The sequence below is a fragment of the Thioalkalicoccus limnaeus genome (genome assembly GCF_041197575.1).
GTDB classification, from domain to species: Bacteria; Pseudomonadota; Gammaproteobacteria; order Chromatiales; family Chromatiaceae; genus Thioalkalicoccus; species Thioalkalicoccus limnaeus.
This window is the reverse complement of sequence record NZ_JBDKXB010000003.1, coordinates 1-56,958: the sequence shown is the minus strand read 5'-3', so window position 1 is coordinate 56,958 and position 56,958 is coordinate 1. Positions and strand designations below refer to the sequence as shown.

The 56,958-nt window shown below is 64.6% G+C and carries 55 protein-coding genes and 1 tRNA gene (1 of these 56 only partly in view); 23 read left to right on the top strand and 33 right to left on the bottom strand.

Annotated features, from left to right (window positions below; genetic code table 11):
• Both dprA and ABC977_RS03285 read right to left on the bottom strand, forming a co-directional pair.
• Positions 1–476: the start of a DNA-processing protein DprA gene (gene dprA / locus ABC977_RS03290; RefSeq protein ID WP_369665990.1), read on the bottom strand. It extends 631 nt beyond the left edge of the window; only the first 476 of its 1,107 coding nucleotides appear in the window; the start codon lies at positions 474–476; its stop codon lies beyond the left edge, outside the window.
• A gap of 63 nt (positions 477–539) precedes the next feature.
• A complete protein-coding gene (locus ABC977_RS03285) occupies positions 540–1,736 on the bottom strand; it encodes a LysM peptidoglycan-binding domain-containing protein (protein ID WP_439849153.1) in 1,197 nt (398 codons plus the stop codon).
• A gap of 105 nt (positions 1,737–1,841) precedes the next feature.
• On the opposite strand from ABC977_RS03285, the gene def reads away from it, so the two are divergent.
• The 8 genes from def to ABC977_RS03245 all read left to right on the top strand — a co-directional run bounded on the left by def (position 1,842) and on the right by ABC977_RS03245 (position 11,882).
• On the top strand, positions 1,842–2,378 hold the full coding sequence (def, locus tag ABC977_RS03280) for a peptide deformylase (protein ID WP_369665809.1): 537 nt from the start codon (positions 1,842–1,844) through the stop codon (positions 2,376–2,378).
• A gap of 76 nt (positions 2,379–2,454) precedes the next feature.
• Positions 2,455–3,390 (top strand): methionyl-tRNA formyltransferase, encoded by a 936-nt coding sequence (gene fmt, locus ABC977_RS03275; protein WP_369665808.1) that lies wholly within the window; start codon positions 2,455–2,457, stop codon positions 3,388–3,390.
• Positions 3,383–4,732: a 16S rRNA (cytosine(967)-C(5))-methyltransferase RsmB gene (gene rsmB, locus ABC977_RS03270; RefSeq protein WP_369665807.1), complete on the top strand. Its 1,350-nt coding sequence runs from the start codon at positions 3,383–3,385 to the stop codon at positions 4,730–4,732. Before fmt ends, rsmB begins: the two co-directional genes overlap by 8 nt.
• Positions 4,729–5,292 (top strand): DUF4390 domain-containing protein, encoded by a 564-nt coding sequence (locus tag ABC977_RS03265; RefSeq protein WP_369665806.1) that lies wholly within the window; start codon positions 4,729–4,731, stop codon positions 5,290–5,292. The genes rsmB and ABC977_RS03265 overlap by 4 nt, the downstream gene beginning before the upstream one ends.
• Complete coding sequence (locus tag ABC977_RS03260) at positions 5,274–7,577, top strand: sensor histidine kinase (protein ID WP_439849149.1); 2,304 nt, start codon at positions 5,274–5,276, stop codon at positions 7,575–7,577. Before ABC977_RS03265 ends, ABC977_RS03260 begins: the two co-directional genes overlap by 19 nt.
• On the top strand, positions 7,574–8,941 hold the full coding sequence (locus tag ABC977_RS03255) for a sigma-54-dependent transcriptional regulator (RefSeq protein ID WP_369665804.1): 1,368 nt from the start codon (positions 7,574–7,576) through the stop codon (positions 8,939–8,941). Before ABC977_RS03260 ends, ABC977_RS03255 begins: the two co-directional genes overlap by 4 nt.
• Before the next feature lie 82 nt (positions 8,942–9,023).
• A complete protein-coding gene (gene trkA / locus ABC977_RS03250) occupies positions 9,024–10,397 on the top strand; it encodes a Trk system potassium transporter TrkA (RefSeq protein ID WP_369665803.1) in 1,374 nt (457 codons plus the stop codon).
• A gap of 33 nt (positions 10,398–10,430) precedes the next feature.
• A complete protein-coding gene (locus ABC977_RS03245; RefSeq protein ID WP_369665802.1) occupies positions 10,431–11,882 on the top strand; it encodes a TrkH family potassium uptake protein in 1,452 nt (483 codons plus the stop codon).
• Between the two features lie 367 nt (positions 11,883–12,249).
• Here the strand turns inward: ABC977_RS03245 and ABC977_RS03240 are convergent, their stop codons facing one another.
• Positions 12,250–12,618, bottom strand: coding sequence for a hypothetical protein (locus tag ABC977_RS03240; RefSeq protein ID WP_369665801.1), 369 nt, complete (start codon positions 12,616–12,618; stop codon positions 12,250–12,252).
• A 200-nt stretch (positions 12,619–12,818) separates the two neighbouring features.
• On the opposite strand from ABC977_RS03240, the gene ABC977_RS03235 reads away from it, so the two are divergent.
• Positions 12,819–13,664: an SDR family oxidoreductase gene (locus ABC977_RS03235; RefSeq protein ID WP_369665800.1), complete on the top strand. Its 846-nt coding sequence runs from the start codon at positions 12,819–12,821 to the stop codon at positions 13,662–13,664.
• Positions 13,665–13,907: 243 nt separating this feature from the next.
• Here ABC977_RS03235 and ABC977_RS03230 read toward each other — a convergent pair whose 3' ends face one another.
• The gene (locus ABC977_RS03230; RefSeq protein ID WP_369665799.1) at positions 13,908–14,963 is read right to left on the bottom strand and encodes a sigma-54 interaction domain-containing protein; all 1,056 of its coding nucleotides are present in this window, start codon (positions 14,961–14,963) and stop codon (positions 13,908–13,910) included.
• Positions 14,964–15,010: 47 nt separating this feature from the next.
• Positions 15,011–15,457 carry a hypothetical protein gene (locus tag ABC977_RS03225; RefSeq protein ID WP_369665798.1) on the bottom strand — a complete coding sequence of 149 codons (447 nt, stop codon included), beginning with the start codon at positions 15,455–15,457 and terminating at the stop codon, positions 15,011–15,013.
• Positions 15,458–15,767: 310 nt separating this feature from the next.
• Here ABC977_RS03225 and ABC977_RS03220 point away from each other — a divergent pair, with 310 nt between their 5' ends.
• Entirely contained in the window at positions 15,768–16,676 is a 909-nt protein-coding gene (locus ABC977_RS03220; protein ID WP_369665797.1) for a sulfite exporter TauE/SafE family protein, read from the top strand.
• A 375-nt stretch (positions 16,677–17,051) separates the two neighbouring features.
• Positions 17,052–17,939 (top strand): hypothetical protein, encoded by an 888-nt coding sequence (locus tag ABC977_RS03215; RefSeq protein WP_369665796.1) that lies wholly within the window; start codon positions 17,052–17,054, stop codon positions 17,937–17,939.
• Positions 17,940–18,064: 125 nt separating this feature from the next.
• On the opposite strand, the gene ABC977_RS03210 is transcribed toward ABC977_RS03215, so the two are convergent.
• The 18 genes from ABC977_RS03210 to tpiA form a co-directional block, all read right to left on the bottom strand.
• Positions 18,065–18,613: a GNAT family N-acetyltransferase gene (locus tag ABC977_RS03210; RefSeq protein ID WP_369665795.1), complete on the bottom strand. Its 549-nt coding sequence runs from the start codon at positions 18,611–18,613 to the stop codon at positions 18,065–18,067.
• Complete coding sequence (gene nuoN, locus ABC977_RS03205) at positions 18,606–20,042, bottom strand: NADH-quinone oxidoreductase subunit NuoN (RefSeq protein ID WP_369665794.1); 1,437 nt, start codon at positions 20,040–20,042, stop codon at positions 18,606–18,608. Before nuoN ends, ABC977_RS03210 begins: the two co-directional genes overlap by 8 nt.
• Positions 20,043–20,072: 30 nt before the next feature.
• Positions 20,073–21,587: an NADH-quinone oxidoreductase subunit M gene (locus ABC977_RS03200; protein ID WP_369665793.1), complete on the bottom strand. Its 1,515-nt coding sequence runs from the start codon at positions 21,585–21,587 to the stop codon at positions 20,073–20,075.
• A gap of 21 nt (positions 21,588–21,608) precedes the next feature.
• The gene (gene nuoL, locus ABC977_RS03195; RefSeq protein ID WP_369665792.1) at positions 21,609–23,603 is read right to left on the bottom strand and encodes an NADH-quinone oxidoreductase subunit L; all 1,995 of its coding nucleotides are present in this window, start codon (positions 23,601–23,603) and stop codon (positions 21,609–21,611) included.
• A 145-nt stretch (positions 23,604–23,748) separates the two neighbouring features.
• Positions 23,749–24,054 carry an NADH-quinone oxidoreductase subunit NuoK gene (gene nuoK / locus ABC977_RS03190; protein WP_369665791.1) on the bottom strand — a complete coding sequence of 102 codons (306 nt, stop codon included), beginning with the start codon at positions 24,052–24,054 and terminating at the stop codon, positions 23,749–23,751.
• The gene (locus ABC977_RS03185; protein ID WP_369665790.1) at positions 24,051–24,668 is read right to left on the bottom strand and encodes an NADH-quinone oxidoreductase subunit J; all 618 of its coding nucleotides are present in this window, start codon (positions 24,666–24,668) and stop codon (positions 24,051–24,053) included. Before ABC977_RS03185 ends, nuoK begins: the two co-directional genes overlap by 4 nt.
• A 175-nt stretch (positions 24,669–24,843) precedes the next feature.
• On the bottom strand, positions 24,844–25,335 hold the full coding sequence (gene nuoI, locus ABC977_RS03180) for an NADH-quinone oxidoreductase subunit NuoI (RefSeq protein ID WP_369665789.1): 492 nt from the start codon (positions 25,333–25,335) through the stop codon (positions 24,844–24,846).
• A gap of 15 nt (positions 25,336–25,350) precedes the next feature.
• Entirely contained in the window at positions 25,351–26,385 is a 1,035-nt protein-coding gene (gene nuoH, locus ABC977_RS03175; protein ID WP_369665788.1) for an NADH-quinone oxidoreductase subunit NuoH, read from the bottom strand.
• A gap of 4 nt (positions 26,386–26,389) precedes the next feature.
• Positions 26,390–28,777 (bottom strand): NADH-quinone oxidoreductase subunit NuoG, encoded by a 2,388-nt coding sequence (nuoG, locus tag ABC977_RS03170; RefSeq protein WP_369665787.1) that lies wholly within the window; start codon positions 28,775–28,777, stop codon positions 26,390–26,392.
• Between the two features lie 151 nt (positions 28,778–28,928).
• Entirely contained in the window at positions 28,929–30,206 is a 1,278-nt protein-coding gene (gene nuoF, locus ABC977_RS03165) for an NADH-quinone oxidoreductase subunit NuoF (RefSeq protein ID WP_369665786.1), read from the bottom strand.
• 3 nt (positions 30,207–30,209) lie between these two features.
• Positions 30,210–30,737 (bottom strand): NADH-quinone oxidoreductase subunit NuoE, encoded by a 528-nt coding sequence (gene nuoE, locus ABC977_RS03160; RefSeq protein ID WP_369665785.1) that lies wholly within the window; start codon positions 30,735–30,737, stop codon positions 30,210–30,212.
• Positions 30,737–31,993, bottom strand: a complete 1,257-nt coding sequence (locus ABC977_RS03155) for an NADH-quinone oxidoreductase subunit D (protein ID WP_369665784.1) — start codon at positions 31,991–31,993, stop codon at positions 30,737–30,739. The genes nuoE and ABC977_RS03155 overlap by 1 nt, the downstream gene beginning before the upstream one ends.
• Positions 31,986–32,714, bottom strand: a complete 729-nt coding sequence (locus tag ABC977_RS03150) for an NADH-quinone oxidoreductase subunit C (RefSeq protein ID WP_369665783.1) — start codon at positions 32,712–32,714, stop codon at positions 31,986–31,988. The genes ABC977_RS03155 and ABC977_RS03150 overlap by 8 nt, the downstream gene beginning before the upstream one ends.
• Positions 32,715–32,723: 9 nt before the next feature.
• Entirely contained in the window at positions 32,724–33,200 is a 477-nt protein-coding gene (locus ABC977_RS03145) for a NuoB/complex I 20 kDa subunit family protein (protein ID WP_369665782.1), read from the bottom strand.
• On the bottom strand, positions 33,191–33,547 hold the full coding sequence (locus ABC977_RS03140) for an NADH-quinone oxidoreductase subunit A (RefSeq protein WP_369665781.1): 357 nt from the start codon (positions 33,545–33,547) through the stop codon (positions 33,191–33,193). The genes ABC977_RS03145 and ABC977_RS03140 overlap by 10 nt, the downstream gene beginning before the upstream one ends.
• Positions 33,548–33,725: 178 nt before the next feature.
• A tRNA-Leu gene (locus tag ABC977_RS03135) sits at positions 33,726–33,810 on the bottom strand.
• A gap of 15 nt (positions 33,811–33,825) precedes the next feature.
• Positions 33,826–34,215 (bottom strand): preprotein translocase subunit SecG, encoded by a 390-nt coding sequence (secG, locus tag ABC977_RS03130; protein ID WP_439849148.1) that lies wholly within the window; start codon positions 34,213–34,215, stop codon positions 33,826–33,828.
• A gap of 4 nt (positions 34,216–34,219) precedes the next feature.
• Complete coding sequence (tpiA, locus tag ABC977_RS03125) at positions 34,220–34,981, bottom strand: triose-phosphate isomerase (protein WP_369665780.1); 762 nt, start codon at positions 34,979–34,981, stop codon at positions 34,220–34,222.
• A 128-nt stretch (positions 34,982–35,109) separates the two neighbouring features.
• On the opposite strand from tpiA, the gene smpB reads away from it, so the two are divergent.
• Positions 35,110–35,589, top strand: a complete 480-nt coding sequence (gene smpB, locus ABC977_RS03120) for an SsrA-binding protein SmpB (RefSeq protein WP_369665988.1) — start codon at positions 35,110–35,112, stop codon at positions 35,587–35,589.
• 82 nt (positions 35,590–35,671) lie between these two features.
• Here smpB and ABC977_RS03115 read toward each other — a convergent pair whose 3' ends face one another.
• The 5 genes from ABC977_RS03115 to ABC977_RS03095 form a co-directional block, all read right to left on the bottom strand.
• Positions 35,672–35,926, bottom strand: a complete 255-nt coding sequence (locus ABC977_RS03115; protein ID WP_369665779.1) for a YfhL family 4Fe-4S dicluster ferredoxin — start codon at positions 35,924–35,926, stop codon at positions 35,672–35,674.
• 46 nt (positions 35,927–35,972) lie between these two features.
• Positions 35,973–36,449, bottom strand: coding sequence for a pantetheine-phosphate adenylyltransferase (gene coaD, locus ABC977_RS03110; RefSeq protein ID WP_369665778.1), 477 nt, complete (start codon positions 36,447–36,449; stop codon positions 35,973–35,975).
• 101 nt (positions 36,450–36,550) lie between these two features.
• Complete coding sequence (gene rsmD / locus ABC977_RS03105; RefSeq protein ID WP_369665777.1) at positions 36,551–37,126, bottom strand: 16S rRNA (guanine(966)-N(2))-methyltransferase RsmD; 576 nt, start codon at positions 37,124–37,126, stop codon at positions 36,551–36,553.
• The gene (locus tag ABC977_RS03100; RefSeq protein ID WP_369665776.1) at positions 37,119–38,465 is read right to left on the bottom strand and encodes a M16 family metallopeptidase; all 1,347 of its coding nucleotides are present in this window, start codon (positions 38,463–38,465) and stop codon (positions 37,119–37,121) included. Before ABC977_RS03100 ends, rsmD begins: the two co-directional genes overlap by 8 nt.
• On the bottom strand, positions 38,455–39,831 hold the full coding sequence (locus ABC977_RS03095) for a M16 family metallopeptidase (protein ID WP_369665775.1): 1,377 nt from the start codon (positions 39,829–39,831) through the stop codon (positions 38,455–38,457). The genes ABC977_RS03100 and ABC977_RS03095 overlap by 11 nt, the downstream gene beginning before the upstream one ends.
• A gap of 262 nt (positions 39,832–40,093) precedes the next feature.
• Here ABC977_RS03095 and ftsY point away from each other — a divergent pair, with 262 nt between their 5' ends.
• The 4 genes from ftsY (at position 40,094) to rpoH (ending at position 43,857) form a co-directional block, all read left to right on the top strand.
• Positions 40,094–41,221, top strand: coding sequence for a signal recognition particle-docking protein FtsY (ftsY, locus tag ABC977_RS03090; RefSeq protein ID WP_369665774.1), 1,128 nt, complete (start codon positions 40,094–40,096; stop codon positions 41,219–41,221).
• Positions 41,218–41,892 (top strand): cell division ATP-binding protein FtsE, encoded by a 675-nt coding sequence (ftsE, locus tag ABC977_RS03085; RefSeq protein WP_369665773.1) that lies wholly within the window; start codon positions 41,218–41,220, stop codon positions 41,890–41,892. Before ftsY ends, ftsE begins: the two co-directional genes overlap by 4 nt.
• Positions 41,889–42,845 (top strand): permease-like cell division protein FtsX, encoded by a 957-nt coding sequence (ftsX, locus tag ABC977_RS03080; RefSeq protein WP_369665772.1) that lies wholly within the window; start codon positions 41,889–41,891, stop codon positions 42,843–42,845. The genes ftsE and ftsX overlap by 4 nt, the downstream gene beginning before the upstream one ends.
• A 172-nt stretch (positions 42,846–43,017) precedes the next feature.
• Entirely contained in the window at positions 43,018–43,857 is an 840-nt protein-coding gene (gene rpoH / locus ABC977_RS03075) for an RNA polymerase sigma factor RpoH (protein ID WP_369665771.1), read from the top strand.
• Positions 43,858–43,946: 89 nt separating this feature from the next.
• Here rpoH and hemE read toward each other — a convergent pair whose 3' ends face one another.
• Positions 43,947–45,011 carry a uroporphyrinogen decarboxylase gene (hemE, locus tag ABC977_RS03070; protein WP_369665770.1) on the bottom strand — a complete coding sequence of 355 codons (1,065 nt, stop codon included), beginning with the start codon at positions 45,009–45,011 and terminating at the stop codon, positions 43,947–43,949.
• Between the two features lie 202 nt (positions 45,012–45,213).
• Here hemE and uvrD point away from each other — a divergent pair, with 202 nt between their 5' ends.
• The 4 genes from uvrD (at position 45,214) to ABC977_RS03050 (ending at position 51,182) form a co-directional block, all read left to right on the top strand.
• Positions 45,214–47,379, top strand: coding sequence for a DNA helicase II (gene uvrD, locus ABC977_RS03065; protein WP_369665769.1), 2,166 nt, complete (start codon positions 45,214–45,216; stop codon positions 47,377–47,379).
• 217 nt (positions 47,380–47,596) lie between these two features.
• Entirely contained in the window at positions 47,597–48,688 is a 1,092-nt protein-coding gene (locus ABC977_RS03060; protein WP_369665768.1) for a TRAP transporter substrate-binding protein, read from the top strand.
• Positions 48,685–49,866, top strand: a complete 1,182-nt coding sequence (hemW, locus tag ABC977_RS03055) for a radical SAM family heme chaperone HemW (protein ID WP_369665767.1) — start codon at positions 48,685–48,687, stop codon at positions 49,864–49,866. Before ABC977_RS03060 ends, hemW begins: the two co-directional genes overlap by 4 nt.
• A gap of 323 nt (positions 49,867–50,189) precedes the next feature.
• Positions 50,190–51,182 (top strand): acrylyl-CoA reductase family protein, encoded by a 993-nt coding sequence (locus ABC977_RS03050; RefSeq protein ID WP_369665766.1) that lies wholly within the window; start codon positions 50,190–50,192, stop codon positions 51,180–51,182.
• Positions 51,183–51,276: 94 nt separating this feature from the next.
• On the opposite strand, the gene ABC977_RS03045 is transcribed toward ABC977_RS03050, so the two are convergent.
• Positions 51,277–52,026: an SAM hydrolase/SAM-dependent halogenase family protein gene (locus tag ABC977_RS03045; protein WP_369665765.1), complete on the bottom strand. Its 750-nt coding sequence runs from the start codon at positions 52,024–52,026 to the stop codon at positions 51,277–51,279.
• Between the two features lie 387 nt (positions 52,027–52,413).
• On the opposite strand from ABC977_RS03045, the gene ABC977_RS03040 reads away from it, so the two are divergent.
• Genes ABC977_RS03040 through ABC977_RS03030 form a run of 3 tightly spaced genes read left to right on the top strand, consistent with a single transcriptional unit; the run spans position 52,414 to position 55,598 of the window.
• Positions 52,414–53,112 carry an ATP-dependent zinc protease family protein gene (locus tag ABC977_RS03040; protein ID WP_369665764.1) on the top strand — a complete coding sequence of 233 codons (699 nt, stop codon included), beginning with the start codon at positions 52,414–52,416 and terminating at the stop codon, positions 53,110–53,112.
• A 6-nt stretch (positions 53,113–53,118) separates the two neighbouring features.
• Positions 53,119–54,642: an inactive transglutaminase family protein gene (locus ABC977_RS03035; protein ID WP_369665763.1), complete on the top strand. Its 1,524-nt coding sequence runs from the start codon at positions 53,119–53,121 to the stop codon at positions 54,640–54,642.
• Positions 54,639–55,598, top strand: a complete 960-nt coding sequence (locus ABC977_RS03030) for an alpha-L-glutamate ligase-like protein (RefSeq protein ID WP_369665762.1) — start codon at positions 54,639–54,641, stop codon at positions 55,596–55,598. The genes ABC977_RS03035 and ABC977_RS03030 overlap by 4 nt, the downstream gene beginning before the upstream one ends.
• Positions 55,599–55,617: 19 nt before the next feature.
• Here the strand turns inward: ABC977_RS03030 and ABC977_RS03025 are convergent, their stop codons facing one another.
• The 3 genes from ABC977_RS03025 to ABC977_RS03015 form a co-directional block, all read right to left on the bottom strand.
• Positions 55,618–56,097 (bottom strand): hypothetical protein, encoded by a 480-nt coding sequence (locus ABC977_RS03025; RefSeq protein WP_369665761.1) that lies wholly within the window; start codon positions 56,095–56,097, stop codon positions 55,618–55,620.
• A 271-nt stretch (positions 56,098–56,368) separates the two neighbouring features.
• On the bottom strand, positions 56,369–56,725 hold the full coding sequence (locus tag ABC977_RS03020) for a hypothetical protein (protein ID WP_369665760.1): 357 nt from the start codon (positions 56,723–56,725) through the stop codon (positions 56,369–56,371).
• Positions 56,726–56,775: 50 nt separating this feature from the next.
• A partial coding sequence (locus ABC977_RS03015; RefSeq protein WP_369665759.1) for a hypothetical protein occupies positions 56,776–56,958 on the bottom strand: 183 nt, incomplete at its 5' end.

The following is a 56,958-nucleotide window of genomic DNA, read 5'->3' as shown; positions in this document are numbered from 1 at the left end:
CCAAGCACCGCGATGGTAGGACCGGCCTCGAGAGCCCCCTCGTGGGCCGCGCCATCGATCCCGCGGGCGAGACCGCTGGTGACCACAAGACCCCGACCGGCCAGCTCGCAAGCCAGTTGTCGCGTGATCTCGAGGCCCTGTGGAGTCGGGGTGCGACTGCCGACGATCGCCACCTGCGGATCGCTCAACAGCGTCGGATCGCCGCGGCAGTAAAGCACCAAAGGCGCATCGGACAGCTCGGCCAGCTGGGGCGGATAACGCGGATCGTCGCGGGTCAGAAGATGGCCACCGGCCTGCTCGGCCCATTCGATCGAGGCCGAGATCCTGGCCAGATCGGGGCGCTCGATGGCCGCGCCGATCTCACGCGCCAGCCCCGCCCTGGCCAAATCATCGGCGCCGGCAGCGACCAGTTCGGACGCTGTCCCGTACCGGGCCAGCAAGGCGTCGAGCGCGCGGCGTCCAAGCCCCGGCGTCATCGCCAGGACCAGCCACGGGAAACGGCGATCCTGTATCGTCGGCGCCGACACCGGAAGCGCCGCTCAGGTTTCCGGGGCGCTGACGCTATCCTGGACGTTCATCGCCCGTTCGGCGCTCATGACCAGCGCAAAACTGACTTGCGGAAACACCCTGAACACCATGAGCGTGCCAGATCGTTCGTAGGGCACGACATAGGTCGCCGCGGGCCGCCTGACCTCGACGTGCAGAGGAAAGGGCGTGTTGGCATCCGGCCTGTCGCGTCGCCACCCGATCACCTGGTGGTCGCCATACCAGAACTCCGTCGACAATGGGGTCTCGCTGCGCACATCACGCCAGCGCGGGGCACCGGCGAGCACCTGGTCGGGCCGTTCGTAGCCACCCTGATACACGTCGAAGACGTGGCCCCGCTCGACCCCCTGTTCGGAACCGCGATTCAGCACGACGATATTGTATTGCCCGATCTGGGAGACACCGTTGAGGACCGCGATGATGCGTCCCCGGAGTGCCGGCGGCGCCGGTCGCGGGATGAATTGGCGCAGGGCCTCGGTCTCGTCGGCCGGGACCAGCCGGTCGCCGATCGCGACCTCCATCATCGAACGGCGCACCCGCAGCCTTGCCGGATCGCCCGGACGCTCCAGCTCGACATTCGCGACATGGGCCGCCTCGTAGCCGAGCACCCGGCCCGTGTCGGGATCGCGATAGGCCTGACCGGACCGCACGACCAGGAACTGCTCGATCTCCCGTGTCGTGATCGCGCGAACATAGATCGAATCCCTGACACCACCGACGATATGCTCGTCGGGGAAGCCGACGACATAGGGCGCCTGGTCGAGATCACGCTCGCCGGTTACCTGGACGCGGGTCAAAAAGGGGGCAATGACATTGGCCGGTATCGTCGGAATCGGCTCATCGAGGGCCTCGACCCGGACCCTCGGGGTCAGCCTGACCGTGCGCAGGCGCCCCGACTCGACGCCGATGCGCGGTCGGCCGTCACGATAGGTCAGCACGAGCACGTCACCCGGGTAGATCAGGTCCGGATCGGCGATGTCCGGATTGGCGTCCCAGATCTCGCCCCACCGCCAGGGCTCGCGGAGGAAGCGCCCGGCGATGTCCCACAGCGTATCCCCGGCGCGGACGACGTAGCGCTCCGGATGGTTGGGGTGCAGTCTCTCTTCGGCCGAGACACCCGCGGCGACCAGTGCCAGCAGAATCCCCAGGGCGAGCCCGCGCGGACAGAATCGACGGATCGGGGCCATAATGCACTCCGGCTTGAGTCGAAAGAGGATTCACCCGCCCCCATGCTCGGGTGTACCATGCGATATTAGCCCAGAGATCAACGCGGGTTCCAGCCCGCGACCAGACCCATGGCCAAGTTACAGATACTGACATTCCCCGATTCCCGTCTGCGCCGACAGGCCAAGCCCGTCACCGAGGTCGACGACAGCGTACGGCGGCTCGTCGATGACATGCTGGAGACCATGTACGAGGCCCCCGGCGTCGGCTTGGCGGCGACTCAGATCAACGAGCCCTGGCAGATCATCGTGATCGACGTATCGGAGGAAAAAGACACACCGATCTGCCTGATCAATCCACGGATCCTGAGCAAGGAGGGCGAGGGCCTGATGGAAGAGGGATGCCTGTCGGTCCCTGGCTATTTCGAGCCGGTGACGCGAGCCGAACGGATCCGCGTCGCAGCGCTCGATCGTGACGGTCGGCCGTTTGAACTGGAGGCCGAGGGGTTCCTCGCGGTCTGCATTCAGCATGAGATCGACCATCTCGATGGCAAGTTGTTCGTCGATTACATCTCGAGCCTGAAGCGCCATCGGATCCGCAAGAAGCTCGAAAAGGACCGCCGTCAACCACCGCCGGCCCAGCGCCCGGTGGCCCGCCGCGCCATCTGACCCATCCGCGGCCGGGGCCCTTCGGCCGACCGGAGCACTATTGCGACGTCCGCTCCATCCACGGCGGCCACGACACATGCAGGACATTCGAATCATCTTCGCCGGCACGCCGGACTTCGCGGTTCCCACGCTCCGGGCCTTGATCGAGAGCCCGGCGCGCGTGGTCGCGGTCTATACACAACCGGATCGGCCCGCCGGGCGCGGCCGTCGCGTCGCAATCAGTGCCGTCAAGCAGACGGCGCTGGCTCATGACCTACCGATCCGTCAGCCCACCTCGCTGAAGGACGCCACTGCGGTCGCCGATCTGGCGGCGTTGGAGGCTGATCTGATGGTCGTGGTCGCCTATGGGTTGCTGCTGCCGACGAGGGTCCTCGCGGCCCCGCGCCTCGGCTGCATCAACGTCCATGCCTCGTTGCTGCCGCGCTGGCGCGGCGCGGCACCGATCCAGCGCGCGCTGCTCGCGGGTGACCGCGAGACCGGCATCAGCATCATGGCGATGGAGGCGGGGCTCGATACTGGCCCCGTATACCTGACGCGTACGACCGCGATCGCACCGCGCGAAACCGGAGGCAGCTTGCATGATCGGCTGGCTCAACTCGGGGCCGAGGCGCTGATGGCTGCGCTGCCGGACATCATCGATGGCCGCCACCACCCGATCCCGCAGGATGACGACCAGGCCACCTACGCGAAGAAGCTGACCAAGGAGGAGGCAAAGATCGACTGGCAACACCCGGCACAGGCCATCGAGCGGCAGATCCGGGCCTTCGACCCCTGGCCGGTCGCCCATACGAACCTGGCTGGTGAGACCTTGCGCATCTGGGACGGCGAGGCCCTTGATTTGGCGACCGATGCGCCGGCCGGTTCGATCCTCGCCGCCGCTGCCTCGGGCATCGATGTCGCCACCGGTGACGGGGTCCTGCGCGTGACCCGCGTCCAGGCTCCCGGGCGGCGCCCATTGCCCGTTGCCGCCTTCCTGAACGCCGGGCCATTGCGCGGAGATCGGTTTGGCTGAAGCCATCACAGGCCTAGAAGAACCCACCGCCGGTGCCGAGACCCGCGCATGCGCCGCCCGTGCCGTCCACGCGGTCCTGACGCAGGGACGCTCGCTGACCGACAGTCTAGCGCGGTTCGCCAGCGGCGGCCCCGAACGCGACCGGGCACTGATCCAGGAGCTGAGCTTTGGAACCCTGCGGATCCTGCCGCGCCTCGCGGCACTGGCTCGGCGACTCGTGCATCGACCGCTGGCGCCGAAGGACAAGGACATCGACGCCCTGATCCTGATCGGTCTCTACCAGCTCGCTGAGACACGGATTCCCGATCACGCAGCGGTAGCCGCAACCGTCTCGGCATCTCGTGCGCTCGGCAAGCCGCATACCGCAGCGCTCGTGAACGCCGTGCTACGCCGTTACCTGCGCGAGCGCGCGTGCCTCGAGCGGCAAGTGGCCGACGAGCCAGGCGTTCGCGACCTGTTTCCGACCTGGCTGCGCGAGGCCCTGGTCAACGCCTGGCCGGAGCACTGGCCGGCCATCCTCGCGGCGAGCAACGCCCCTCCGCCGATGACGCTCCGCGTCAACGCGATGAAGACCAGCCGTGCGGCCTATGCCGAGCAACTGGCCCAGGCTGGCCTTACCACCCGCCCCATCGCCGAGTCCCCGACTGGCTTGATGCTCGATCGGCCTGTCCCTGTCACCGCGTTGCCTGGTTTCGACGCGGGGCTCGTCTCGGTGCAGGATGCGGGGGCACAGTTGGCCGCCGATCTGCTGGACGCCCGCCCCGGCGAGCGCGTCCTGGATGCCTGCGCCGCCCCCGGTGGCAAGAGTGCCCACATCCTCGAGCGCAGCTGCAATCAGGTCGAACTGACCGCGATCGACTGCGACCCAGGGCGCCTCGATCGACTGCGCAGCGGCCTTGACCGACTGGGCCTGACCGCCGCGGTGATCGCGGTCGGTGACGCGGGCCAGCCTCAGCCCGACTGGAGCGACGGCCCCGCCTTCGATCGCATCCTGCTCGATGTACCCTGCACGGCCACCGGTGTCATCCGCCGCCACCCGGACATCAAGTGGCTGCGCCGACCGCAGGATCTGGCGCCACTGTGCGCCCGACAGGTTCGGTTGCTGGACGCGAGCTGGACCCTTTTGGCCCCCGGCGGACGGCTGCTCTATGCCACCTGTTCGCTGCTGCCGGACGAAAACGCCGATCAGATCGCGGCCTTCTTAGCCCGTCACCCGGACGCGATCGAGGAGCCGCTGCCCGACCATTGGGGTCTCGGTCTGCGCCATGGTCGTCAAACGCTGCCGACACCCCGCGGCCCCGATGGCTTCTATTACGCCGCCTTGCACAAGGCTCGACCATGACCCGCCGCCAACGACTGGTGGCCCTCGTCTGCGTCGGCTGGCTGCTCGCCATCGGGTTGGCCGCGCCGGTCGCCGCCTTTCAGGTCGAACGGGCCAGTACCCAGCTCATCGACGGGACTTACTGGCTTGACGCCTTCATCGATTTCCGTTTCACCGACCAGGCCTTGGAGGCCCTCGAGAACGGCGTACCCTTGACGATCGCGCTCCACACCCGAATTCGGCGCAAGGGGGCGCGGATCTGGGAGGAAAGCCTTTTCGATCAAGCGATCCACTACACGATTCGCTACAAACCCCTGTCGGAGCGCTACTCCGTGGAACCGCCAGCGGGCGGAGAGGTGCGCAGTTTCGTGACCCGAGATGCGGCGCTGCGGGCCTTGGGCACCGTGAGCCGGCTGCGGCTCATCAGCAACGAGCGGCTCGATCCGGACAGCCGATACCAGTTCCATCTCCGCGTCTCGCTGGACATCGACGCCCTTCCGTTGCCGCTGCGCCCGATGGCCTATCTGCGCCCCTCGTGGAGACTTCACAGCGGTTGGAGCAAGTGGCCACTCGAGCCTTGAGACGACTGGCGCGGACCGGCGCACTGCCAGCCGCCGTGCTGTTGGTCACGCTCTTCATCGCGCTGACCTTGATGAGCGACGCGGTGCAGAACTCCGAGGCCTTGAGCCGCGCCTTCGTCCCGCTGCTGATGCTGGTCCTGGCCGGCCTGCTGACACTGGCTACGATGGTCGGTTTCCAGGTCCTCGGACTCGTGCGCCGGTACCGCCGTCAGGCCGCCGGTTCGCGATTGACCGGGCGGCTCTTGCTGCGGTTCGCGCTGATTTCGCTGCTGCCGGTCGCGGTGGTCTACTATTTTTCGTTGAACTTCCTGTTGCGCGGCATCGACAGCTGGTTCGATGTCGAGATCGGCCGTGCGATGCAGGAGGCCTTGACATTGAACCAGGCCTCGTTGGACCTGAATCAACGCACGCTCGTCAAGTACACGGAAACATTGCTGACCGGGATCGAGGATCGTTCGTCGACCGCGCTGGCGCTGAGCCTTGGCGGTCTGCGGCGTCAGGCCGGCGCGATCGAACTGACGGTATTCGGACCGGCAGGCCAGATTTACGGCACGGCCAACGAGGACCCGACGCAACTGGTTCCCGACCTGCCCGAGCGGGAGATCCTGCAGGCGGTGCGCGCGGGGACCAATCATGTCGGTCTCGAGAGCCGAGGCAACGACAACGAACTCATCATCCGTGTACTGGTCCGCGACCCGGGCGGCCGACCGATGCAGCTGCAGGCGATCTTCCCGACATCGGAGCGGGTCGGCGAGCTCTCGGCCCGGCTCGAAGAGGCCTATAACCGGTACACCGAGCTGGCTTATCTGCGCGAATCGCTGAAGCTCAGCTTCTCCCTGACCTTATCCCTGGTCCTCTTGTTCGGTCTGATGGCGGCCTTGATCGCGGCCTTCTACACGGCCGGCCGTCTGGTCGCACCGATCGCCGACATCGCCCGTGGCACTCGCGCGGTGGCCGACGGCGACTACGAACAGCAATTGCCGACACCCAAGCATGAAGACGAGCTGGCCTTTCTCGTCGCCTCGTTCAATGAGATGACGCGACGCATCGCGAGCGCCCGCGACGCCGCCGACCGCAGCCAGCAAGCCGTCGAGGCGCAGCGCGCCTATCTCGAGACGGTCCTCGGCCGTTTGTCCTCCGGCGTCGTCGCCTTCGATGTCAGCCACCGGATGCGCACCGCCAACCCGGCGGCACGCCAGATCCTCGGGCTCGCGACGACGCCTGAAACGGCCCCGACACCCGACGAACTCGAACGCGAGTATCCATCCCTGGCGCCCTGGTCGGAGACGGTGCGGCGCCATCTCGATGCCGACGACGACTGGCGCACCGAGATCACGCTGAGCACGCGCGAGGGCCGCCAGGTCTTGATGTGCCGCGGCAGTCCGTTACGCCAACCCGGGGGTGAACCGAGCGGCCACGTCGTCGTGTTCGACGACATCACGACGCTGATCACGGCCCAGCGCGATGCCGCCTGGGGCGAGGTCGCGCGCCGTCTCGCCCACGAGATCAAGAATCCGTTGACGCCGATCCAGCTGTCGACCGAGCGGATGCGCCATAAGCTGCTGCCTACTCTGCCGGAAGGGGAAGCCAAAATCGTCGATCGCGCGACCCGCACCATCGTGCAGCAGGTCGAGGCGATGAAGCGCATGGTCAAGGACTTTTCGGAATATGCCCGTTCGCCGGCATTCGAGGCGACACCCTTCGTGCTGGACAAGCTGATCGCCGACGTGCTCGATCTGTACCGCAGCGCTGGCGGCCAAACGGCCCTGTTCGCCGCGCTCGGAACCGACGGGGCACGCATCAAGGGCGATCCATTGCGACTTCGACAGGTTGTCCACAATCTGGTAAAGAACGCGCAAGAGGCCCTCGATCAACAGCGCGACGGCTGGATTCGCGTCAGCACCCGCTGTCTCGCCGGGGACGAGGGAGGGATGCTCGAACTGTGCGTCGAAGACAATGGCCCGGGAATCCACGATAAGATGCTCGAACACCTGTTCGAGCCCTACACGACAACCAAGGCCAAAGGCACTGGCTTGGGCCTCGCGATCGTCAAGAAGATCATCGAGGAGCACGGAGGTATCATCTGGGCTGAGAACCTGGTGCCCGGAACACGAATCGTATCTCGATTGCCCGCGTGGCAGGACCTTAGCATCGACCAGCGCCGGCACGAATCGACGGTGCCCACCGAACCGGGCGATGTCCTGATCCAGCCGGATGCGCACGACCACGGAGATGGCGTCGTGCGCGGCCGGCGCAGCCGAGTGAGCCATGACGGAGAACCATGAGCGCTACGCACATCCTGGTGGTTGATGACGAGCCCGATATCCGGACCTCGATCCAAGAGATCCTCGAGGACGAAGGGTACGTGGTGGTGGTCGCCGAGAACGGCGAGGCGGCGCGACATGCGCTGCGTGAACGGCGGCCCGACCTGATCCTGCTCGACATCTGGATGCCGGATCGGGACGGCATCAGCCTGCTCAAGGAATGGGGCGAAGACGAGGACCTGCCGTGTCCGGTGATCATGATGTCCGGGCACGGCACCGTTGAAACGGCGGTCGAGGCAACGCGGCTCGGGGCCTACGATTACCTCGAGAAACCCTTGTCGATGGCCAAGCTGCTGCTGACGATCGAGCGCGCCCTCCAGGCCGAGCGGCTGCAGCGCGAAAACGTCGGACTCAAGCGCCGAACCCCGCTGGTGTTGGAACCGATCGGCCGCAGTGCCGCGATTCTCCGCTTGCGCGAGCAGGTGAAGCGAATCGCACAACACGACACCTGGGTCCTGATCACCGGCGAGGCGGGCAGCGGCCGCGAGACCCTCGCACGCTATCTGCACGCACAAAGCCCGCGCCGCGAGCGACCCTTCGTCGACTTGAGCGTCTCCGGCATCGCACGCGGCAATGCCGCTTACGAACTGTTCGGCAGCGAGACCGGCGACCACGTCCATTACGGCAGCCTGGAACAGGCCGCCGGCGGTACCCTGCTGCTCGACGAGGTCGCCGACATGGACCTCGAGGCTCAGGGCCAGCTGCTTGGCGCGTTGGATACGGGTTCGTTCCTGCGGGTCGGTGGGACCGAACCGGTGCGGGTCGAGGTGCGAATCATCGCCGTGACCCAGCGGAATCTCGAGGAAGAGGTCCGCGCCGGGCGATTCCGCGAAGACCTCTTCTATCACCTCAACGTGGTGCCGCTGCACGTGCCCCCGCTGCGCGAGCACAGCGAGGATGTCCCGGAACTGCTGAACTTCTACGTCGACTTCTTCACGAACCACGAAAAACTACCCTACCGGCGTTTCAGCGTCGGCGCGCAGAACTTCCTGCGCAACTACGGCTGGCCCGGCAACATCCGGGAGCTCAAGAATCTGGTGCAGCGCGTCCTGATCCTCGGGGCCGGTGATGAAGTGACACAGAACGAGGTCGAGACCGCGCTCGGCAGCCCGCAACCGACGCCGACCCAGCCACTCGAAGGCATGGTATCGTTCGACCAGCCGCTGCGCAGTGCCCGCGAGCTGTTCGAGAAGGCCTATCTCGAGTACCAACTCGAGAAACACGCGGCCAACGTCAGCAAGATGGCGAAGGAGGCCGGCATGGAACGTACTCACCTGTATCGCAAGCTGCGTTCGCTCGGGATCGAGATCAAGGAGCGTCGCTGACGATGATCCGGCGCTGCCACCGCCCGCCGCGACGACGACGACCGACCCGACCCGTTCGCCCCGCCGATCGGAGCGGCCTTTCGTGAAGATCCTCATCCTCGGGGCCGGCCAGGTCGGCTCATCCTTGGCCGCAAACCTGGTCCACGAGGCCAATGACATCACCGTCGTCGACAAAAAGGCCGAGCTGCTGCGCGCGCTGCAGGACCGTTTCGATCTGCGTACCGTGCACGGTCATGGCGCCCATCCGGACGTGCTGATCCGCGCCGGGGCCGAGGACGCGGACATGATCGTCGCGGTCACCGACAGCGACGAGACCAACATGGTCGCCTGCCAGATCGCCTACACGCTGTTTCACACACCGACCAAGATCGCCCGCGTGCGCGCGCCGAGCTACCTGAAGTTTCCGAAACTCTTCGGCAACGACGCGTTGCCGATCGACGTGACCATCAGTCCCGAGGCCGAGGTCACGAACCACATCCTGCGGCTGATCGAGCACCCGGGCACCTTGCAGGTCCTCGACTTCGCCGGTGGGCGGGTCCGGCTCGTCGCGTTGAAGGCGCATCACGGCGGCCCGCTAGTCGGCCAGGAACTGCGCACCCTGTACGAACGCATGCCCGACGTCGATGCGCGGGTCGCGGCCATCTACCGGCAGGATCGCGGGATTCAGCCCGATGGCGACACCATCGTCGAGGTCGACGACGAGGTCTTCTTCATCGCCGCCCCGATGCACATCCGCGCCGTCATGGGCGAGCTGCGGCGTCTCGAGAACCCCTACCGGCGCCTGATCTTCGCCGGCGGTGGCAACATCGGGACACGGCTGGCCAAGGCACTCGAGGACCATTATCGGGTCAAGCTCATCGAACGGGACCTGAACCGGTGCAAGCAGATCGCCGAACAGCTCGAGAAAACCATCGTCCTGCATGGCGATGCCTCGGACGAGGAGCTGCTGATCGAGGAGAACATCGACAACACCGATGTCTTCTGCGCCGTGACCCAGGACGACGAGGTCAATGTGCTGTCCGCGATGCTCGCCAAGCGGCTCGGCGCCCGCAAGGTGATGGCCTTGATCAACCGCCCGGCCTATGTCGATCTCGCGCAGCGCGGCGCGATCGATGTCGCCATCTCGCCGCAGCAGGCGACGATCGGCACCCTGTTGAAGCACGTGCGGCGCGGCGACGTGGTCATGGTGCATTCACTGCGCCGCGGGGCCGCTGAAGCGATCGAGGCCATCGCCCATGGCGACCGTCATTCGAGCAAGGTGGTCGGCCGGACGATCGACGAACTCAAGCTACCGAGCGGGGCCAGCATCGGGGCCATCGTGCGCGGTGACCGGGTCATCATCGCGCACCACGACACCCAGATCGAGGCCGAGGACCATGTGATCCTGTTCCTGCAGGACAAGCGTCGCATCACCGAGATCGAGAGGCTGTTCCAGGTCGGGATCACCTTCCTGTGATCGGGGCCCCACGGCGATGACGCGCGCTGGCCGATGAAACCCTTGGTTGTGCTCAAGGTCCTGGGGCTGCTGCTGGTGGTGTTCAGCGCCACCATGTTGCCACCGGCCGTGGTTTCGGTGATTTACGACGACGGCGCGACCGCCGCCTTCCTGAAGGCCTTCGGCGTGATCCTCGCCATTGGCCTCGCCATCTCGCTGCCCATCTATCGCCACCGCTCGGAATTGCGCCTGCGCGACGGCTTCCTGGTCGTGGCGCTGTTTTGGTCCGTACTCGGTCTCGGCGGGTCCCTACCCCTGATCTACGCGCCGGATCCGGAGATGTCGGTCACCGACGCGATCTTCGAGTCGATGTCCGGCCTGACGACGACCGGCGCGACCGTGCTCACCGGGCTCGACACCCTGCCCCCGTCGATCCTCTATTACCGGCAACAGCTCCAATGGCTCGGCGGGATCGGGATCGTGGTCCTCGCGGTCGCGGTGCTACCGATGCTGGGCGTCGGCGGGATGCAGCTGTATCGCGCCGAGATCCCGGGGCCGATGAAGGACACCAAGCTGACACCGCGGATTACCGAAACCGCCAAGGCCCTGTGGTACATCTACCTCGGCTTGACCGTCGCCTGCGGCGTCAGCTATTGGCTCGCCGGCATGACCCCCTTCGATGCGATCGGTCACGCCTTCTCGACTGTCGCCATCGGTGGCTTCTCGACCCATGACCAGAGCATCGGCTACTTCGAAAGCGCGACCATCGAGATGATCGCGGCCGGTTTCATGCTGCTGGCCGGTGCCAATTTCACGTTGCATTTCCTGGCCTGGCACCGACGCGCGCCCCTGGCCTATTGGCGTGACGAGGAGTTTCGGCTCTATGTCGGGCTGATCACGCTAGTCGCGCTGACCGTCATCGCCGCGCTATGGCTCACCGGCACCTACGGCGACGGGCGCGACGCCTTGGTCAAGGGGATCTTTCAAACCGTTTCGATCGGCACGACCGCCGGCTTCACGACCGCCGAGTTCTACCACTGGCCGCCGTTCATTGCGATCCTGCTGCTGCTCCTGAGTTTCGTCGGCGGCTGCGCCGCCTCGACCGGCGGCGGGATCAAGGTCATCCGCGTGCTGTTGCTGATCAAACAAGGGGTCCGCGAGGTCAAGCGCCTGATCCACCCCAACGCCCAAATCCCGGTACGGATAGGCAATCGCTCGGTCAATCACCGCGTCGTCGACGCCGTCTGGGGATTCTTTTCGCTGTACGTCGCAAGCTTCGTGCTGATGTATCTGGCCCTCGCCGCGACGGGGTTGGATCTCGTTACCGCTTTCTCCGCGGTCGCCGCCTGCATCAACAACTTGGGCCCTGGCCTGGCAGGGGTCGGCCCCCATTACCAGGACATCCCGGATGCCGCGAAATGGATCCTGTGCCTGGCCATGCTGCTCGGACGCCTCGAGATCTTCACGCTGCTGGTACTGCTGTCGCCGAGTTTCTGGCGCCGGTGACCACCGCTCGCCGACGACCCGCCACCACGGTCGATGCCGACCGCCCTCGCCTTCTTGCCGTTGTTCGTCGCCACCCCGCGGCCGCGATCGCAACGGCTTTGGCAACTTTCGGCAAATAACGCACCAGGCTTACGCGGCTGTCGCTTGACGCACTAGGTGCGGCTTCAGCCGCACGAAGGCCACGATGGCCCTGGCCGCCTGGGCGAATGGCGTTGCGGCTGAAGCCGCACCTACAGCGCTTGTCACCGCTGATTGAGCCGCCGCGTGGGGCAGGCTGTCGCTAGGGCGCTGATTGGTCTGCGCTAGAGGCCGGCGGCGGGAAGCTGACTGTGCGACTTAGGTGGTATCTTATCTCGCGGGAGTTGCGTCAGCGATGTCCCTGATGCGACGGAGGCGCATCATCGAGCCATTCGCGGACAATGTACTGGCTGGCATGGACGGCCACCAGAACCATCACGATGGTGCCGACCGCGAGCAACCAGTATAGGCCGCGCACCGACTTGCGCCGCCAACGGCGCCAACGACCCCAGGACGGGTCCGGTGGCCCCGGGACCCGCGCGAAGGCATCGGCAAAGACGACGAACAGGAACGACCAGGTGAACAACACGAGCGCAGGGAAGAGCAGCCGATCACCTTGGGCCGAATCGAGCAGGAACAGCGCGAAAACGCCAACCAACGCCGCGGAGACCGCAACCGTAACCAACGCGATGCGAAAGCGCGCCAGCCAAACCGCCAATCGATGCATCCATTCGAGCATGGCATCATGCTGCCATCGTCGCGCGCTGACGGCAACTCGGCCCCTTGGCGCATCAGCGAATCCCCCGTGGCAACGCGCACCCGGGTGAAGTGCCCCTCTACCAGCCAAGGCGATCGGATTCACCCCAAAACATGAAAGCCGCGCGCGGGCTTTTCACACGACCTCCGAGACGGGACACCATGAACAACTCCCCCCGCAGTATCCTGATCACCGGCTGTTCGAGCGGCATCGGCCATGCCTGTGCCCACGGGCTAGCCCGGCGCGGCTGGCAGGTGATCGCCTCGGCGCGCCGCGGCGCCGACGTGCTGCGTCTCGAAGGCGAGGGACTGAGCACCGTGCAGCTTGATCTCGACGACCCGACCAGCATCGGCGCCGGGCTTGCCGCAGCGTTGGAGCGAACCGGCGGGCGGCTGGATGCGCTGTTCAACAACGGCGCCTACGGCCAATCCGGAGCGGTCGAAGACCTGAGCCGAGAGGTCCTGCGGGCGCAGTTCGAGACCAATCTGTTCGGTTGGCACGATCTAACGTGCCGGGTCATCCCGCTGATGCGCGCGCAGGGTCACGGGCGCATCGTCAACAACAGCTCGGTGCTCGGACTCGCGGCGCTGCCATACCGCGGCGCCTACGTCGCCAGCAAGTTCGCGCTCGAAGGGCTCACCGACACACTGCGGATGGAGCTGCACGGCACCGGCATCCACATCTCGCTGATCGAGCCAGGGCCGATCCTGACCCGTTTCCGCGCGAATGCCGAGGCGGTCTTCCGGCGCACGGTCGACGCAGAGCGCAGTCCGCATCGTGCCATTTACGAGAGCATGTTGCGACGGCTTCAGCGGGTCGGGGCGACCCAGCCCGGCACCCTGCCGCCGGAAGCCGTGCTGGACCGGTTGGTGCACGCGCTCGAGAGTTCACGACCACGGCCCCGTTACTACGTGACCTGGCCGACTCACCTCTTCGGCATGCTGCGCCGCGTGCTGAGCACACGCGCTCTCGATCGGGTCATGCGCCGTATCGGCGGACGCGGGTAGCTCTGTCCACGAGACGGCAGACCCGTCGCCCATGGGTTTTTCGGTCAGCGATGTGCGTCGATCGTGCCCGAGAACCAGGGGCGGCGGCGAGTCATAGCCGGCTCGATGGCAAGGAGCCGACAAGAACGCTAGCGGGTGCGAGCGTCGTGGATCGCGAGATAAACTCCATGCGTGACGGGCATATCTTCGAGCTTGACCGACGCTTGCGGCACGCCAGCCCAGCCGCAACGCCTTGCCGGCGCGTCATGGGCCGGGAACTCCGCGATACCGTCGCCAGTCGATTCGGAGTTTGCGCATCCGGGCACGCAGCGTATCCGGGTGGATCGCGAGCCGTCGCGCAGCGCCGAAAGGGCCTTCGATCCGCCCGAACGTCTGGGCGAGCGTGCGCTCGATATGCGCCTTCATCACCTGATCGAGCGGCGCGATCTGATCGGGATCCGCCTCGATTCCCGCGGCCCGAGGCACGGGGTGGACGATCGATCCGACACCAAGCGCGCGTTCGATCTCCAGGCAGCGCCCTTCGCCCAGGATCGCCGCGCGTTCGATGACCGCCGCCAGCTCGCGCACGTTCCCGGGCCATGGGTACTCGATGAGCCGATCCATTTCGACCGGAGATGGCAATTGCGGTGTGAGGCCGAGCCGCTCGGCGGCGCGCAGGGCGAAATGGATGGCCATCGGCGGGATGTCGTCCGGGCGCTCGCGCAGCGCCGGGAGCCGCAATGGGAAGACGTTGATCCGATACCAGAGGTCCTCGCGAAAACGTCCCTCGCGGACCATCGCGTGCAGGTCGCGATGGGTCGCGGCCACCAACCGCACCGCAACCCGCAGGGATCGCTGCCCACCGACTCGCTCGAAGGTGCCGTCCTGTAGAACCCGCAGCAACCGCACCTGAACGGCCGGGCTCAGCTCGCCGATCTCGTCGAGAAAGAGGGTCCCGCCATCGGCGCGTTCGAACCAGCCCTGACGCTGACTGGAGGCCCCGGTGAAGCTGCCGCGCTCGTGCCCGAAGAGTTCCGAGTCGGCGAGCTCCGATGGGATGGCCCCGCAGTTGACGCGCAGGAAGGGACCGGCATGCCGAGCCGAGCGCGCGTGAATGGCCCGCGCGATGACCTCCTTGCCCGACCCCGTTTCACCGAGTATCAGGACCGGCGCGTCGGAGCGGGCCACTTGATCGACACCGCGTAGCACCTCCTTGAGCCCTGATCCGGCACCAATGATGGTATCGGCGATGTCCTGGCGCCCCAGGCGGACCAAAAGAGAGCGTCGGTCCGCCTCGGCGGCCTCGCGCAGACTGGTCAACTCGCGGAGTTGCCGTTCGCGATGGACGGCGACCGCGATCGGTTCGCTCAGTGCGGCGAGGAGCCCTTCCTGGCCGGGCCGGAACCGCCCACCCGGCCCGGCGCGCCCAAGACCCAGGCGCCAAGCGGCGCCGCGTCGATGACCAGTCCGATCATCAGGATCTCTCCGCGCCAGCCTCTCGGAATCAAACCCGGGAGCCTGCGCGCCAGATCGGTGGCTGGCCCTCGCACGGGTCGCGCCGTCCGACACCAGGCCAGAAGGCGTTCCCAGGCGTCATCGGGCAAGGCCGCGACCGGCGACTCGGGTGCGGGATCGTCGTACGCGGCCAGAGGCGTGACGCGGCGGGCATCGGGATCGAAGACCAGGATGCGCATGTGTCGCAAGGGCAGGCATCCACCCAGCCCAAGCGCGATTGCGCCCACCGATGCGGACAAGGGGGCGTGGCCACTTGCGGCACGCCAAACCGCGAGTTCGACGTCGGTCACACTCGGCATCTTGTAAATATCCGCGTTATTCCGTGATATTTGCCGCTTTTTCTAGAGCATTTGCGGAAAGTCGACAACCATCCGCCGAAGATTCTACCAGACTCCCTTAAAAATCATTCCTAAACAGAGCCATAACAAACCTGGCCCGGTCCTTGAAATGATCGGATCGTAGGGCGTCGATCGATCGGATCGAGACCGGTCGAGACACTGACACCTTTGACGAACCGCGTCCGCGCCACGGCCCTGGGTGACACCAGATCGGGACCAGCCAATCGGCCATTGGATCACCGCGGATGGAGGCTTGACTGGAGTCGAACTCATGGTCCGCATCGCGATTTCCACAGTCGGCGATTTCTATCTCGGGCACCGCCGCCGTTTCCATCTATCGGGCATTCTGATCCTGGTCACGCTGGCGGCCTTCCTGGCGCGCGATCTGTTGAGCGAAGCCGGCTGGCTGGTCGTCTCCGACGAAGCCTTGACCACCACCGTGCTGGTCGCCGTCTTCTTCGCGGCCCTGGCCTGCGAATACCTGGATTCCAGCCTCGGCATGGGCTACGGCACCACGCTGACACCGCTGTTGTTGCTGGCCGGCTTCACGCCCTTGCAGATCGTCCCGGCGGTCTTGCTCTCCGAGCTGCTGTCGGGGCTGGCCGCCGGGGCCATGCACCATCGCGACGGCAACATCGACCTGTTCCGCAATCGGCCGGCACGACGCACCTTCGTCCTGCTGGCGATGCTGAGCACTGTCGGTGCCGTGACCGCCGTCGTCATCGCGGTCAAGATCCCCATCTTCTGGCTGACACTCGGGATCACGGTCATCGTCTTGACGATGGGTGTCGTGACGCTGCTCACCGCTGGGCGTCAGATCCGCTACCGGGTCGGTGGCATCCTCGGGATCGGCCTGATCGCCGCCTTCAACAAGGGGCTGAGCGGCGGCGGTTACGGCCCGCTCGTCACGTCTGGACAGGTCGTCTCGGGCGTACCGGCCAAGCAGGCCGTCGCCATCACCTCGATGGCCGAGGCGCTGACCTGCCTGGTCGGCCTGGGTGCCTATCTGGTGCTGGCCGGCGCGATCGACTGGCGTCTCACGCTGCCGCTCGTCGCCGGGGCGCTGCTGTCGGTGCCACTCGCGACCGCGACCGTCAAACGCCTGCCCGAAGACCTGATTCGCCGGGCTGTCGGGGGCATGACCCTGGGCCTGGTCTTGCTAATGAAACTCTTGGGTTGAGCGGTGTGGTCATTGCCAGATTGCAGTCGGTCGAAATCGGCCTTTTGGACATCCAAGAGGTTTCGCGAGAGCGGCCTGCCCATCCTGGTGGATGGCCGCGATCGGGTGCAGGCTCCAGAAAGCTTTGATGCGCCCATCCGGGAGGGGTATATCGTGATCCAACCACCGCGGCCCCGAAATACCCTGGCGAAGCTGCGCAGCGAAGCATGAGCCGCTCTGCCGGGGAGGGGGGACAACGGCGATTGGCACATCGATCCCGCACCCCCTCCTGGCCGCTCGTGGGCATCTTCTACCGCACTTCTGCCAGGCACGACAAAGCCATACAATGGCTTAGTCATCTCTTCCGAACCCCTTCGCCACCGGATACCGCGACCCATGCCTGCCCCCTCCGATCCGCTGCGTGACCTTTACAAGAGCCTGACGGGCCGCGGCGCGCTGCCGCTCGAACGGGATGATCCCTATTACGTCCCCATCCTGCAGGCAACGCCGGAGAGGGACCCGATCCTGATGCTCTGGCAGCGGCTCGACTGGGCCGAGTCCGAAAGCGTGCACCTGCTGACCGGCTTTCGCGGCAACGGCAAGAGCACTGAACTCAGGCGACTCAAAGCGCTGCTCGAGCAGCAGAGCGAGGCCCGGGTCTTTCTCGTCAACATGACCGATTTTCTCCTGTTGACCAAACCGCTGGAGCTGTCCGACTTCGTGCTGTCGCTGATGACGGCGCTCGGGCAGGCCGTCGAACGGGAGACGAGCCTGAACGCCCTGACGCACAGCTATTGGGAGCGGTTGCACGCCTTCCTGACCGCCGAGGTCCGGATCGATCTGTCCGACCTCGATCTGGCGGCCGTCTATCGGGCGCGGGTCACGGGCCTCGAGGTCCCGCTGCCGGCAACCGCCGAGGGACTGCTCGAAGGGCAGCTGCCGCGGCTGCTGAATCCGCCGACCTATGTCCAGGCGCTGAAGGGCCCGGTCTGGCTCGATCTGACGCGGCTGCCGGCAGATGACGGCACGCCGAGCCGGGCACGCCTCGCCGCGGATGTTGACAACGGTGAGGCCCTGCGCGACCTGTCCGTGTCGCTCGACAACGTCGGCCGAATCGATCAGGCGCTCGGCGACCTCGAGACCGCGCGCACGGCCTTCGGCGAGAGCCTGGACATCGCGAGGAGGCTCGCCCAGGCGCTGCCGAACCATAAGGACTTCGAAGGGCTTGTTAGCCGGTTCGAGCAGCGAATCGCGACGCTAGCCTCACGGTCCGAAGGCGACTGACCGAGCCGGCTGGCGATGAGTCCCGAGACGGGCTTGGCTGGCGCGGCGGTTGCGGCGCACCCAAGCCGATTGCGGTGGCCCTGCCGTTGCCGACCCACCCGAGGATCGCGCGATCGGGAGGCGGATCAGCGCGGTCTTGGTCGCGGGAGCCTCGGCGTCGCCACCGTACTGATCAGCAGACACCACATGGCGCCGAACTGCGGGTCCTCGAAGAGTCGGTCACGGACAAAGCCGGCCGCCTCGTAGGCGCGCAGCGCCGCGAGGTTGTCGACGGCCGTGCAGATCATGATCGCGGGGGGCGCGGGCGTGGCGCACAGCCGTCGCACCAAAAGCCGCAGCGCCTTCGATGCGACGCCGCGACCGAGGTAGGCCGGCTCGCCGATCGCGATGTCGATATCGAGCGTACCCTCGGGCAGATCACCGAGGCCGGCCTCGACGAGTTCATCACGCGACGGGATCTGCCATCGAACATAGCCGACCGGCCGTGCCGCGACCTCGATCAGGGCCTCGCCGCCGCCGACCGGCGGCGACAGCAGGTCATCGAGGTTGCGGGCCGGATCGCCCCACCAGCGCCGGACATGCGGGGCCGCGAGCCAGCGTTGCAACAGGGCCCGTTCCCGCCGCGCCGCGCACGGCGCCAGCGCCACCGCCCGTGTCAGTCGCGGTTCACGCAAAGGCCGCCTGGCACAGCGACAGCAACAGGGCCGGGAAGAGCCCGAGCGCCAGCACGCTGAGGCCATTGATCGACAGCGCGACACGGACCGCGCCGGAATCGGTCAAGGGCGCATCGGTCGTCGGCTTGTCGAAGTACATGTACCAGATTGCGCGCAGATAGTAGAAGGCGCCGATGATCGAGAAGATCACCGCGAGCACCGCGAGCCAGACCAGGCCGATGCTGACGATCGACTTCAGGACGAAGAACTTGGCCATGAAGCCGACGAATGGCGGCACGCCGGCCATCGAGAACATCATCAGGCCCATCAGCGCCGCGTACCAGGGATCGCGCTCGTTGAGCCCCTTGAGGTCCTCGAGGTTCTCCGCGTCGTAGCCCTTGCGGCTCAACACCAACAGGATGCCGAAGACGCCGGCCGCCATCACCGCGTAGACGATCGCATAGAACATCGCCGCGGCGAGCCCTTCCTGCGTCCCGGCGAGCAGGCCGAGGAAGATGAAGCCGACGTGCGCGATCGTCGAATAGGCCAACATGCGCTTGATGTTCGACTGGGCGATCGCGAGCAGGTTGCCGAGTCCCATCGACAACACGGCGAGGATCACCAGCATCCCCTGCCAATCGGCGTGCAGACCACCGAGACCGTCGACCAGCAGACGGACCGCGAGCGCGAACGCGGCGATCTTCGGCGCGCTGCCAAGCAGCAGCACGACCGGGGTCGGTGCCCCTTCGTAGACGTCGGGCACCCACATGTGGAACGGGACAGCGCCGAACTTGAAGCCGATGCCGACGACCAGGAAGGCCAAGCCGAAGACCAGGACCAGGTTGTCCAGACCCTGTTCGGCGACGACCTCGGCCACCGGCCCGAATTCGAGCGAGCCGGTCGCGCCATAGATCATCGAGATCCCGTAGAGCAGCATCCCGGAGCCCAGCGCCCCAAGCACGAAATACTTCATCGCGGCCTCGGCACCCTTCTTCGATTCGCGATCGAAGGCGACCAGCGCGTAAAGGCACAGGGCCAGCAGTTCGAGCCCCAGATAGATGGTCAGATAGCTATTCGCCGAGATCATGATCATCATGCCGAGCACCGCGAACAGCGCTAGCGAATAGTATTCGCCGGTGGCCAGGGCGCGATCGCGCAGATACTCGCGCGAGTAGACGAAGACGAACAGCGAGACGATCAGCACCATGACCTTGAGCGTATCGCTCAAGGCATCGCGCACGTATTGGCCTTCGAGGACCACCTGGCGTTCGCCGCCGCCGACGAGCAAGGTCACGGCGATCGCGACGACCAGGCCGATCAGCGTCAGGTTGTGGTTGATGCCCTTCTGCGCGTCCTTGACGTAGAGGTCGACCAGCAACAGGGTACAGGCCAGGACCAGGATGACGATCTCGGGCAAGATCGGAATCAACTGCGTGATATCGAATGTCATGGGTGTGTTCCGTTCGCTATCCGTTCTTGCCTACAGCTTCGAGAGGCCGATGTGCTCGACCAGGTTCTGCACCGTGACGTCCATGACCTCGAGCAATGGCGCCGGCCAAACGCCGACGATCAGCACGGCGGCGGCCAGCGAACCCAGCACGAACCGCTCCCGGGCGTTGATATCGGTCAGACCGGCGACGCCGTCATTGGCCACCGGGCCGAAGACCACGCGCTTGACCAACCATAGCGTGTAGGCCGCGCCGATGATCAGCGTCGTCGCCGCGAGGAACGCAAACCAGAAGTCGGCCTTGAACGCGGCCAGGATCACCAGGAACTCGCCGACGAACCCGGAGGTTCCGGGCAGGCCGGCGTTGGCCATCGCGAAGAAGACCATCAGGCCACCGAACACCGGCATCGTATTGATGACCCCGCCATAGTCGCCGATCTGTCGCGAGTGCAGACGGTCGTACAGGACGCCGACGCACAGGAACAGGGCCCCCGAGATGAAGCCGTGCGAGATCATCTGGACCATGCCGCCCTGGATGCCCATGACGGCCCCGGTCTCGACATCGGCGCGCTGGAAGATCGTGAAGGCGATGAAGAAACCGAGCGTCACGAAGCCCATGTGGGCGATCGACGAGTAGGCGATCAGCTTCTTCATGTCCTGCTGCACGAGCGCGACGAAGGCGATGTAGACGATCGCGATCAGCGACATCGAGATGATGAGCCAATCGAGGTAACTGCTCGCATCGGGCGTGATCGGCAGCGAAAAGCGCAGGAATCCATAGCCGCCGATCTTGAGCATGATGGCCGCAAGGATCACCGAGCCGCCGGTCGGGGCCTCGACGTGCGCATCGGGCAACCAGGTGTGCACCGGCCACATCGGCACCTTGACGGCGAACGCGAGGAGGAAGGCGACGAAGATCAGGATCTGCTCGGTCAGGCCAAGCGGCAACGCGTGGAAGTCGAGGATGCTGAATGACTCGGCCTGGAAGGCCATGTAGATCAGCGCGACCAGCATGAAGACCGAGCCGAAGAAGGTGTAGAGAAAGAACTTGATCGTTGCGTAGATCCGATTCGGACCGCCCCAGACCCCGATGATGATGAACATCGGGATCAGCATCGCCTCCCAGAAGACATAGAAGAGGATCGCATCGAGCGCTGAGAAGACGCCGACCATCAGGCCCTCCATGATCAGGAAGGCGGCCATGTAGTGCGACGGCTTGTAGGTGATGACCTCCCAACCGGCGACGATCACGAAGATGGTCGTGAAGGTCGTCAGCAGAATCAGCGGCATCGAGATGCCGTCGACGCCGAGGTGATAGTAGACCTCGAGGCCCGGTATCCAGGGGATCCGCTCGACGAACTGCATCTGCGCCGTCGAGCTGTCGAACGCGAACCACAGCGGCAGGCTGACGACGAAGGTCAGGACCGCGAAGGCCAAGGCCACCTTCTTCGAAAGTTCGGCGGCGCGATCGCCGCTAGCCAGCACCGCGATGCCACCGAGGATCGGCAGCCAGATGACCAGCGACAGAAGAGGAAGATCGATGTGCATGCCTGTCCGTCTCCCTTGGCCTCAGAACGTCACGAAGATCGTCAGCAGGACGACCAGGCCGACGATCATGGCGATGGCGTAGTGATAGAGGAAACCCGTTTGGATGTGGCGGAACCGCGCCGCGAGCCAGCCGACCGTCCGCGCCGAGCCATTGACGAGACCCTCGTCGATCAAACGCCGATCGCCGGTCTGCCACAGCGCTTGACCGAGGATCCGACTGCCGCCGGCGAAGACCCGCTGGTTGAAATCATCGAAGCCGTACTTGTTCTGCAGCAGCCTGGCGACCGGCCCGGCGCGCCGTTGCAGTTCCTCGTCGATGTTCGGATTGCGCCGGTGCAGATACCAATAGACGTAGGCCGCGACCGCGAGCCCACCCATCGCGAGGTAGAAGGGCGGCATCATGATCCCGTGCAGGATGAAACCCCACTGATCATCGTAATAGGCCCCGACCTGCGCGAGTGTGTCGCGTTCCGGGACGACCAGGATCGCGTCCTGGAACCAGCCGCCGAACAGCAGCGGTTCGACCGCGTACCAGCCGATGAAGATCGACGGGATCGCGAGCAGGATCAGCGGGATCGTCACGACCCAGGGCGACTCGTGCAGATGATGGCGCGCGTGTTCGTCCATTCGCGGTTGGCCATGGAAGACCAGGAAATACATCCGGAAGCTGTACAGGGCGGTGACGAAGACCCCGACCGTCAGCAAGAGCCACGCATAACCGGCCCCGAAGATCTGCGAAGCACCGACCGCCTCGATGATCGCGTCCTTCGAGAAGAAGCCGGAGAACCCGGGGAAACCGATCAGGGCCAGGGAACCGATCAGCGCCGTCAGCCAGGTGATCGGCATGTACCGGCGCAGGCCACCCATCGAGCGGATGTCCTGCTTATGATGCAGCGCGATGATCACGGAGCCCGCCGCGAGAAACAGCAACGCCTTGAAGAAGGCGTGGGTCATCAAATGGAAAATGCCGGCGGCATAGGCCGAGGCGCCGAGCGCCGCGACCATGTAGCCCAACTGCGACAAGGTCGAATAGGCGACGACCCTTTTGATGTCGTTCTGCACCAGCCCGATCAGGCCCATGAACAGCGCCGTCGTGGCCCCGATGATCAGCACGAACGACAGGGCCACCTCCGAGAGCTCGTAGAGCGGCGACATCCGCGCGACCATGAAGATGCCGGCCGTGACCATGGTCGCGGCATGGATCAGCGCCGAGATCGGGGTCGGGCCTTCCATCGAATCGGGCAGCCAAACATGCAGCGGCACCTGGGCCGATTTACCCATCGCACCGATGAACAGCAGGATGCAGATCAGGGTCATCAGCGACACGCCGCCGAACAGGGCCACCTGCGTGTCGACCAGGTCCGGGGCCATCGCGAAGACCTCGACATAGTCCATGGTGCCGAAATACATCGCGATCGCCGCGATGCCGAGGATGAAGCCGAAGTCGCCGACGCGATTGACCAGGAAGGCCTTCATGTTCGCGAAGATCGCTGATTCGCGGTTCGACCAGAAGCCGATCAACAAGTACGAGACGAGACCGACCGCCTCCCAGCCGAAGAACAGCTGCAGGAAGTTGTTCGACATCACCAGCATCAGCATCGCGAAGGTGAACAGCGAGATATAGCTGAAGAAACGCTGATAGCTGTTGCGGCCAGCCAAGGAACCCTTCGGCCAATTGTGCTCGTCGTCGGCCATGTAGCCGATCGTGTAGACATGGACCATCAAGGACACGAAGGTCACGACGGCCATCATGACCGCGGTCAGCCGGTCGACGAGGAAGCCGATCTCGAAACGGATGCCATCGCTGACCAGCCAGGTGTAGACAGCCCCGTTGAAAACCGCCTCGTCATCGAAGATGAAGCGCTTCAGGACATAGAGCGAAAGGATCGTCGAGAGACCCACGCCGAGGGTCGTCACCCAATGGGCCCCAGCACGCCCGATGCGGCCACCGAGGAAGCCGGCGATGAGCGCGCCGACGAGCGGCGCGAGCACGATGGTCAGGTAGAGATTTTCCATGACTTGTCTGTGCCTAGTTGAGCCGAAACCGACCGCGACGAATGCCGGGCAGGCCGTCGAACCGGCGGATTACCGCACGTTGAGATTGATCCCGCGAACGCGGGTCCGCACCGGCGCACGTATCCAGCGCCGCCGCGTGACCAGGTCAACCCTTCAAGGTATCCATGTCCTGTACATTGATCGTCTGGCGGTTGCGGAACAGCACCACCAGGATCGCCAATCCGATCGCCGCTTCCGCCGCTGCCACGGTCAGGATGAAGAACACGAAGACCTGACCCGCCATATCCTCGAGGAAATGCGAGAAGGCGACGAAGTTCATGTTCACCGCGAGCAGCATCAACTCGATGCACATCAGCAGCAGGATGACATTCTTTCGGTTCAGGAAGATACCGGCGACGGAGATGGCGAACAGCAGGCCGCCGAGGATCAGATAATCAGCCAGTGTGATCATGGCGCCTTCACCTTGCCCTCGGCGGGCATCTTGACCAACCGAACACGATCCGGTCCCTTCTTGACCCGAACCTGTTGTGCCGGATCCAGGTACTTGGTGTCGGAGCGGCGACGCATGGTCAGCCGGATCGCAGCGACGATCGCGACCAACAGGATCGCTGCGGCGATCTCGAACGGGTACAGGAACTCGGTGAACAGCGCCAGGCCCAGGGCCTCGGTGTTGCTGTAGTCGGCCGGTGCCGGCGACGGCTTCGCGAACTGCTCGAGACCAAAGGTGCCGGGGCCGACGATCAGGATGATCTGGACGGCCATCGCCGCGGCGACCAAGAGTCCCAGCGGCAAATGCCGAATGAATTGAGCGCGCAGGGCCGCGACGTCGACGTCGAGCATCATGACGACGAACAGGAAGAGCACCATCACGGCGCCGACATAGACGAGCACCAGCACGATACCGAGGAATTCGGCCTCGATCAGGATCCAGAGCACCGCGCTGCTGATGAAGGCCAGGACCAGATACAGGACCGCGTGCACCGGATTGCGACGGGTCACGACCATGCCGGCCGAAAACAGCGTGATGGCCGCGAAGACGTAAAAGAGAAACTTCTCAAACCCCATGATCAGATCCGTTCTTTATTGAGATTGAATTCCTCGGGCGAGCCATCGCCGGGCGGTCAGCGATGACCGCGCATCAGCAACATGCCCTCAGCGCGCCTTCCCCGATGCTCGGCCCCTCTCCCATTGCCGGCCCACGCCGACATCCCAGTCCGGCCGGCGCATCGCGCGGCGCCCGTCATCGATAGCGGGCATCGGCCGCGCGGGCCGCCGCGATCTGGGCCTCGTACTTGTCGCCGATCGCCAGCAGCTTCTCCTTGGTCATGATCTGCTCGCCGCGTTCCTCGAAGTGATACTCGTAGATCCCCGTCTCGACGATCGAATCGACCGGGCAGGATTCCTCGCAGAAACCGCAATAGATGCATTTGAACAGATCGATGTCATAGCGCGTCGTCCGTCGCGAACCATCGGCCCGCGGCTCGGCCTCGATCGTGATCGCAAGCGCCGGGCAAACCGCCTCGCAGAGCTTGCACGCAATGCAGCGTTCCTCGCCGTTCGGATAGCGGCGCAGCGCGTGCAGGCCGCGGAAACGTGGCGAGATCGGCGCCTTTTCCTCCGGGTACTGAACCGTGAACTTGCGCTTGAACAGGTAGCCCCCGGTCACACGCAGGCCCTTCAGCAACTCCACCAACAGCAGGCTATTGAGATAATCTCGGGCGGCTCGCAGCATGGCTGCCTCCTCCGTTCAGGCCGCCCACCAGGGCGGCAACTGATAGATCACGGCCAGACCTATGACCAGGATCCAGGCAATCGTGATCGGGATGAAGACCTTCCAACCCAGACGCATGATCTGGTCATAGCGGTAACGGGGAAAGGTGGCCCGCAACCACAGGAACACGAACATAAAGAAGAGGGTCTTCAGCAGTAGCCAATGGAAGCCGTCGTCGAGCAGGAAGACACCGTCGACCCAGGCCTGCGGAAATGGCGACAGCCAACCGCCGAAAAACAGCAGCGCGGTCAGAACCGAGATCAGGATCATGTTCGCGTACTCGGCGAGGAAGAAGACGGCGAAGCCCATCCCCGAGTACTCGACATGGAAACCAGCGACGATCTCGGATTCCCCCTCAGCGACATCGAACGGTGCCCGGTTGGTCTCGGCGACGCCGGAGATGAAATAGACGCCGAACAAGGGCAGCAGCGGCAACCAGAACCAGGTCAGCAGGCTGCCGCTTTGGGCCGTGACGATGGCCCCGAGATTCAGGCTACCGGCCGCGACCAGGACACCGACCAGCGCGAACCCCATCGCGATCTCGTACGATACGATCTGCGCCGCCGACCGCATCGCGCCAAGGAACGCATACTTCGAGTTCGACGCCCAACCGGCGATGATGATGCCGTAGATCCCGACCGAGGTCAGGGCCAAGACATACAAGAGCCCGGCGTTGATATCCGCCAGCACGACGCCAGCATCGAACGGGATGACGGCCCACGCAGCCAGTGCCGGCGCGATGGTCAGGACCGGGGCGAGCAGGAACAGCCCCTTGTTCGCCTTTGACGGGATCACGATCTCCTTGACCATCAGCTTCAGCGCATCGGCGATCGGCTGCAACAGACCGCGGAAACCGACCCGGTTCGGCCCGATACGCACCTGGATGTAGCCGATGACCTTGCGTTCCGCGAGCGTGTAATAGGCGACCAGCGCCAGCAAAGGCAGCAGGATCGCGATGATCTTGATCAAGATCTGCAGCACCACCGGCATGGATGTCCAGAGTTCCATCATCGCGTTACACCTTTTCCAACACCAGAGGCCCGACCGACTCCCCAAGCGCCTCGCTGCCGGCGACCCCGGCCGGGATCCGCGCGCAACCTCGCGCGACTGCCTCGTCGAACCGGACCGGTGCCTCGACTCGCGACTCGCCCTGGCGGATCAGGACCCGACCCTGGCCGGTCAATCCGAGACGCTCGCCTTCGTCCGGGTGCAGAGTCACGGCCAGGCATTCGGCCAACGGCGCGCGCTGCAACGCCGGGGCCCGGCGGACGACGGGATCGACGGCGTAGATAGGGACCGGGCCGACGCGCCAAAGCCCCTCCTCGATGGCGTGCTGCGGCGGTCCGGCGGCCAGGTCGCCGAGCGGACTGTTGTCGAGCGCGACGCCGCCAACCGCCGCTTGCAGCTCCGCCAGGACCTCGGCATCGGAGTTATGCCCGAAGCCATCGAGTCCAAATTGATTGCCGAGCACACGGAGGACCTTCCAGCCGGGCCGCGCCTCGCCAGGCGACGGAACGATCGCGCGGAAGCCCTGCCAATGGCCGGCGAGATTGACGAAGGTCCCCGGGGTCTCGGCGAAAGCGGCGATCGGCAGCAGGATGTCGGCCAGTTGATCGAGGGCCGGCGTGCGGAAACTGGTACAGGCGACGACCAGCTCGGCGCCGGCCAGGGCCTGGCGGGCCTGGGCCGGGTGATGCACATCCAGATCGGGCTCGAAACCCCAGAGCAGATAGGCGCGGCAGGGCGCAGCGAGCATCGCGGTGCTCGCCAGGCCCGCCGACCCCTCGAGCGGCTGGCCGCCCGGGCCACGATGCGGCACCAGCCCGGCCAGATGGGCGCCGACGGCATTGGCCCCGGGCATCAGATAGCCAACGCGCGCCCCGCAGGTGGCGCCGACCGCGTGGGCAAGAGCCTCGAGCCGGCTGTAATCGGGGTGGGCCATCGCCAACGCACCGAGCAGGATCAGCGCGCCGCGCTCGGCGCCGGCGCGCAGCCCTTCGGCAATTCGAGCATGTCGCGGTTCCGCCTCGGCGGCGCCGAGCAGATCGGCGATCTCCCCGCCCTCCGAGACGCCAAGCACCTTGCCGATCGCGGCCAGGTCGCGCAGCATCTCCGCTGGGTTCGCGACCAACTGCTCGCTCGCGAAGGTCAGCGGCACTCGGTAAGGATGGATCAAGGCCACCTGCCCACCGGCCAGGACGGCCTTGCGCAGCCGATGCGCCAGCAGCGGCTGTTCGTGGCGGATGTCGCTGCCGATCAGCAGCACACTGGCCTGCCGCTCGAGCTCGGAGAAGGTCACCCCCAGCCATGGGCGGGCCGGGCCGGCAACATCGGCGCGGACATCCTGCTGACGCAACCGATGATCGAGGTTCGGGCAGCCCAGTCCCCGCATCAGCTTCTGGGCCAGGAACAGCTCCTCGAGCGTCGCGTTCGGGGACATCAGCAGACCGACGCTCGCCGCATCGGCCGCGGCACGGGCCTCGAGCCCGGCTGCCGCCAGATGCAGCGCATCGGCCCAGGACACCTCGCGCCACACACCGTCGCGCTTGGCCAACGGTGTGTGCAACCGGTCCGCGGAATTCAGGCCTTCGTAGCTGAAGCGGTCGCGGTCGGAGATCCAGGTCTCGTTGACCGCCTCGTTGTCGCGCGGATGGACGCGGATCACGCGCCGACGGCGGACATGGACCTGAATGTTCGAACCGACGCCATCGTGCGGCGCGATCCCGCCAGCCGAGGTCAACTCCCAAGCCCGCGCCTGGAAACGGTAAGGCTTCGAGGTCAGCGCACCGACCGGACAGAGATCGATGACATTGCCGGACAGTTCATGCGCGACCGTGTGCGACACGAAGGTCCCGATGCGCATGTCCTCGCCGCGTCCGGTCGCGCCCAATTCGCGCACGCCAGCGATCTCGGCGCCGAACCGGACGCACCGCGTGCAATGGATGCAGCGGGTCATATCGGTCGCGATCAAAGGACCCAGGTCCTCGTCCTTGACGACTCGCTTGCGCTCCGTGTAGCGCGAGACGTCGGCCCCATACCCCATCGCGACATCCTGGAGCTCGCACTCGCCTCCTTGGTCGCAGATCGGGCAATCGAGGGGATGGTTGATCAGCAGGAATTCCATCGTGCCGCGTTGGGCCTCGAGCGCCTTCGGCGAACGTGTCTGCACCTTCATGCCGGGCGCGACCGGGGTCGCGCACGCCGGCACCGGCTTCGGAAAGGGCCGACCACCCTGCTCCGCCTCGACCAGGCACATACGGCAGTTGGCCGCGATCGACAGCTTCTTGTGATAGCAGAATCGGGGAATGACGATGCCGACGCGGTCGGCCACCGCGATGATCATCTCACCGGGCTGGGCCTCGCAGCTGCGGCCGTCGATTTCGATGGTGACCTTATCCGTCATTGATCTCTCTCGATGAGCGGCCCGTTTGCGATCCCTGGGCACTGGATGGCTCCGACAGCGGGCACTGTCCTCGGCAGACCAGCCTCGATTGACGCGCGACGATCTACCTCCAGGCGCGACGACATCGGTCTCACGCCGCGGTTCGGCAGCCTTAGGCCGCCAGCGGGGTCCCATGCACGATCAGATGCTCGAACTCGTGCCGGTAGTGTTTGACGAAGCTCTGCACCGGCATCGCGGCCGCATCGCCCAACGCGCAGATGGTGCGGCCACCGATGCGGCCAGCCACGCTGTCGAGCAGGTCCAGGTCGGCGAGGCGACCCTGACCGTGCAGGATCCGATGCAGCACACGGGCCAGCCAGCCGGTGCCTTCGCGGCAGGGCGTACACTGGCCGCAGGATTCGTGCGCGTAGAAGTGCGAGAGGTTCGCCAGGACTTTGACCATGCAGGTGCCCTCGGCGATGACGATGACGGCGCCGGAGCCGAGCATCGACCCGGCCTTGGCCAGCGAGTCGTAGTCCATGTCCGTATCCATCATGATCTCACCCGGCACCACCGGTACCGATGAGCCACCCGGGATCACCGCCTTCAGACGCCGCCCGTCCTTGACGCCACCGGCCAATTCGAGCAGATCCCGGAACGGGGTACCGAGCGGGACCTCGAAGTTGCCGGGGCGGTTGACCTCCCCGGTGACCGAGAAGATCTTGGGTCCACCGTTGTTCGGCCGACCCTGTTCGAGAAACCAGCGTCCGCCCTTCTCGAGGATCACCGGGACCGACGCCAGCGACTCGGTATTGTTGATCGTCGTCGGCCGACCATAGAGACCATGCTGGGCCGGGAACGGCGGCTTGAAGCGCGGCTGCCCCTTCTTGCCCTCGAGCGACTCGAGCAACGCGGTCTCCTCGCCGCAGATGTAGGCGCCGGCGCCCAGGTGCGTGTAGAGATCGAAATCGACCCCGGAACCGAGGATGTTCTTGCCGAGCAGACCGGCGGCATAGGCCTCGGCGACGGCCTCGTCGAACCGCGCGATCGGTTCGTAGAACTCGCCGCGGATGTAGTTGTAGCCGACCGTCGCACCGATGCAATAACCGGCGATCGCCATGCCTTCGATCAGCTGATGCGGATTGAAGCGCAGGATGTCGCGATCCTTGCAGGTGCCCGGTTCGCCCTCGTCGGAATTGCAGACGATGTATTTCTGACCCGGCGCCTTTCGCGGCATGAAGCTCCACTTGAGGCCGGTCGGGAAACCGGCCCCGCCGCGCCCGCGCAACGCCGATTCCTTGATCTCGTTGATCAACAGATCCGGATCGATCCGTTCCTTCAGGATCCGCTCCCACTGCGCATAGCCACCGATCCCGCGATAGGTCGCGAGCGTCCACGGCCGATCCAGGTGCAGCGTGCGAAAGCAAACGGTGTTCTGATTCGCGACCATCACCTACTCCAGCTCGTCGATCAGCTTGTCGAGGGCCGCCGGGCTCAGCTTCTCGTGATAGGTCTGGCCGACCAGCACCGCCGGCGCGTCGCGGCAGGCCCCGAGACACTCGACCTCCTTCAGCGTGAAGCGACCATCGGCGGTCGTCTGGCCCGGTCGGACCCCGTAACGCTCGGTCACATGCTCGATCAGCGCCTCGGAACCATTGAGCAGACACGACACGCTGTTGCAGACACAGACCTTGTGGCGCCCGACCGGCTCGAGGTCGTACATCGAATAAAAACTCGCGACCTCGTAGACGGCGATCGGCGGCATCCCGAGATAGGCGGCCAGATCGTCCATCAACTCGCGGCTGAGCCAACCGCCGTTGTGTTCCTGCAGCAGGGTCAGGGCCGGCATCACCGCCGATTGCTGCCAATCGGACGGATAGCGGGCCACGAAACTGTCGATCGCCGCGCGAATCTCGGCCGTGAACAGTTGGTCCTTGTCGACCGATCGTGCGTCGGCCACGGCTAGATTGTTCGCGCTCATCAGCGATCGATCTCCCCGAATACGATGTCCATGGTCCCGATGATGGCCACGGCGTCGGCCAGCATGTGGCCGCGCGCCATCTCGTCCATCGCCGCCAGATGCGCAAAGCCGGGGGCGCGGATCTTCAGGCGATAAGGCTTGTTCGCGCCGTCGCTGACGATGTAGCAGCCGAATTCGCCCTTCGGCGCCTCGACGGCGGCGTAGACCTCGCCGGGCGGAGGACAGTAGCCCTCGGTGAAGAGTTTGAAGTGATGGATCAGGGCTTCCATGTCATCCTTCATCGCCTCGCGACTCGGCGGCATCACCTTGTGATCGTCGATCGCGACTGGACCCGGATTCGCGCGCAGCCAGTCGATGCATTGGCGGATGATGCGATTGGATTGGCGCATCTCCTCCATACGCACCAGGTAGCGGTCGTAGCAGTCGCCATGGCCGCCGACCGGGATGTCGAAATCGACCTGATCGTAGACCGCATACGGCTGTTTCTTGCGCAGATCCCAGACGACGCCGGAGCCGCGCAGCATCGGACCGGTAAAACCGAGCTGCACCGCCCGCTCCGGTGACACGACGCCGATGCCGACCGTGCGTTGCTTCCAGATCCGGTTGTCGGTCAACAGCGTTTCGTACTCGTCGACACAGGCCGGGAAGCGGTCGGTGAAATCGGCGATGAAATCGAGCAGCGAGCCCTCGCGCGCCGCATTGCGCTCGGCGATCTCCTTGTCGGAGTGCCAACGCGAACCGGTCTGGTACTTCGGCATGCTGTCCGGCAGATCGCGGTAGACGCCGCCGGGCCGGTAGTAGGTCGCGTGCATCCGCGCCCCGGAGACCGCCTCGTAACAGTCGAGCAGATCCTCGCGCTCGCGGAAACAATAGATGAAGACCGACATGGCCCCGATGTCGAGCGCATGGGCACCGAGCCACATCAGGTGGTTCAGGATCCGCGTGATCTCGTCGAACATGGTTCGGATGTACTGGGCGCGGATCGGCGCCTCGACCCCGAGCAGTTTTTCGATCGCGCGGACATAGCCATGCTCGTTGCACATCATCGACACATAGTCCAGACGGTCCATGTAGCCGATGCTCTGGTTGTACGGCTTGGATTCGGCGAGCTTCTCGGTGCCCCGGTGCAGGAGCCCGATGTGCGGATCGGCCCGCACGATGACCTCGCCATCCATCTCGAGCACCAGGCGCAGCACGCCGTGCGCCGACGGATGCTGGGGGCCGAAATTCAACGTGTAGTTGCGGATCTCAGGCATCGTCGGCAACCCCTTCGGCCGCGGCCGGGCGCCCATCCTTCAGATAGCGGCTGTCGCCCCGGATGACCTTGGGCACCAAGACCCGAGGTTCGATGCTGACCGGCTCGTAGACGACCCGCTGTTGCTCGGGGTCATAGCGCATCTCGACCTGACCGCTGAGCGGAAAATCCTTGCGGAACGGATAACCGATGAAGCCGTAATCGGTCAGGATTCGCCGAAGATCCGGATGGCCGTCGAACAGGATGCCATAGAGATCGAAGGCCTCGCGTTCGAACCAGTCCGCCGCGGCCCAGATCCCGCGCACCGAAGCGACCATCGGCTGGCCGGCCCCCGCATAGGCGCGCACGCGCAGCCGCCGATTGAAATGCAGCGACAAGAGATGGATCACGACCGCGAAACGCTGGGGATCGTCCAGGGCCAATGTCTCGATCGGCGCCAGTCCCCGACCGAAACCGCTGGTCGAGGCATCAACCGTCTCCCATTCCGCCTGTCCATGGGCGGCATAGTCGACCCCGCACAGATCGATCAGCTGCGCGAAGCAAAGATCCGGCGCATCACGAAGGGTCTGCGCCACCGTAAGAAGCTGCTCGGCGGGCACGACGAGCGTGACCTCGCCCCGATCGCACAGGATCTCGCAGCCAGTTTCGCCAAAGTGCGAGGTCAGTGCCGACACGAGCGTGTCGATCCTGGCATCGCCGGAGGTCGGTTCCTGGTGTGCCATAGATACTGCTCAGCGGGCTATGGTATTGGTACGACGGATCTTCTCGTGCAACTGCAAGATACCGTACAGCAGGGCCTCGGCGGTCGGTGGACAACCCGGCACATAGACATCGACCGGCACGATCCGGTCACAACCTCGAACGACTGAATAGGAGTAGTGGTAATAGCCGCCACCATTCGCGCAGGACCCCATCGAGATGACCCAACGCGGCTCGGCCATCTGGTCGTAGACCTTGCGCAAGGCCGGCCCCATCTTGTTGACGAGGGTGCCGGCGACGATCATGACATCGGATTGCCGCGGGCTCGGGCGAAAGATCATGCCGAAACGATCGAGGTCGTAACGGGCGGCTCCGGCATGCATCATCTCGATCGCACAACACGCGAGGCCGAAGGTCATCGGCCACATGGACCCGGTCCGCGCCCAATTGATCAGTTTGTCGGCCGATGTCGTAACGAAACCTTCCTCGAGAACACCTTCTATTCCCATTCCAAGGCCCCCTTACGCCATTCGTAAATGAAACCGACCACCAGGATACCGAGAAAGACAAACATGGCGACGAAGGACACCATTCCCAACTCTTCCAGGGTCACCGCCCAAGGGAAAAGAAACGCGATTTCCAGATCGAAGATGATGAAGAGGATGGCGACCAGGTAGTAGCGCACATCGAACTTCATGCGCGCGTTCTCGAAGGCCTCGAAACCGCATTCGTACGGGGAGTCCTTCTCCTGATCAGGACGACGTGGACCGAGCAGGTAGCCCATCACCAGCGGACCGACACCGACCAGGATCCCGATCACGATGAAGATCAGAACGGGCAGATAGTTTTCGATCACGTGTCCTCCCCGCTTCAATTCACATTATAGAGTTGCGGTATGAGCGAACGAGTCTAGTCTAGCCAAAGCGCGAGTGTCAACCCGCGAGCCGAACAGTTTCTTTTCGTTATCAGTAATTTATATGCCCATATAGGCAAAAAAAAACGGCACCTTGGCTGACCGAGGTGCCGTTATGAGATGGTGCCGACGGACGGACTCGAACCGTCACGGCTTGCGCCACTACCCCCTCAAGATAGCGTGTCTACCAATTCCACCACGTCGGCGAAAAACACTGGACCTCAGCGATCCGTTGGCACAGGAACATCATCGACCTGACCGGTCTCGACTTCCTGCATCGGAACCGGAACCAGGGGAGCGACCTGCTCGGTCGGCACGCGCTCCTCGCGCGGCACCGGAATCTCGGCCGCCGGTCGATCGAGCAGGCTTGCTGGCCGTGTGGCCTGCGTCGCGTAGTAGGCCAGCCCGATGCTCGTCATAAAGAACAAGGTCGCCAGGATCGCTGTCGTACGCGACAGGAAATTGCCGGCGCCACGGGAGCCAAAGACGGTCGAGGAGGCCCCACCGCCGAACGCCGCGCCGGCATCGGCACCTTTGCCGTGCTGCAACAGGATCAGAACGACGATTCCGATCGACAACAGCACATGAAAAACGGTCAAAATGGTTTGCATGATCTCAACGGGGCACGTTGGCCGCCGCACAAATTCCCAGGAAATCGGCCGCCTTCAACGAGGCACCCCCGATCAGACCGCCGTCGATGTCGACTTGGGCCAACAGCTCGGCCGCATTGTCGGGCTTCATGCTGCCGCCGTAAAGAATTCGGACTCCGGCCGCGATCGCCGCGTCTTTCTCCGCGATCCGGCCACGGATGAATGCATGCACCGCCTGTGCTTGATCCGGTGTCGCAGTCAACCCGGTCCCAATCGCCCAGACCGGCTCGTAGGCAACCACCGTGCTGGCAAAGGCCGCGACGCCACTCAGCTCGATGACGGCGTCCAGCTGATCGGCGACCACCTCCTCGGTGATGCCCGCTTCCCTCTGCGCCAGCGTCTCGCCAACGCACAGGATCGGCACCAAATGGTGCTGGCGAGCGACCGCCTCCTTGCGGGCGACAATCTGGTTATCCTCACCGTAGTACTGGCGGCGCTCCGAATGGCCGACGATCACATAACGACACCCGAAGTCGCGGAGCATGGCCGCTGACACCTCTCCGGTAAAGGCCCCGGACACCTCGGTACAGAGGTTTTGGGCGCCCCATGCGATCGGCGTGCCCTGCAGCGCATCTTCGACCATCGCGAGATACGGAAACGGGGGACAGACAGCGACTTCAGCAGATTCGACCCCACCGAGACCCGCCTTGATACCGCCGATCAAATCGGCGACGGCAGTACGCGTGCCGTTCATCTTCCAATTGCCGGCCACCAATGGTTGACGCATCAGCACCTCCTGAAAAACGAGCACGCAAGTCTAGCCAGCCGTCAGGGAAAAATCAAGGGCGACGCGGTCGCTCGCAGCACACGGGATTCCACATGAATCCCGACACGGGTTTGCATTACACTCGCGGGATGATGAAAGGACAGAAAAAGAAAACCGATGGTCGCGCGACGATCGCGCTGAACAAGAAGGCCGGCCACGACTATCATGTCGAGCAGCGCTACGAGGCCGGGCTCGTCCTCGAAGGCTGGGAGGTCAAGAGCCTGCGCGCCGGGCGCGTGCAATTGAAGGAGGGCTACGTCAAGATCCTGCACGCCGAAGCCTACCTGATCGGCGCGCACATCTCGGCGCTGGCGAGCGCCTCGACCCACGTCCACCCCGACCCGACCCGCAACCGCAAGCTGTTACTCCAACGCGCGGAGCTCAACCGACTGATCGGTCTGACCGAACGGGCCGGTTACACGCTGATTCCGACGGCGATGTACTGGAAACGCGGACGCGCCAAGCTCGAGATCGGGCTCGCCAAAGGCAAGAAGCTCCACGACAAACGCGCCACCGAGCGGGACAGGGACTGGCAACGCGAAAAGGAGCGCCTATTCAAACAGAAGTGAGAGCGGGACGCGGGTCGGCGGGCTGGAACCCGGGGTTTAGGCCTTGGTTGCGGCCCCAACCACACCGACCGCGCCCCGGTCGTCAGGCCTGCTCGCCCGTGATCCGGTCGTGCTTCGCGCGCAGTTGCTCCTCGGTCTCCTGATGATTCGGATCCTTGATGATGCAGTCGACCGGACAAACCTCGACGCACTGCGAGGTCTCGTAGTGGCCGACGCACTCGGTGCAGAGGTCCGGTTCGATGACGTAGATCTCATCGCCCTGCGAGATGGCGCCGTTTGGACACTCCGGCTCGCACACGTCGCAGTTGATGCATTCGTCGGTAATGATCAGTGCCATGGTTTTGCTCCTGTACGGCAAGGCTGGCGTTGGTGATGGCTGAATCTTATCCAAACCGCTCCCGTAGCGCAGCCAGGACCGGCGGCGCGACGAAAGCCGAGACATCGCCGCGCAAGCGCGCGATCTCACGAACCAGCGACGATGAGATATAGGAATAGTGTTCAGCCGGGGTCAGAAACAAGGTCTCGATATCCGGCGCCATGCGCCGATTCATCCCGGCGAGCTGAAACTCGTACTCGAAGTCCGACACGGCACGTAACCCGCGCATGATGACCGGAACGCCCTGCTCCCGGGCGAAGTCGACGAGCAGCCCCGAGAAGGCCATGACCTCGACATTGGCCAGGTGCTCTACGGCGGCACGGGCCAAGGCCAAGCGCTGCTCGATCGCGAAGGTCGGCGCCTTGCCGGTATCCTGGGCGACAGCGACGACCACGCGATCGAACAGTTTCGCGGCGCGGGTCACGAGGTCCGTGTGCCCGTTCGTGATGGGGTCGAAGGACCCAGGATAGACAACACTGCGCATTCGGAACCGAAGCTCTGTGGGAGGTGAACCTGCCGCCGAATGGGCCGGGGCCCGACTCAGCGACCTAGCCGCCTAGAATACCAGAGTGCCGCCCGATCGGTTCAACTCGGCGGGGGTTCGACGCGTGCTAACGCAAAGCTGACCTCACCGGCGCGCTGCATCCGGACCTGCACCCAGCCGGCCGGCAGCGGCGGCAGACCCGGACGGCTCGCGGCCTCGAGGTAGACATGAGCACCCGGCGCGAGCCAGCCGAACCGGGCCAAACCGACGCACGCAGGTGCGAGCAGGTCCCGCGAAAAGGGGGGATCGAGGAACACGACATCGAAGGCCTGGTCGCCGGCACCCCGCTCGATCCAGCGCAAGGCATCGGCACGCTCGATGCGAAGGACGCCCGCGAGCCCCCACTCTTCACTGGTCGAGCGCAGCGCGCGAACGATCGGCGCGGCGCGCTCGACCATGACGACCTCGGCCGCGCCGCGCGAGGCCGCCTCGAAGCCGAGCGCGCCGCTCCCGGCGAAAAGATCGAGGCAGCGACTGCCATCGATGACCGGGGCCAACCAGTTGAACAAGGTCTCGCGGACCCGGTCGGGCGTTGGCCGCAGGTCCGGATGCACGGGGACGGTCCAACGCCGCCCGCGCATCCGGCCACCGACGATCCGCAGGCGACCGCTAGTCATCCGCCCAAGCAAGCGGCTCGCTCGGTGCTGACGGAACAGGTCCGACCTTGATGATCGCCAACCGATCCGGATCGATACGTCGCGCGAAAGCGTCCTGAATCTGCGCCCCGGTCACTGACGCGACCCGTTCGGCGAAACGGTCGAGGTGGTCGAGCGGCAGGCGATAGAAGCCGATCACGGCCAGGTATTCGACGATCTGACGGTTGCTTGCCGTACGCAGCGGAAAGCCACCGGTGATGTTCTTGATCGCCGCCTCCAGCTCCTGTTCCGAGGGGCCTTCGGCGAGGAACCTCTCGACGGTACCGAGGACCAGTCTGCGTGCCTGATCGGCCTGATCGGCCCGCGTCTGCAAGCCCATGACGAAGGGGCCAATCTCGGCCAGCGGCACGAAGGCGCTGTAGATGCTGTAGGCGAGCCCGCGTTTCTCGCGGATCTCCTCGGCCAGCAGCGACACCAGGCCGCCGCCGCCGAGGATGTGGTTGCCGACATGGAGGGGGTAATAATCCGGATCGCCGCGGCGCATGCCGGGCTGCCCGATCATGACGTGGGTCTGCGAAGAGGGAAAGTCCAGCGCCTCGAACCGACCTTCCTGCAACGCCGGCACCGGTGGCAACGGCGGCGGTCGCGTGCCGCTCGGAAGACCGCTGGTCAGCCGCTCGGCGAGCGCGTCGGCCTGCTCGCGATCCAGTGCCCCGACGATCGCGACAACGGCGTTCGCGGCAACGTAGTAGCGCTCGTGAAAGGCGACCAGGTCCTCGCGCGTCAGCGCAGCGACCGACTCGATCGTGCCCACCGGATCCTCGGCATAGGGATGGTCGCCGAAGATCTGCCGGTAGAGCGCGCGCTGCGCGATGGTCCCAGGGCGTTGCTGGTCGCGACGCAGGCCGACCAAGCGGTTCTCCCGCAAGCGGGCCAGGTCCGCCTCGGCGAAGGTCGGCTGCGATAACACCGCGGCCATGGTCTCTTTCCAGATCTGGTAGGCCGACGGGTCGGTCAGGCTGCGCCCGGCGACCGACGCCATGTCGCGATCGACGCTCGCGCTGATCGAGGCGCCAACGGCCTCGAGGCGCTCGGCCAGCGTATCGGCATCCCAATCGCCTGCGCCGTCCGTCAAAAGCCGCGCCGTGATTGACGCAAGGCCGAGCTGGTCGCCGTCGCGCGCGCTGCCGGCATCGAACACGACCCGGACATCGACCATTGGCAGGTCCGGGGCCTCGACGAATAGGACCCGGGCACCATTGGCCATCTGCCAATCCTGAATCGCCGGCGCCGCCTGCAGCGCCGACCAGGGCCAGAGCAGCACCAGCAGCAATGTGAGATAAGGATAGTTATTGATCATCTTCGTCGTCTCCAGCCTCGGACGATGGCCCCTGGCCCGCGATCGGTTGCGGGTCGAGCCAGGCAACGGTCAGATTGTCCGGGATCAGGTAGCGCCGCGCGACGGTCTGGATCTGCTCCGGCGTCACCGCCTGCAAACGTGTCAGATACTCGTCGAGCAATCGCCAATCGAGCCCGGCCGTAAAGAACTGGCCGATCTGCATCCCTTGGAAGAAGACCGAGTCGCGCTCGTAGACCTTCCCCGCGATCACCTGCTGAAGGATCCGTTCGAGCTCCGATTCGGAGACCGGTTCCTGCTGCAACTGCCTGATCTGATCGCGCAATGCCTGTTCGAGATCGGCCACATCATAGCCGCTCGCCGGGACCCCGGACAGCAACAGCATCCCGGGCAAACGGGTGAAGGCGTTGTAACCGGCGCTGGCCGAGGCCGCTACCTGCCGACCGCGGACCAGCTCGCGTTCGAGGCGCGCGCTATTGCCCCCGTCGAGCACGGCGGCGAGGACCTCGAGCGCGTAGGGCTCCCAGTCCTCATCGGCGTGGCCGACGACCGTGGCCTTGTACCCCATCAGCAGATAGGGTTCCTTGGCCGGCGCTTGGACCTGCACCCGCTTCTCGCCGCGCTGCTCAGGCTCCGCCCGCGGTTTCGGCCCAGCGAGCTCGATCGGCGGCACGGATCCGAAGTGCTCTTCGGCAAGCGCGAAAACCTCGGCCGGGTCGACATCCCCGACCACGACCAACGCAGCGTTATTCGGGCCATACCAGGCATCGTACCAGGCCCGCAGGTCGGCGACCGTGAGCTGCTCGATGTCATCGGCCCAGCCGATGACAGGGTAACGATAAGGGGACGCGACATAGGCCGTGGCATTGAAGATCTCGAAGGTCAGGGCCTCCGGATTGTCATCGGTGCGCAGGCGCCGTTCTTCCTTGACCACCTCGAGCTCTTTGAGGAATTCCTCCTCGGACAGCGCCAGATTGGCCATCCGATCGGCCTCGAGCTCGAACGAGATGGCCAGGCGATCCTTGGCGAGGTTCTGGAAGTAGGCCGTGTAATCACGACTGGTGAAGGCGTTTTCATCCCCACCATGCTCGGCGATGGTGCGCGAGAAGGCCCCCGGCGCGAGGCGCTCGGTGCCTTTGAACATCATGTGCTCGAGGACATGTGAAATACCCGTGATCCCGCCATGCTCGTAACTCGAACCGACTCGGTACCAGACTTGCGAACTGACGATCGGTGCCCGCCGGTCGGGCTTGACGTAGATCTGGAGACCATTGTCGAGCCGCCTTTCATGGACCACCGTTTCGGAGGGTCCGGGCTGCGCCGAAACCAGCCAGGGCATCATCACCAGCAACCATAACAGGGGCTTCATCGCGACTCCTTGTGGGGTGGTTTGAGGAACGGGGTTGATGGTCCGGAGCCCTGCCGCTCGGCGATTCGGGAGGGCCTTGATCTGGAACCGGGGCCGCTGACAAGACGACGACCTGCGACCGACAAAGGTCGAGACCTTTGGTAGCATTGTCACCGAGACACGGGATACCCGGACCGATCCCAGCCGGACCCTTTCAGGAGACCGGCGCCTTCATCCAGGGTTCCCCATAGAATTCCATCGAGTTCGCGAAGATCGAGGTCCCATGTTCGGATTCGGCAAGAAGAAGCAGGTCCCCATCAGCGACGCTGCGGAGGATCGAGGCGAGGATCGGTGCGCCAGCCCACAGCAGAGCGATGGATCGGTGACCATCTGGCGCCGGGACGGACCAGCGAGCGAATCCACGCCGGCGGCGACCGCCGAGAGGCTGGAAGTATCGGCGGCATCGACCAAAAGTTCCCGCCCGCTATTCTCCCGCTTGCGGGAGAAACTCGCACGCTCCCGCGGCCAGCTCGGCGACGGGCTCGGAGCCTTGTTTCGCGGGCGCAAGACCATCGACGCGGAATTGATCGACGAGATCGAAACTTTGCTGCTGACCGCGGACCTCGGCGTCGAGACCACATCACGGCTGATCGATCGACTCACCCAGCGGATCAAGCGCCGGGAACTAACCGACCCGCAAGCACTGTCGGCAGCCTTGCGCGCCGATCTGCGCGAAATCCTGGTGCGCCACACGACCCCGGTCCGCCAACCGGCGCCGGGGCGTCCGCAGGTGATCCTGATGGTCGGCGTCAACGGCGCCGGCAAGACGACGACGATCGGCAAACTCGCGCGCCGCCTGCTCGATGAAGGCAACCGGGTCATGCTCGCCGCCGGCGACACCTTCCGCGCCGCCGCTGTGGAGCAACTCCAGGTCTGGGGGGAGCGCAACCAGGTTCCGGTCATCGCCCAGCACTCGGGCGCCGACCCCGCCGCGGTCATCTATGACGCGCTGCAGGCGGCCACCGCCCGCGGGGTCGATGTGCTGATCGCCGACACGGCCGGCCGGTTGCACACGAAATCGAACCTGATGGAAGAGCTGGCCAAGATCGCCCGGGTCCTCAAGAAGCTCGACCCCGACGCGCCGCACGAGGTGATGCTGGTCGTCGACGCGACGACCGGCCAGAACGCGCTGAATCAGGCCGTACAGTTTCATGCGGCGGTCGGTCTCACAGGCCTCGCCCTGACCAAGCTCGACGGGACCGCCAAGGGCGGGATCCTGTTCGCGATCGCCGAACGCATCAAGGTTCCGATCCGGTTCGTCGGAGTCGGCGAGTCCGTCGAGGATCTACGGCCCTTCGACGCGGATGAATTGATCGACGCGATGATCGGCGTCGAGCCTGGCAACCGGTGATCCACTTCGCTCACGTCACGAAACGCTATCCGGCACGCGGCGACGCGTTGCGCGACCTGAGCTTTTCGCTGGCACCCGGTGAGATGGTGTTTCTGACCGGACACTCGGGCGCGGGCAAGAGCACCGTCCTCAAACTGATCGGGTTGCTGGAGCGACCGACCCGCGGCCAGATCCGCGTCAACGGTCGCGACCTCGGCCGCCTGTCTGTGCGCCGTATCCCGTACCATCGTCGCGAGGTCGGGATGATCTTCCAGGACCATCGGCTGCTCGGCGATCGCACCGTCTACGACAATGTCGCCTTGCCGCTCGTCGTCGCCGGGCTCGGGCCGAACGAAGTCGGTCGACGAGTCCGTGCGGCCCTCGACCAGGTCGGCCTGCTACGCTACGAGCGGGCACGCCCGGTTGCGCTGTCGAGCGGCGAACAACAGCGCGTCGGCATCGCCCGTGCCATCGTCGCGCGTCCACCGCTGGTGCTGGCCGATGAGCCGACCGGCAACCTGGATCCCGACCTGTCGTGGGAGATCATGAGGCTCTTCGTGCGTTTCAATCAGGTCGGCGTCACCTTGCTGATCGCGACCCACGACCACGCACTGATCCAAGCACTGCCGTACCGGATTCTGACCTTGTCCGAGGGGCGGCTCGTCAATGACTGCAGAGGCTCCGGACGGTGACCGGGCGTCGACGCCGCACCGCACGACTCCACGAACTCCCCAAGGTTTGGTTGCGCCACCAAGCCCAGAATGCGTTAGCCGCGCTCGGTTGCCTGCTGCGGGCACCGCTGCCGACGCTGATGACCGTCGCCGTCCTGGGCATCGCCCTGGCCCTGCCTGGCGGGCTCTATCTGCTGACCGCCAACATCAAGCTCCTGGCCACCGGTTGGGAGCGTGAGACAGCCCTGTCAGCCTTCCTGACCCCGGACACGACGGATGTGGAGGCCGCGCGACTCGCCGACCGGCTGCGCGAGCACGCCGAGATCGCCGAGGTTCGGGTCATCACGAGCGAGGAGGCCCTGGCCGAATTTCGCGCGTACAGCGGTCTCGACGACGTGCTGGCCGGCCTGCCCGCCAATCCGCTCCCGGCCATACTCTCGGTCTTTCCGATGTCCAGCCCCGACGAGGCCGCCTCCCGGGAACGCCTGGCACGGATGCTCGATGCCTTGCCCGAGACGGATCTGGTTCGCCACGACGCGCACTGGGCACAACGTTTCGAGGCCCTCGTCGCACTCGCCGAACGGGCGGTGACCATCCTGTCGGTCATGCTCGCGCTCGCCCTGCTCATGATCATCGGCAACACCATTCGCCTCGAGATCGAGAACCGGCGCGACGAGATCCAGATCATGGAGCTGGTCGGGGCCACTCACGCCTTTATCCGCCGACCCTTTCTTTACGCCGGGGCCTGGTATGGCCTACTCGGCGGTCTGGTCGCTTGCGCGCTCGTCGTGATTGGGCTTTTGCTGCTGCAAGGCCCGGTCTCCCAAGTCGCCGCGCTTTACCAGGCACGATTCCCGCTGTTCAGCGTCAGTCTTCCAGCCCTGTTCAGCATGCTGGTCGGCGGGACCCTCCTTGGCTACCTCGGAAGTTGGCTGGCCGTCTCGCGCCACCTGCGCGCGATCCAACCGATCTGAAATCGGACTCACGCGGCACCGAACACCTTCGCGGCCTGGCCGACCAGGGCGTCGCTCGACCCCGGAACTCGCTGTCGTCAGGCCACTCCAAAAAACCGTGATTCAGGTGTTGGCAAAATCCTCAGCTCGGTGCTAGGATATTTCCCAGAGCAAATCACTAGGGTATGGGAACATGACGAAAGATCTGACGATTCTCCCGTCCGGCAGCATCGATGCCTACATCAGTGGCGCCTATCAGATCCCGGTGCTGACCCCTGAAGAAGAGCGCAACTTGGCTCTTCGGTTGCGCGATCACGATGATCCCGAGGCAGCACGATGTCTGGTTCTTTCCCACCTGCGGTTCGTGATCCGCATCGCCCGCGGTTATCTCGGCTACGGGCTGCCGTTGCCGGACCTGATCCAAGAGGGCACGGTAGGGCTGATGAAGGCCGTCCGGCGGTTCGAACCCGACATGGGCGTCCGACTGGTTTCCTTCGCGGTGCACTGGATCCGGGCCGAGATCCACGAGTACATCCTCCGCAACTGGCGGATCGTCAAGGTCGCGACGACCAAGGCCCAACGCAAGCTCTTCTTCAATCTGCGCAGCGCGAAGAAACGGCTGGGTTGGTTCTCGCACGAGGAGGTCCAGCAGGTCGCGAGGGATCTGGGCGTGAAGCCGGAAACCGTGCTCGAGATGGAATCCCGTCTCGCGAATCAGGACTTGGCCTTCGACGGCGACGATTCGGATGATGACGATGGCCCGTCAGCGCCCTCGACCTATCTTGCCGATCTGCGGATGGAGCCGGCGCGGGCGCTGGAGCGCGAGGATACCGAAACGGATCAGCGCGACCGACTGTACGCGGCGCTGGCGAACCTCGACGAACGGAGCAAGACGATCCTGGCCGCACGCTGGCTCGGCGAAAAGAAGCAGACGCTGCACGAACTGGCCCAGCAGTTCGACGTCTCGGCCGAACGCATCCGGCAAATCGAGAAGAACGCGATGAAGAAGCTGCGCGTGCAGCTCGAAGTCTGATCCGGGCGAGACTTCCACCGAGATCGAAGGCACGAAGCGGCGGGGCCGGGGACCAAGAGACCGGCCCCGCCGCTTTCTGTGAGCCCGGCCTAGACGTGGTACGTTGGACTCAGTTCGTGCACTGCGGCGACCATCGCCGCGGCATGGTCCGGCGGGACATCGGGCGTGATCCCATGGCCGAGATTGAAGACGTGGCCATGCCCGTGCCCATAACTTGCCAGCACCCGCGCAACCTCGGCGCGGATCCGCTCCGGTGAGGCATACAGCGCGCAGGGATCGAGGTTGCCCTGCAAGGCCACACGGTCCCGCGTCAGCCGGCGCGCATCGGCCAGATCGGTCGTCCAGTCGACGCCCAGGGCATCGCAACCCGTATCCGCCATCCGATCGAGCCACTGTCCGCCATTCTTCGTGAACAACACGACCGGCACCCGACGGCCCTCGGCCTCGCGGGTCAAGCCCTCGACGATGCGTTGCATGTAATCGAGCGAGAATTCGCGATAGTTGTCGGGCGCCAGAGCACCGCCCCAGGTATCGAAGACCATCACCGCCTGGGCACCGCGCGCGATCTGCGCGTTCAGGTAGAGTGTCACGGCATCGGCGACCTTCGCCAGCAGTTGGTGCAGCAGCTCGGGCCGGTCGAACATCATGCCCTTGGTCCGAGCGAAACTCTTGACGCCCCCGCCTTCGACCATGTAGGTCGCGAGCGTCCAGGGGCTGCCGGAGAAACCAATCAAGGGCACCCGGCCGTGCAATTCGCGACGGATCAGCGCGACCGCTTCCATCACATAGCCCAGCTCCTGCTCGGGATCGGGCACGCCGATGCGCTCGACATCGGCGGGCGTGCGGACCGGCCGTTCGAAATGTGGCCCCTCGCCCTCGGCGAAATAGAGCCCGAGTCCCATCGCGTCCGGAATGGTCAAGATGTCCGAAAACAGGATCGCCGCATCGAGCGGAAAGCGCTCCAACGGTTGCAGCGTCACCTCGCAGGCCAGTTCGGGCGCCATGCACAGGTCCATGAAGCTTCCGGCACGGGCGCGCGTAGCCCGGTATTCCGGGAGATAGCGCCCGGCCTGGCGCATCATCCAGACAGGCGTGTAGGCGGTGGGTTCGCGCAAGAGCGCGCGCAGAAAGGTATCGTTGGTAAGTTCGGTCACGAGCGTTTGGCTTCCTGGGTGTGAGTTCTAACGAGGACCGTCGCAAGGGCCAAAGAATGGAGATTCTACAACGTGCGGCCGGATCGATGGCACCCATCTGCGCCGAACCCAGCCATCGCGCGCCATGAGGGTCGCGATGGCGGATCGCTGGGCCTCGCCGAATCTGGTTCAAATCCCGGCAGGCAGACCATAGAATGCCGCGATGGACATCTCTGAAATCATCGATCCGCTAAACCCGGCCCAGCGTGAAGCGGTCACCGCCGAATCCGGGAACCGATTGGTGCTGGCCGGCGCGGGCAGCGGCAAGACCCGCGTGCTGGTCCACCGCGTCGCCTGGCTGATCCGGGTCGAACAGGCGCCGCCTTGGGCGATCCTGGCCGTCACCTTCACCAACAAGGCGGCGCGCGAGATGAAGGCCCGGATCGAGGAGATCCTCGCAACGCCGATCGGCGGCATGTGGGTCGGAACCTTTCACGGGCTGGCCAACCGGTTTCTGCGTGCCCATTGGCAAGAGGCCGGGCTGCCACATAGCTTCCAGATCCTGGATGCGGACGATCAGTATCGCCTCATCCGGCGAACCCTGAAGGCGCTCGAACTCGACGAGGCGCGCTGGCCACCGCGTCGTGCGATGGGGTTCGTCAATCAATGCAAGGACGAGGGCCTGCGACCCCGACATCTCGACGATGAAGGCGACCCGTACCGAAAACGGATGATCGCCATCTACCGGGAGTACCAGAGCGCCTGCGAACGCGGCGGCTTGGTCGATTTTGGCGAACTCCTGCTGCGGGCGCACGAGGTTCTGCGCGAGCAGGCGGCCGTTCGGCACCAGTATCAGGAGCGCTTCGCCCATATCCTGGTCGACGAGTTCCAGGACACGAACGCGATCCAGTATGCGTGGCTCAGGCTCCTGTCCGGCGACCACGACAACCTGTTCCTGGTCGGCGACGACGACCAGTCGATCTATGGCTGGCGCGGCGCCCGCGTCGAAAACATCCAGAGCTTTCAGAAGGATTACGCGAATACGACGGTGGTGCGCCTGGAGCAGAACTACCGCTCGACGGGAAACATCCTCACGGTCGCCAATGCGCTGATCGCGCACAACCCGAGCCGCCTCGGCAAACGTCTGTGGACCAACGACGGTGCCGGCGAGCCGGTGCGCCAGTTTGCCGCGTTCAACGAGCTCGACGAAGCGCGCTTCGTCATCGAGCGGATTCGCCAGCACATACAGGTCGACGGATACCGGCGCGACGAATGCGCGATCCTCTACCGCACGACGGCCCAATCACGGCTGTTCGAGGAGGTCCTGATCCAGGCCGAGATCCCGTATCGGGTCTATGGCGGCCTGCGCTTCTTCGAGCGCGCCGAGATTCGCGATGCGCTCGCCTATCTGAGGTTGGTCGCGAACCCCGACGACGACGCAGCCTTCGAGCGCGCCGTCAACACACCGCCGCGCGGACTGGGCCCGCGAACGCTCGACCTGCTGCGCGACCAGGCCCGAGCCGCTGGGACCTCGCTGTGGCGCGCGGCGCGCGACCAGCTCGAGCGCGAGGCCCTGGCGCCGCGCGCCGCAAAGGCGCTGCGCGCGTTCGTCGCCCTGATCGAGCAACAGCGCGCACGGAGCGACAGGCCCTTGGCCGCCCTCGCCGCCGACCTGCTCGTCGCCACCGATCTGCCCGGCTTCTACCTCAAGGGCAAGGACGACCGCGGCCAGGATCGGGTCGAGAACCTCGAGCAATTGGTCGACACGGTCGCGCGATTCGAGGCTGAAACGAGCGAGGACGAGGGCGACGCCGGTGACCGCCTCGCGAGCTTCCTGGCCCACGCGGCACTCGAGGCCGGTGAGGCACAAGCCGACCCGGATGCGGACGGCGTCCAGTTGATGACGCTGCACAGCGCCAAAGGGCTCGAGTTTCCGATCGTCTTTCTCGTGGGCCTCGAGGAACGCCTGTTCCCGCACAGCCTATCGCTCGATGATCCCCGTCGACTCGAAGAAGAACGGCGCCTGTGCTACGTCGGCATGACCCGCGCGATGCACCAGCTGTACCTGACCCACGCCGAGAAACGTCACCTGCATGGCAAGGAAACCTATCCGCAACCGTCGCGCTTTCTGCGCGAGATGCCGACGGAGCCGGTCGAGTCGGTGCGCGGCAGCCGCGCACAGTCCCGTCCCACCCCGCAGCGCCATGGCCAGGAGGCCGACGATGGCCTCCGCCTCGGGCAACGGGTGTGCCACCCGACCTTCGGCGAGGGCGTGGTCCTCGATTGCGAGGGCCGTGGAGCCAGCGCCCGCGTCCAGGTCAACTTCGCCGACGCCGGCACCAAATGGCTGGTGCTCGCCTATGCAAAGCTCGCGCCCGCCGCCCAGTGACCTCGCGCCGCAAGAACGCGACAGAGCGGCAACCGCGTCAGACCGCGCACGGTCGCCCGCATGGACGGAGCCTGCTGGGTGCCTCGGCTCGAACCGGCGCCTGCCGTGCGTCGAGTGCCCGCCGGACCAAGCGACTGGCCGGGCAACCCGGCCAGCGGAAGCGGCCTGAGCAGCCCTTCACGAAAAGACAAACCATTTAGACGGGAGGATCCGCATCATGCAACGTCGCTCATTCCTCACGGGCTTCGGCGCCGGGTCGCTGGCGATCGGAACGGCGGCCGCCGGCCTGGGGCAAGCCTCGGCATCCACCACCAGGGTGCATCGTTGGCGGATGGTCACGACCTGGCCAAAGAACTTCCCCGGCCTCGGCACAGGTGCCAACAAGCTCGCGCAATTGATCGAGACCCTGAGCGGTGGGCGCATCGAGGTCCGGGTTCTGGGTGCCGGCGAATTGGTACCGGCCTTCGAGGTCTTCGACACCGTCGCCCGCGGAACGGCCCAAATGGGTCATGGCGCCAGCTACTACTGGAAGGGCAAGACCGAGACGGCGCAGTTCTTCTCCACGGTTCCGTTCGGCTTGACCGCGCAGGAGATGAACGGCTGGCTCTATCACGGTGGCGGCCTCGAGTTGTGGACCGAGCTCTACGCCCCGTTTGGCCTGATCCCGGCGCCGGCCGGCAACACTGGCGTTCAAATGGGCGGCTGGTTCAACAAGGAGATCAAGTCCGTCGAGGACCTCCGCGGCCTCAAGATGCGCATACCCGGCCTGGGCGGTGAGGTCCTGCAACGCGCCGGTGGCACCCCGGTCAACCTGCCCGGGGGCGAACTCTTCATGGCCCTGCGCAATCGGACCATCGACGCCACCGAGTGGGTCGGCCCCTACAACGACCTCGCGTTCGGCCTTCATCGCGCGGCCAAATACTATTATTTTCCCGGCTGGCATGAACCGGGGACGACGCTCGAGGCCCTATTCAACCGCGAAGCCTTCGAGGAGTTGGCGCCGGATCTTCAGGCCATCGTGCTCAACGCTTGCAAGGTAGTGAATCAGGACATGCTCGCCGAATACATGGCCCGCGATCCGGTCGCCCTGAACACGCTATTGACGCAACACGGGGTGGAACTGCGGCAATTCCCGGACGACGTCGTCACCCGCTTGCGCGCCCTCGCCGACGAGGTCCTGGCCGACCTCGGCCAACGTGATGACTTCGCGAAGCGGGTTTACGCGTCCTATCGCAAGTTCCTCGATCAGTCGAAGGAATGGAGCCGTCTCTCCGAACTCGCCTATCTGCGGGCCCGCGACCTGACGTGACCTCCACCACGCAGGCCAGGCCGCTACCGCCGCTTGGCCTCTATGTGCACATCCCATGGTGCGAGCGCAAATGCCCGTACTGCGATTTCCCGTCCCAAGTCCGTCCGCCGAGCCTTCCGGAACAGGCCTACGTCGCCGCGCTGCTGACCGATCTCGCCGATGAGATCGCACGGCTCGACGAACCGAGGGATATCGAAACCCTGTTCATCGGCGGCGGCACACCAAGCCTGCTGTCCGGTCCGAGCATCGAGGCCCTGCTCGATGCGATTCGGCGCTTGGCGAACCTCGCGCCCGACGCCGAGATCACCCTCGAGGTCAATCCCGGCACCAGCGATGCCGGGCGCCTGGCCGCCTACCGAATGGCCGGCGTGAATCGTCTGTCGATCGGCGTGCAGAGTTTCTCCGACATCCAGCTTCGACACCTCGGCCGAATCCATGACGCGCGCACCGCGACGGCGACCATCGTCGCGGCCCGCGACGCCGGCTTCGCGAACGTCAATCTCGATCTGATGTTCGGCTTGCCGCACCAGACCGACGACGACGTCCAGGCCGACATCGAGACCGCCATTGCGCTGACGCCCGAACATATCTCCTACTACGAGTTGACGATCGAACCCGGAACCCCGTTCGGACGTCGGCCTCCAGTACGGCCGAACGAGGATGGCCTCGCCGAAGGGTTGCGACACGCGAGCGCGTCGCTCGAGCGAGCCGGGTTTCGTCAATACGAGGTCTCCGCCTGGGCCCAACCCGGGCATCGCTGCCGGCACAACCTCAACTATTGGACGTTCGGCGATTACTTGGGCATCGGCGCCGGGGCTCATGGGAAGCTGACGCGCTCGGCGCCCTGGTCCGTGGAACGTAGCCACAAGAATTCATCCCCGGAGGTCTATCTGGCCGTCTACCAAGGGCACCGGACATCGGGCCCGGCATCGGGTCGCCGCCAGCGGCTCAGTGATGACGTTCTGGTACTCGAGTTCATGATCAATGCGTTGCGATTGACCGACGGTTTCCCGCCGGGATTGTTCGAGGCCCGCACCGGAATACCCTTGGCGCGGATCCGGGATGCGCTCGACCGGGCACATCGCGACCAGTTGCTCGAATTCGATGAGGAACGGATCCGACCCACGGACCTCGGCCGGACCTTTCTCGACGACCTACTACACCGGTTCACACGGTGACCTGACCACCGGCTTTGCGGGAGCGGGCCGCGAACCCCGGCGCCTAACCTCGCGACCGGTCGGTATCCCGATATACTTGCTATCGAGGGTTGCAAGAGTCATCGGAGACGGCTCGCTGCGACACGCCTCCGATGACTTCCGGGACGATTGATACAACCAACTCGACGGAAGCACCGAACAGAACGACAGGCCCGCCAGCGACGAGGATCGGCGAGAACCACGTCAACCAGCCAACCGAATGACGCCGGCGGATCGGCGAGCTCCCGGTGTTGTCGAAGGCCCCTGTCGACCATCACCACGCAACCGAAGGAGGGATCATCGCGATGACGAACTACAGGGCGTTGCGCATCCATAACGATGACCAAGGCTATCGGACCCGTATCGACACCTTGCCGGTGCCAGAACCGGACGCCGGCCAGGTGCTGATCCAGCTCAGCCATTCGAGCATCAATTACAAGGACGCGCTAGCCGGCACCGGCCGCGGCAAGATCCTCAAGCGGTTCCCACTGACCGGCGGCGTCGACGCGGCCGGCATCGTCGTGGCCAGCCGCGACACCCGCTACCGCGAAGGCGATACCGTGATCGCGAGTGGCTGGGGTATGAGCTTCGATCACGACGGCGGCTACGCGGAATACCTGTGCGCGCCGGCCGAATGGCTCGTGCCGATGCCGCTTGGACTCGATGCCCGGCAGGCGATGATCCTGGGCACGGCCGGCTTCACGGCCGCGCTCGCGGTCGACCGATTGAAGGTCAACGGTCAGCATCCCGGCCTCGGTCCGATCGTCGTGACCGGGGCCAGCGGCGGCGTCGGTTCGATCGCGATCGATCTATTGAGCCAGCAGGGCTTCGAGGTCGTCGCCGTCTCGGGTAAGCCGGCCTGCGCGGATTGGCTGCGGCGGCTCGGCGCCACGCGCATCCTCGGGCGCGACGAGCTGCCCGGCGGCGACCGGCCGCTCGAAAAGGCGGTCTGGGGCGGCGCGGTCGACAATGTCGGCGGCGCGGTCTTAGCACGCCTGACGCGTACTGTCGGCGCCCACGGCAACATCGCCTGCATCGGCCTCGCCGGCGGCGCGCAACTGGATACGACCGTGATGCCGCTGATCTTGCGCGGGGTCAGCCTGCTCGGCATCAATTCGGTCGATGTGCCCTACCCGTTGCGCGCCGAGATCTGGCAACGCCTCGCCACCGAGTGGCGACCCAAACATCTGGAAGACATCCTGACCGCAACCCTCGACCTGGATGCCCTGCCGGAGGCATTCGAGCGACTGTTGGCTGGCCAAACCTGGGGCCGGTTGCTCGTCGAGATCCGACGCTAATGCTTGACGCCTGGCGCATCCCTCGGCCGCTTCCCCGCCAGGCGTCGCTCCGGATCGCGTGACCATGCACCGGGGACTCCGGATAGCGAGCCCCTCATGGCGCGGGCAGATCGACCGAATCGCCAACCCGCAGCGCAAGCCTTTCGTCCGCTCGCCCCTGATTGACAGCGAATTCGACCAACCCCAACGCGTTTTCATACCAAAAGACCGCGCCAGGCGGTACCTCGCAAAAGGTCTCGGCGCGCTGGATCCGCTCGCCGCCGACGTCGAGCTCCGACAACCCTTGCAGGTCCGCGACCCGCAGCCCGGTCATCAGATTGCCATAGTGATCCGCGTAGATGATGCGGGCGCACCGCTCTGGCCAGCCCGCCCCGACCATCTCTGTCGGCGGCAGTCTGGCGGCAGCGATGTCCCGACCCGAAAGCAACCGGGCCACCAACGGGACCATCAGGTCGCGGCCGTGAAAGCTCCGTGACATCCGGGCCGGACGCCATGCCAGCCGATGGACCGCGCAGCGCCGGGCACGCCGTGCCACGATGGCCAACAACCCGTTATCCGGGCCGATGAACCCATTGCCGTCGGCCTCGACGAACAGAACATCGCGGGGACCACCGACCCCCGGGTCGACGATCGCGAGGTACAGGGTTCCGTCCGGGACATCCCGCACCAGTGCCAGCAGGAGATAGGCGGCGAGATCAGGACGAAATGGCGGCAGGTCATGGATCAGGTCGATACAAGGCAACCCCGGAAGCGGCGCCGACAACGCGAGTTGCATCTGACCGACATAGGGCCCGGCGCCGAAATCGGTCGCCAGCGCGATCCGCATCGCATCGAATGTCAGCATTCCGCCACCTTCGTATCCGTAGCCTCGTTCACGAAACCGGCCACCGAAACCTTCATAGACTCGCCCCCTCACAGAACAGGTGACACCCTTCCAGCGGTATCGGGCCCGGCCTGCGGCGCTCTGCGCCGCTCTGGTCTCGGTCGCGACTGGGACCTTATCCGCAACCCGCGGTCGTCGGACGTGGTTCATTGATCGGCCGAGTCTCGCCCAATCGGACACGACCAGGAGACCCTCACCGCGAATTGTTCTTTATTCGATTCATCAGACTCTCGCGCGTCCTGGCGAGACGATTCGCAGGACCGGAAACCGGGCGATTTCCAATTGGCGCGCTGCGGTGTCCATTATGTTACATTGAAGAGGTTTTACTTAACGATCATGTTTCGGTGTATGCCCCTTTCCCGGTTTCTCAAAGAGCAGCGCCACGGAAGCCGCGCCACGACCTTCGGTCTCTGGCTATTGCCGTGGGCCATCGCTTTGCCACTGGCTGGCTGCGGATCCTTGCCCTCGGGCGACGCGACCATCGCGGGACAACGAGTCATCGAATGCCCGGCCGTCGAATGTCCCATCTGCCCGATCGAGTCTGACTGCCCGCCACCCAAGGTCATCGAACGCGTCGTCACCAAGACGGTCGAGGTCCCGGTCAAGACGCCCCCCGAGACAGGTGGCGACTTGGACCTGCCGATCATCGGGGCCGTCGAATGGGTCGAGATCGATCCGCCGGGGCTGCGCCTCGAGGCCCGGATCGATACCGGCGCCGAGACGACCTCGATCCACGCCGAGGACGTCAAACTGGTCGAGATCGATGGCCGACGCTTCGTGCGTTACACGATCATCGATCCGGTCTCGGGTGAACGGCATGAAAACGAGGCTCGCCTGCGCCGTCGTGTCTTGATCAAGCAGCAGGATGGCCAACACGACCGGCGTTATGTCGTGCGCATGTGGGTCACGCTCGGTGAAACACGCCTGCGCGTCGACGTCACGCTCGCCGACCGGACAGGTCTCATCTACCCGGTCCTGATTGGCCGCAATATGCTGACCGACATCGCCATCGTCGACGTGAGTCGACACTACACGCTGACGAATTAGCGCCCCATGATCGCATCCAAAACACAGGTGGCCCTGGTCGCGGGCATCTTGCTGCTATTCGGTCTTGGCCTGACCGCTTACAAAACGACGACGCTGGGTTTCCCGCTGTTCCCAGGCGAGTACCGCGAGGTCTGGACCATCGAATCCAAGATCTCGTTTCGACCGAAGGACGAACCGCTGACGATCGAATTGAAGCTGCCACAGGGACTGGGCGGCTGGACCTTGATCGAAGAGCATTTCGCGTCGTCCGGCTTCGGCTTCTCGGTCCAGGAACTGAACGACCATCGCGTGGCACGCTGGACGCGCGAGGGCCTCGATCGACCAACGACCCTCTATTACAAGATCCAGACCTACCGGGCCACCGAGACATCTCTGCCGGATGCCCCGCCGCGGCGGATCCGCAAACCGACGTTGGAGCCAGACCAGCTGGCCGCGATGGATCGTGTCGTCGCGCTGCTGCGCGAGCGTTCGTCCAGTATCGAGACCTTCACCGAGCTGATGATCCAGGAGATCAACCGCCGGACCCTCGACCAGGATGTGGCCTTTCTGTTGGGAACCTATCAGGCCGACCGAGCGACCATCATGCTCGACATCCTGGCCTACGCCGATATTCCGGCGCAACGCGTGCGCGGCATCGCGCTCGAGGACGGTCGCCGACGCCAGACGATCAGCTCGCTGATCGAGGTTCATAACGGAACCAATTGGGTCCTGTACCATCCGACGACGGCCAAACCCGGGCTACCACGACACTTCTTCGTCTGGGAACGCGGCGACGAAGCCATCCTTACCGTCGTCGGCGGACACAGCTCCAGCCTCGAGTTCGCGCTGCTGAGCAATAACCTGCCGGCGAAGACCGTGATGGGGATGGAGCACCGCGCCCAACAATACGCGCTGGTCGATTTCTCGATCTATGCGCTACCGGTCGAACAACAAGGCGTCTTCAAGACCCTGTTGCTGGTCCCGGTCGGGGCCTTGGTCGTGGTCTTCCTGCGACTGTTCGTCGGAATACGCACCTCCGGCACCTTCATGCCGGTGCTGATCGCGCTGGCCTTCATCGAGACGACGCTGCTCGTCGGGTTGGCGCTCTTCATCGTCCTGGTCAGCATCGGTCTGTGGATCCGATCCTGGCTCAGTCGTCTGAATCTATTGCTCGTGGCCCGCGTCTCGACGGTCGTGATCGTCGTGATCCTGTTGATGGCGATGTTTGCCTTGGTCAGCTACAAGCTCGGCATTCATCAGGCGCTGACCGTGACCTTCTTCCCGACCATCATCATCGCCTGGACCATCGAGCGCATGTCGATCCTGTGGGAGGAAGATGGCCCCCACGAGGTCTTGATTCAGGGCGGTGGCAGCCTGCTCGTCGCGGTCCTCGCCTATCTGGTCATGACGACGCGGATCGTCGAGCACCTGACCTTCAACTTCCCGGAACTGCTGGTCAGCCTGCTCGCCGTCATCATATTGATCGGCCGGTATACCGGCTACCGGCTGTCCGAACTCTATCGTTTCCGCGACCTGGCGAAACCCAAATGATCCGCCTGATCTCTCCTCGGGAACTGAGGCGCCAAGGGATCCTCGGCATGAACCAGCGCAACCTGGGGTTCATCGGCCGCTACAACCGCCGCCGAAACTATCAGCTGGTCGACAACAAGATCAAGACCAAGACGGCCGCGATCGCCAACCATATCCCGGTTCCCGAGCTTTACGGCGTCATCGAGTATCAATTCGAGGTGTCCAGGATCGAGCGACTGCTCGCGGATCGGACCAGCTTCGTCATCAAGCCGGTTCAGGGTAGCGGCGGCAAAGGCATTCTGGTGATCGCGCAACGGCGCGGCGACGCCTTCATCACGACCTGCGGGACCTCGCTCGGATCGAGCGACCTGCGCCGGCATGTGTCGAACACGCTCGCTGGGCTCTACAGTCTCGGCGGGCGCAACGATCACGTGATGATCGAGGCGCTGATCGAGTTCGATCCCTACTTCGCTCAGTACAGTTACGAGGGTGTCCCCGATATTCGCGTGATCATCTGCAAGGGCGTTCCCGTGATGGCGATGATCCGCTGCGCCACCCACGGATCCAACGGCAAGGCCAATCTGCATCAAGGGGCGGTCGGGGTCGGACTGGACATGGCCACCGGCCGCAGCATCTGCGCGGTGCAACATAGCCGCATCATCGACGCGCACCCAGACACCGGGATCCGCTTCGACGAGTTGCGGGTACCTCACTGGGAACGCATCCTCGATCTCGCATCACGGTGCGCGGAGATGACCGGTCTCGGATACCTCGGGGCCGATATCGTGTTCGATTACCACCAGGGCCCGATGCTGTTGGAACTCAACGCCCGACCCGGCCTATCGATTCAACTGGCCAATCAATGCGGCCTGCGCCACCGGCTGCGCGAGGCCGACCGGATCGCGCTCGAGGCCCCCGACCGATCGGAACGAGTGCGCCTCGCGCAACAACGGTTTGCCGTACCCGATCGCGCTTGACTGCGGCCGACAGATAAAACTATCTGCCGATTTTGTCCTTCAAGTCATCTCTAGTCAGGCCTTCTTCGATTCGCTGCATTTCCTTCAGAACCTCCCCGTAATCCGCGTACCAAAACTGGTTGTTTTCAAAACGCACGGCGTCTAAGTAGACAACGCCTGTACCCAAAGTCTTAAACATCCATGGAGAACACGAACTTTGACGCCATTCGTTCGTGGCGCTTCGCGCAACATCCAGCTCCTCGATAGCGAAGCCGGAAAACTTATCGAGCATACCGTTAAATATATCAAAGGCGGCAATACCGAACTTAATTGCCAGGACTTTGGCATCAGAAACATTCGTGTACGCTATTGAATGCAGTATGCCCTCGGGATCAGACTCCAAGTCTGGAATATATATGGCCTGGTACTTCGTGATTTCGACTGGACAATCTCTCTGGGCAATAACCTTCGTAGGATTGGGATTCCCAAGAATCTCTATATATTGACTGATGGAGAGCATTATCAATTTCCCTGAAAGTGAAAGCTGAACAGCGGGACACTCAGCACCAACCGCCTCCGCGTCCAGAAGTCATGTCATTATCAATATCTCTGCCGGTCTCGGTCGGTCAACGTTGCAAGGGTCCGATGCGCCGTGATGGCAGAAAATGCACGGCGCAGAAACCCCCGCGATCGTAACCTTCTGACCCGCCGAAGCCAACTGACTTTTGGGCAATGGTACGTCTATAAGTACCGAAAAACCGCCGAAGCAAGAACAGCAGCTACGCAAGCCTTCAAGAAAGACCTCCGGAGAAATAAACCTGTCCCTTCTTCGGAGGAGGCATGACGGGGAGATTGATTCCGACTGTCCGAGAGGCTTGATCAATCGTACCCTTTTCCACTGACTTGACTTTGAATCCAGAACCTACGAGATCCTTCACGTACAACTCATTGTAAATAAACATGAACACTAGATTGCCAAGACCTATCGTCAACATGGCGATCAGGAAAATAATAACTGCCCATTTCCAGTCCCCTCGAAACAAGGGCGGGAAGAAACCGAAAAACAAGACTGTCCAAGAGAAGCCCACTGGAGCCTCCCTGATGTGTCCGGTATTGGGGTTTTCCATCACGAGTTTCGTATAAGCCATTCGGTTGTTTCTCCTTTTCTACACAGCGAATACGGGTCTTTTCGGCACTTCTATTTTCCGACCATTGCAAATTTTTCGTAACCGCGCCAGTTCATTCGAAAGCGTATAGTCGACCATGACCACGATGACAGCCAACCTTCAGCGTCTTGCGCTAGGTGGTGTCGACAATAAGCGAGCAGAATCCACGCTGCGGCGATGGCGGTGAAGGCCTCGTAGCGCCTATCAAGTTTGTC

Excerpts from the sequence above, each read along its gene's own strand:
- fmt (WP_369665808.1), top strand. The coding sequence starts at position 2,455 with ATGCAGGACATTCGAATCATCTTCGCCGGCACGCCGGACTTCGCGGTT.
- ABC977_RS03155 (WP_369665784.1), bottom strand. The coding sequence starts at position 31,993 with ATGCCTGAGATCCGCAACTACACGTTGAATTTCGGCCCCCAGCATCCG.
- ABC977_RS03060 (WP_369665768.1), top strand. The coding sequence starts at position 47,597 with ATGCAACGTCGCTCATTCCTCACGGGCTTCGGCGCCGGGTCGCTGGCG.
- ABC977_RS03255 (WP_369665804.1), top strand. The coding sequence starts at position 7,574 with ATGAGCGCTACGCACATCCTGGTGGTTGATGACGAGCCCGATATCCGG.
- nuoG (WP_369665787.1), bottom strand. The coding sequence starts at position 28,777 with ATGACGGATAAGGTCACCATCGAAATCGACGGCCGCAGCTGCGAGGCC.
- ABC977_RS03095 (WP_369665775.1), bottom strand. The coding sequence starts at position 39,831 with ATGAAGCCCCTGTTATGGTTGCTGGTGATGATGCCCTGGCTGGTTTCG.
- ABC977_RS03025 (WP_369665761.1), bottom strand. The coding sequence starts at position 56,097 with ATGCTCTCCATCAGTCAATATATAGAGATTCTTGGGAATCCCAATCCT.
- secG (WP_439849148.1), bottom strand. The coding sequence starts at position 34,215 with ATGCAAACCATTTTGACCGTTTTTCATGTGCTGTTGTCGATCGGAATC.
- ABC977_RS03115 (WP_369665779.1), bottom strand. The coding sequence starts at position 35,926 with ATGGCACTGATCATTACCGACGAATGCATCAACTGCGACGTGTGCGAG.
- nuoK (WP_369665791.1), bottom strand. The coding sequence starts at position 24,054 with ATGATCACACTGGCTGATTATCTGATCCTCGGCGGCCTGCTGTTCGCC.
- tpiA (WP_369665780.1), bottom strand. The coding sequence starts at position 34,981 with ATGCGTCAACCATTGGTGGCCGGCAATTGGAAGATGAACGGCACGCGT.
- ABC977_RS03050 (WP_369665766.1), top strand. The coding sequence starts at position 50,190 with ATGACGAACTACAGGGCGTTGCGCATCCATAACGATGACCAAGGCTAT.
- rsmD (WP_369665777.1), bottom strand. The coding sequence starts at position 37,126 with ATGACTAGCGGTCGCCTGCGGATCGTCGGTGGCCGGATGCGCGGGCGG.
- smpB (WP_369665988.1), top strand. The coding sequence starts at position 35,110 with ATGATGAAAGGACAGAAAAAGAAAACCGATGGTCGCGCGACGATCGCG.
- ABC977_RS03020 (WP_369665760.1), bottom strand. The coding sequence starts at position 56,725 with ATGGCTTATACGAAACTCGTGATGGAAAACCCCAATACCGGACACATC.
- ABC977_RS03045 (WP_369665765.1), bottom strand. The coding sequence starts at position 52,026 with ATGCTGACATTCGATGCGATGCGGATCGCGCTGGCGACCGATTTCGGC.
- ABC977_RS03150 (WP_369665783.1), bottom strand. The coding sequence starts at position 32,714 with ATGGCACACCAGGAACCGACCTCCGGCGATGCCAGGATCGACACGCTC.
- nuoN (WP_369665794.1), bottom strand. The coding sequence starts at position 20,042 with ATGACATTCGATATCACGCAGTTGATTCCGATCTTGCCCGAGATCGTC.
- nuoI (WP_369665789.1), bottom strand. The coding sequence starts at position 25,335 with ATGCTGCGAGCCGCCCGAGATTATCTCAATAGCCTGCTGTTGGTGGAG.
- ABC977_RS03245 (WP_369665802.1), top strand. The coding sequence starts at position 10,431 with ATGAAACCCTTGGTTGTGCTCAAGGTCCTGGGGCTGCTGCTGGTGGTG.
- def (WP_369665809.1), top strand. The coding sequence starts at position 1,842 with ATGGCCAAGTTACAGATACTGACATTCCCCGATTCCCGTCTGCGCCGA.
- ftsY (WP_369665774.1), top strand. The coding sequence starts at position 40,094 with ATGTTCGGATTCGGCAAGAAGAAGCAGGTCCCCATCAGCGACGCTGCG.
- ABC977_RS03200 (WP_369665793.1), bottom strand. The coding sequence starts at position 21,587 with ATGCACATCGATCTTCCTCTTCTGTCGCTGGTCATCTGGCTGCCGATC.
- ABC977_RS03185 (WP_369665790.1), bottom strand. The coding sequence starts at position 24,668 with ATGGGGTTTGAGAAGTTTCTCTTTTACGTCTTCGCGGCCATCACGCTG.
- nuoL (WP_369665792.1), bottom strand. The coding sequence starts at position 23,603 with ATGGAAAATCTCTACCTGACCATCGTGCTCGCGCCGCTCGTCGGCGCG.
- ABC977_RS03265 (WP_369665806.1), top strand. The coding sequence starts at position 4,729 with ATGACCCGCCGCCAACGACTGGTGGCCCTCGTCTGCGTCGGCTGGCTG.
- ABC977_RS03145 (WP_369665782.1), bottom strand. The coding sequence starts at position 33,200 with ATGGGAATAGAAGGTGTTCTCGAGGAAGGTTTCGTTACGACATCGGCC.
- nuoF (WP_369665786.1), bottom strand. The coding sequence starts at position 30,206 with ATGGTCGCGAATCAGAACACCGTTTGCTTTCGCACGCTGCACCTGGAT.
- ABC977_RS03035 (WP_369665763.1), top strand. The coding sequence starts at position 53,119 with ATGATCGCATCCAAAACACAGGTGGCCCTGGTCGCGGGCATCTTGCTG.
- uvrD (WP_369665769.1), top strand. The coding sequence starts at position 45,214 with ATGGACATCTCTGAAATCATCGATCCGCTAAACCCGGCCCAGCGTGAA.
- ABC977_RS03215 (WP_369665796.1), top strand. The coding sequence starts at position 17,052 with ATGCCTGCCCCCTCCGATCCGCTGCGTGACCTTTACAAGAGCCTGACG.
- ABC977_RS03225 (WP_369665798.1), bottom strand. The coding sequence starts at position 15,457 with ATGCCGAGTGTGACCGACGTCGAACTCGCGGTTTGGCGTGCCGCAAGT.
- ABC977_RS03220 (WP_369665797.1), top strand. The coding sequence starts at position 15,768 with ATGGTCCGCATCGCGATTTCCACAGTCGGCGATTTCTATCTCGGGCAC.
- ABC977_RS03040 (WP_369665764.1), top strand. The coding sequence starts at position 52,414 with ATGCCCCTTTCCCGGTTTCTCAAAGAGCAGCGCCACGGAAGCCGCGCC.
- rpoH (WP_369665771.1), top strand. The coding sequence starts at position 43,018 with ATGACGAAAGATCTGACGATTCTCCCGTCCGGCAGCATCGATGCCTAC.
- nuoH (WP_369665788.1), bottom strand. The coding sequence starts at position 26,385 with ATGATGGAACTCTGGACATCCATGCCGGTGGTGCTGCAGATCTTGATC.
- nuoE (WP_369665785.1), bottom strand. The coding sequence starts at position 30,737 with ATGAGCGCGAACAATCTAGCCGTGGCCGACGCACGATCGGTCGACAAG.
- ABC977_RS03235 (WP_369665800.1), top strand. The coding sequence starts at position 12,819 with ATGAACAACTCCCCCCGCAGTATCCTGATCACCGGCTGTTCGAGCGGC.
- ABC977_RS03030 (WP_369665762.1), top strand. The coding sequence starts at position 54,639 with ATGATCCGCCTGATCTCTCCTCGGGAACTGAGGCGCCAAGGGATCCTC.
- coaD (WP_369665778.1), bottom strand. The coding sequence starts at position 36,449 with ATGCGCAGTGTTGTCTATCCTGGGTCCTTCGACCCCATCACGAACGGG.
- ABC977_RS03100 (WP_369665776.1), bottom strand. The coding sequence starts at position 38,465 with ATGATCAATAACTATCCTTATCTCACATTGCTGCTGGTGCTGCTCTGG.